This is a genomic window from Phycicoccus duodecadis, assembly GCF_002846495.1.
Lineage (GTDB): Bacteria > Actinomycetota > Actinomycetes > Actinomycetales > Dermatophilaceae > Phycicoccus > Phycicoccus duodecadis.
The window spans coordinates 112275-168243 of record NZ_PJNE01000001.1 but is presented as its reverse complement, the minus strand read 5'-3'; the positions used below and the strand labels follow the sequence as shown (position 1 = coordinate 168243).

Genomic DNA, 55969 nt, shown 5'->3' with positions numbered 1-55969 from the left:
TGGACTCGGGGGAGTGCGGCACCGAGCCCACCACGGTGGTCGACTTCACCGGCGACCCCGCCGGCGAGGTCGTGCGCGCGGGAGCGGGCGGCTGGCCCAGCCGCTGACGCCCGCGAGCGCGCTTCACGGGCCGGTGGGCAGCCCGTCACGCAGGACGCCGAGCACGCGCGTGTCGATGCCGCCCGAGGCATGCCGGTTCTCGAGGTTGGCCTCGCCCATCCAGGCCTCCAGCGCAGCCTCCACGTCGTCGGAGACCGGGGCGTGGCCGACGGCCGCCAGGAGGGCGGCCACCTCTGCACGCAGGGGCCCCTCGAGCGGCCGGACGTCCTGGGCGGTCCCGAAGTACAGGCTCGAGAGCTGGTGCAGCCGCGCGAGCTCGTGGGGCGCCTCGGGATGGTCGTCGACCCGCAGGTCGGCCAGCACCCCGGAGGCGTCGTAGCCGGCGCCGGGGCGGCGGACGAGCAGGGCCGCGCTCTGGCGGCCGCGGGCGTCGCCGCCCGCCGCGTCACCCGCCAGGAGGACGGCGACGAGCCGCTCGTCGAGCGGCGCCCCGGCGTGCTCGTGCCAGGCCGTCTCCATGGCCTCCACGACCTGCGGCCCGACCAGGATGTTGCCCTGGATCGCGTACGCGCTCCGGCCCTCGGCGCCGGTGCGCCCACCGGCCCAGTGCAGGCACTCCGCCCCGGTGTGGGTCGCGGGCCCGTCCGGGCCGACCACCCCGACCTGGCGGTGCGCGCCCCCGTCGTCACCGGCGAGGGCCGCGGCCAGGGCCTCGGCGGTGGGCGTACCGGCGCGGAGGGCGGCCTCGAGCTCGTCGAGGTAGGCGACCCGGGCCATGGCCTGGGTCGCGATGGCGCAGTGGCCCAGGACGACCCGCGGGACGACGCTGCCGACGGCCAGGAACTTGCTCGCGACCGCCACGCCCCAGGCGTCGGCGTCACGGGCGGCGATGGAGAAGGTCATGGGGCGACCCTAAGGTCACACGACGTCGAAGAGCTCCGTGTGGATCCGGGAGCCGGGTATGCCCCGGTCGCTCACGATGCGGGTGGCGGCGGCGACCATCGGCCCGGGGCCGCACACGAACACGTCGACGCGCTCGCGCCGCCGGATCCTCGGCAGCGACCGTTCCAGGGTCTCGCGGGTGAAACGGCCCACCTCCCCCTCCCAGCCGTCGTCGGGTTCCTCGAGGATCTCGACGACCTGCAGGTCGAGGGACTCCTCGAGGTGCTCTCCGTCGGCGCGGTGCAGCAGGTCGTCGGCGGTGCGCCCGGCGACGAACAGCAGCACCGGCCGGGGGTCGTGGCGTGCGGCCAGGGTCCGCAGCATGCTCAGCATCGGGGTGATCCCGACCCCGCCGGCGATGAGGACGAATCGGTCGGAGGTGAGTCCGTCGAGGGTGAACGCCCCGTGCGGCCCGTCGAGGAAGACGTGACGGCCGGGCTTCAGCCCCGCGACCAGCTCGCTGAAGTCGCCGACCCCCTTGATGGTGAACTCCTTGCGCCACGGCTCGGTGGCGGCCGAGGCGATCGTGAACGGGTGCTCCTCGAAGACGAACGGCGAGGTGCCGATCTTGAGCCAGGCGAACTGCCCCGGCCGGAACTCGAGACCACCGTGGCCGGTGGCGTGCAGGACGAGCGTCACGGCGGTGGGGGACGCCCGGCGGACCTCGTCGACGACGTAGCGGTGCCGCAGCGAGCGCAGCGGCCGCCACACCCACCGCAACGCCAGCGCACCGACCATCAGGGTCGCCAGCCCGACGAACCAGGCACGGGCCACGGCGAACCGGGTCAGGTCGCCGAGCCACAGCACGTGCAGGGTCGTGGCGAGGAGGGCGACGTTGGCGAGGATCACGTGCCCGAGGCGCCAGCCCTCGTAGCGCGGGCGGCGGCGGCGCCGGCTGACCCCGAGCCCGACGAGGGCCAGCAGGGCCACGGTGGCGACGGAGGCGGCCCACACCCGGGGCGGGGCCGTCCGCAGGTCCAGGATGCCGAGCCCCGGGCCCGGCCGGACGACGACGGTCACGACGTGGAGGACGACGAGCCCCACGGCGGCCAGGGCCAGGGCCCGGTGGCTGCGCAGCAGGCGCTCGACTCCGAGGTACCCGGTGAGCGGTCGGAACCGGCTGGGGAGGAGGAAGGTGAGGACCAGGAGGGAGGCGGCCCCGAGGGCGGCGACGAGCGAGACGACGCGCCACACCCCCCGGTGGGCGCCGTCCGGAGCCTGCCACAGGGCCCAGACGGGCACCGCCACCCCCGCGGCGACCAGCAGCGCCCAGAGGGTGGGAGCCATCCGGCGTCGGGCGGCGCCGCCGCCGGGCGAACGGCGACCCGGACGAGTGACGACGGCCACGGCGACTCCTCCACGCACCGGACACTGAGCACGCTCCACGAGGGAGGATAGGGAGCGTCGGCCGGGCGCCGCGTCAAGGAGGCGTCAACCCCGCGTTAAGGCACCTCGACCCCGCGCCGGGCGAGCAGGAGGACGGTCTCGACGTGCCGGGTCTGCGGGAACATGTCGGCGACCCGGGCGGCCACCGGGCGCAGCGACGGCATGGCCGCGAGGTCACGCGCCAGGGTGTCGACGTTGCAGCTCGAGTAGACGACGTGGCCCGCGCTGCCGGCCTCCAGCCAACCGGCGAGGCCGGCCCCGATGCCGCGCCGCGGCGGGTTGACGACGACCAGGTCGGGGGAGGGGCCCGGTGGGGTGACGCTCGTCGCGTCACCCACGTGGAAGGTGACATCGCCGGGCGCGTCGAGCGCGGCGGCCGACGCGGCGGCCACGGCGTCGGCGGCGGTCTCAACGCCGACCACCCGCCGGCCCTCGGCGGCCAGGTGGAGGGCGAACCCGCCGACACCGCAGTAGAGGTCCCACACGGTGCGCGGCGCCGCGGCGTCCGCCCACTCGCTGGCCTGCGCGTAGAGCGCCCGCGCCACCGCCGTGTTGGTCTGGAAGAACGCGCGCGGACCCAGCCGCAGCGTCACCGCGCCGAGGCGCATCGCGAGCTCGCGCTCGTCGGTGAGGACGATCTCCTCCTCGCCCTCGAGCACCGCCTTGTGCTCCGGGTGCAGGTTGACGGTCACGACCCGGGCGGTGGGCAGGTCGGCCCGCAGCCGGGGGAGCCCGGCTCGCACGGCCTCGAGCCCCTGACGCGAGCGGACGACGAAGCGCACCAGCTGCTCGCCGTCGGGGGAGTGGGTGAGCACCACGTACTTCAGCTCGCCCGAGCGCCCGGGGACGTCATAGGGCGCGATGCCGAGCTCGGCGACGACGCGGTGCACCGCGTCGAAGGTCGCGGCCAGTCCCGGCTCGTAGAGCCCGCACTCGCGCAGGTCGACGCCGCGCCCGTCGGCATCCAGGATGCCCAGTGTCGGCGCCCCGGCGCGGCCGCCGACCACGAGCTTGGCCTTGTTGCGGAACGCGCTCTCGCGGGACCGGATCGCGGGCAGCCACTGCACCTCGGCGGCCGTCGTGCGCAGGACGTCCTCGACGTGCCGCTGCTTGTCGGCCAGCTGGCGCTCGTAGGGAGTCCCCATCAGGGAGCACGACCGGCAGGCACCGGCGTCGTAGTAGTCGCACTGCATCGAGCCACAGCCTACGGGGGCCGCAGGTGCGACACGTTGTAGAGACGAGACCTGCAGGAGCGTGACCCGGTGAGCCGACGCCCCTAGGGTGCAGGTCATGAACACGCGCCTCATGACCTCCGCCATCGCCGTGGGCACTCTCGCCCTGGGCCTCTCCGCCTGTGCCACGGACACCACGACGACCAAGAGCGGGGTGAAGGTCATCAAGGACGGGCAGCTCACCGTCTGCACCTCCCTGCCCTACGAGCCGTTCGAGTTCAAGAAGGGCAACGAGGTCGTCGGGTTCGACATGGACCTGATGAAGAAGGTGGCCGAGGCCAACGGCCTGAAGATGGCCGTCACGGTCACCGGCTTCGAGGGCATCCAGTCGGGCCAGGCGCTCAACAGCGGCACCTGCGACATCGCCGCCGCCGGCATGACGATCACCCCCGAGCGCCAGAAGGCCATCGACTTCTCCGACCCGTACTTCGACGCCACCCAGGCGCTGCTCACCAAGGACAAGAGCCTGAACTCCCTCGAGGCGCTGGCCGGGAAGTCCCTCGCGGTGATGTCGGGCACCACCGGTGAGCTCTACGCCAAGGACAAGGCGCCCAAGACCGTCGAGCTGAAGTCCTTCGAGGACCTCGGCCTGCAGACCACCGCCCTCACCACCGGCCAGGTCGACGCCGTCATCCAGGACAACGGCCCGCTGCTCGACTTCGCCAAGAAGAACCCCGACACCTTCGTGACGGCCGAGTTCCAGACCGGTGAGCAGTACGGCTTCGCGGTGCAGAAGGGCAAGAACCCCGAGCTGCTGGCCTCCATCAACAAGGTCCTCAAGGACTCCAAGGCCGACGGCAGCTACAACGCCACCTACAAGACCTGGTTCGGCACCGAGCCCAAGAGCTGATCCGTCTCGTCCCGCCCGGACCCGCTCGACCCCAGGAGCCACACATGGCGATGACCCCGCGCAAGCGTGCCCAGGTCAGCCGCGCGATCCAGTACGCGGTGCTGGTGGTGCTCGTGCTCGTTCTCGCGTTCACCGCCGACTGGGCGACGCTCAAGGCCGCCTTCCTCGAGCCGGCCCTGGTCGCCAAGCAGTTCCCCGAGGTCATCACGCTCGCGCTGAAGAACACCGTCCTCTACACCCTGGGGGCGTTCGTGTTCGGCCTGGTGCTGGGGCTCGTGCTGGCCCTGATGCGGCTGTCGTCGGTGGGCCCGTACCGGTGGCTGGCCACCGGGTTCATCGAGTTCTTCCGTGGGGTGCCGGCCCTGATCGTGTTCATCGGCCTGTACTTCGGTCTGCCGACGGCCTTCCCGGGGCGCCAGCTCCCGGGCGGGACGTTCGGCACGGTCACCATCGCGCTCGGCCTGGTGGGCGCCGCCTACATGGCGGAGACGATCCGGGCGGGCATCCAGGCGGTGCCCAAGGGCCAGGTCGAGGCGGCCCGCTCGCTCGGCATGACCCAGAGCCGGGCGATGGTCTCGATCGTCATCCCGCAGGCGTTCCGCATCATCCTGCCGCCGCTGACCAACGAGCTGATCCTCCTGACCAAGGACTCCTCGCTGGTCTACGTGCTGGGGCTGTCGGTGTCGGCCTACGAGCTGACCAAGTTCGGCCGTGAGGGCCTGAACGACGAGGCCAACCTGACCCCGCTCACGGTGGCCGCACTCTGCTACCTCATCATCACCGTCCCGCTCTCCATCGTCGTCCGGCGCATGGAAGCCCGAGCCGAGAGGGCGCGCTGATGACCGAGATCACCGTCGACGAGACCGCACCCGCCATCGACGTGCAGGACCTGCACAAGTACTTCGGCGACAACCAGGTGCTCAAGGGCATCGACTTCCGCGTGGCGCGCGGCTCGGTGGCCTGCGTCATCGGGCCGTCGGGCTCGGGCAAGTCCACCCTCCTGCGCTGCGTCAACCGGCTCGAGGAGCCCACCTCGGGCAAGATCTTCGTCGAGGGCGTCGAGGTCACCGACCCCGACGTGCACCTCGACGCGCTGCGCAGCCGCATCGGGATGGTGTTCCAGCAGTTCAACCTGTTCCCGCACCTGAAGGTCCTCGACAACCTGACCATCGCCCAGATGCGGGTCAAGAAGCGCAGCCGCAGCGAGGCCGTCGAGATCGCGCGCGCCAACCTCGCGAAGGTCGGGCTGGCCGAGCGCGAGGACGCCTACCCGGCGCACCTCTCCGGCGGCCAGCAGCAGCGCATCGCCATCGCGCGGGCGCTGTCGATGTCGCCCGACCTGATGCTCTTCGACGAGCCCACCTCGGCCCTCGACCCCGAGCTCGTCGGCGACGTGCTCGACGTGATGAAGGACCTGGCCTCCGACGGCATGACGATGATGGTCGTCACGCACGAGATGGGCTTCGCCCGCGAGGTCGGCGACAACCTGGTGTTCATGGACGGCGGGGTCATCGTCGAGGAGGGCGACCCCAAGCAGGTGCTCGCCGACCCGCAGCACGAGCGCACCCGGAGCTTCCTCTCCAAGGTGCTCTGAGGCTCACCCCGGCGGGCTGGCTGGGGTCCGCCCCGGCGACTCGAGGGCACGCAGCACCACCGGCAGGAAGGGCTTGGCCATCTCGGCGTACCCGGCGTCGTTGGGGTGGAAGAAGTCCGAGGCCAGCCGACCCCGCCAGCTGCTGGGGCCGTCGGTGCGCAGGTCGACGACGGTGAGGTCGCCGCGGTGGGCGGCGTCCTCGAGGTGTCGGTTGGCCAGCCGCGCCGCCTCGCGGGGCTGGGGGAGCGTGGCCACCACGGCCCCGCGGGGGAGGGCCGCCACCATCGCGGCGAAGGCGTCGGGCAGCCCCTGCCGGGAGGCGGGGCCGGCGAACAGGTCGTTCGAGCCGATCATCACGGTCACCAGGTCGGGCCGGTCGGTGCCGACGGCCGGCGGCAGGGCCCGCAGCACCGGCAGCTGCTGTTCGAGCAGGTCGGGCGTCCGGGCGCCGGTGGCCGACAGGTTCACCACCACGAGGGGATGCCCGCGGGCCGCCAGCAGGCCCGCGAGCTGGTCGACCCAGCCGGCGTCCCACGCCGAGGCACCCACGCCCTGCGACATCGAGTCGCCCAGCACCACCCAGCGGCGGCCGGGGGTGCGCAGGGCGGCGGTGTTGTGCGCGGTCCAGGCGCGGGCGTACGGCTCGACCTGGTCGTTGACCCGGCGCACCCCGGGCAGCACGCTGCCGAGGGCGCGGGTCAGCACGCCGCGGCCCCGGCCGGTGCGGTTCTCGTAGCCCAGCGGCAGGGGAGAGGCGCTCACGCGAGGGCCGCGCGGATGTCGGCGAGGGAACGCCGCTGGCGCCCGTCGTCGTCCATGTTGTCGTCGGCCAGCCACGCCCGCAGCGCGGCCCCGACCGCCGGCCACTCGGTGTCGGTCACCGAGAACCAGGTGGTGTCGCGGTTGCGGCCCTTCGTGACGAGCGCGTTGCGCCAGGTGCCCTCCTCGGTGAAGCCCAGGCGGAGCGCGGCGGCCCGGGACGGGGCGTTGAGGCTGTCGCACTTCCACTCGTACCGGCGGTAGCCCAGGGTGTCGAACACGTGTTCGGCCAGCAGCAGCTGGGTCTCGGTGGCGGCCCGGGTGCGCTGCAGCGCGGGGGACCAGAGGACGGCGCCGACCTCGATGGTGCCGCGGGCGGGGTCGGCCCGCATCAGGTCGACCCGGCCCAGGAAGGCGCCGGCGGGGGAGTCGACGGCGAACGACGTGCCCAGCGGGGGCCGAGCCGCGGCCTCGATGGTGGCCAGGGCGGCGGCCGGGGTGGTCGCGGGCTCCCAGGGCAGGTAGGTCCAGAGCTCGGGGTGCGCGCCGAGGGTCTTGGCGACCGCGCCGGCGTCGTCAGCCACCAGCGGCCGGAGGGTCACGAACCGGCCGGTGAGGACGACGGGGCCCGGGGCCTCGGCCCCGTGCCAGTCGACGGGGTCGCCGACCGGCTGGCCGTGGGGGTTCGTCGCGGTCACCCAGCCAGCCTATGGTCCGGGCCCCACGCGCCTGCGCCTAGGCTCGACCGGTGACGACGCCCGACCCGCCGAGCCCCGACGACACCTCCGAGGCGACTTGGGAGCGGCGGGCCGACGGCATCGCCGCGGACGACCTCGCGGTCGTGCTGCGGGTGCTGGGGTCCCTGCACGAGCTGCCGCCGCACCATCCGGACATCCAGACCGTCAAGCGCGCCACCGGCGCGATGTACAAGGCGGTCCGCAAGGACCGCAAGGCCGCGGCGCGGGCCGCCGAGGTGGCCCACGACCGGGCGGTGACCGAGGCGACGGCGACCGGCGCGCGCCAGCGGATCGACGACGAGACCCGCGGCATCCCGCTGGTGTCCAGCGCCCGCGGGGCGGTGGCCGGCACGCTGCTCAAGCCGCGGGGCTGCTACATCTGCAAGAGCGACTACCACCAGGTGGATGCGTTCTACCACTGGCTCTGCCCCTCGTGCGCGGCCATGTCGCACGCCAAGCGCGACCAGCGCACCGACCTCACCGGCAGGCGAGCGCTGCTGACCGGGGGCCGCGCCAAGATCGGGATGTACATCGCCCTGCGGCTGCTGCGTGACGGCGCGCACACGACCATCACCACCCGGTTCCCGCACGACGCGGTGCGCCGGTTCGCGGCGCTCGAGGACGCCCCGGACTGGATCGACCGGCTGAAGGTCGTGGGCATCGATCTGCGCGACCCCACCCAGGTGGTGTCGCTGGCCGACGAGGTCGCCGCGGCGGGTCCGCTCGACATCCTCGTCAACAACGCGTGCCAGACGGTGCGGCGCAGTCCCGGGGCGTACGCGCAGCTCGTCGAGCTCGAGTCGGCGCCGCTGCCGACCGGGGAGCGGCTTCCGGAGATGGTGACGTTCGACCGGGTCAGCGAGGCCCACCCGGTCGCGATCGCCGGAGCCCTGCGCGAGCACGCCGTCGCGCACCATGACGGCGAGAGCCCCGCCCATGCCCTGGCCGCCCGGACGGCCGCGCAGCTGAGCGCCGTCGCCCTGAGCGCCGACAGCGCGACGGTCGCGCGGCACCGGGCCGGGACGGCGGTCGACGCCGGGGGACTGCTGCCCGACCTGGCCGCGACCAACTCCTGGACCCAGCACGTCGACGAGGTCGACCCGCTGGAGCTGCTCGAGGTGCAGCTGTGCAACCAGACCGCGCCGTTCCTGCTGGTCTCCCGCCTGCGCGCCTCCATGCGGGCCGCGGTGCGCGCCGGGGCCCGCCGGGCCTACGTCGTCAACGTCAGTGCGATGGAGGGGCAGTTCTCACGGCGCTACAAGGGCCCCGGGCACCCCCACACCAACATGAGCAAGGCCGCGCTCAACATGCTCACCCGCACCTCGGCCGGCGAGATGTTCGAGACCGACCGCATCCTGATGACGGCCGTCGACACCGGGTGGATCACCGACGAGCGACCGCACGACGAGAAGCTGCGTCTGGCGGACGAGGGCTGGCACGCACCGCTGGACCTGGTCGACGGCGCCGCGCGCGTCTACGACCCGGTGGTGCGGGGCGAGGCCGGGGAGGACCTGTACGGCTGCTTCCTCAAGGACTTCCGGCCGAGCCCCTGGTGAGCCGGGGGACGGGCCCTGCTCGGGGATAATGACATAATGTCGATTATCGGCGTTCTGCGGGAGGCCGGTCCAGGGCGGCTGTGTCGGTGTCGGTCTGCCACGACGGGAACTCCTCCGGTTCCTCGTTCGCTGTCGGGGCGACGCCCCCGACCCACCCCAGGAGCCTCCCCGTGTCCCCGTCATCGCGACCGTCCCGCGCCGCCCTCGACGAGCTGAAGAAGTCCCAGCAGGCCAAGGAACGCCGCACCAGGATCGCCTTCGTGGCCGGGACCGCGGCCGTCGTCCTGGTCATCGCCGGCGTCGTCGGCGTCACCATCGCCCGCGACGTGTCGTCGCGCCCGACCCTGGACGCCGTCAAGAGCTACGAGGTCACCGCGAACCACGTGACGACACAGGTGACGTACGCGCAGACCCCGCCGGTCGGTGGCGACCACGACCCGGTGTGGCTCAACTGCGGGATCTACACCAAGCCGGTGCCCAACGAGAACGCCGTGCACGCCCTCGAGCACGGCGCCGTCTGGGTCACCTACCGCCCCGACCTTCCGGCCGACCAGGTGAGGACGCTGACCGAGAGCGTCCCCGGCGAGTACATGGTCGTCTCGCCGTACCCGGGCCTGACCGCGCCCGTCGTCGCCTCGGCCTGGGGCAAGCAGCTCACGCTGACCGGCGTCGACGACCCCCGCCTGGAGCAGTTCATCCGCGCGTACCGCCAGGGCCCGCAGACCCCGGAGCCGGGTGCCGCCTGCACCGACGGCACCGACGGCACCGACGCCGCGGCCACCTCCGGCGCCACCCCCTCCCCGTGACCGACGACCTCGTCGACGTCGAGCCCCCACCCGCCCGCTCGGCCCGGTGGGGCGTGACGGTGCTCGTCGCGCTGCTGGCCCTGGTCTCCGGGGTCGCCGGGACGCTGCTGGTGGTCCGCGCGACATCGCAGACCTCGGTGACCGACTTCGGCGCCGACGCCGGGTTCGCGCGCGACATGCAGACCCACCACCGGCAAGCCGTCGAGATGGCCTTCATCGTCCGCGACGAGAGCACCGACCCGGCCGTGCGCACCCTGGCCTACGACATCGCCACCAGCCAGCAGCAGCAGGCGGGTCAGATGTACGGGTGGCTGGTGCAGTGGGGGCTGCCGCAGACCGGCCCGGCCGCCCCCATGGCCTGGGTCGGCGGCGAGCACCCCGCCCACGTCGAGGCCGGAGCGCCGATGCCCGGCCTCGCCACCGAGGCCCAGCTCGACGCGCTGCGCGGGGCCCGCGGCGTGGACGCCGACCGGATCTTCCTGCGCCTGATGATCGCGCACCACCAGGGCGGGGTGGAGATGGCCGACGCCGCCCTGGCCCAGGCCCGCACCCGCGAGGTGCGCACCCTGGCCGGCGCCATCGCGACGGCGCAGACCAGAGAGATCACCCTGATGGAGGGGATGCTGCGCGAGCGGTCGTGACGGACCGGGTCCGGCGGATGCGCCCCGCCTCGACCTCGTAGCGGCTGGCCGCACCCGCGCCGGTGCGGAAGAACCGGCGGCGCAGCGCTCCCTCCACCTCGACCCGGTCACCGACCCCGAGCCGCCCCGCCACCCGACGTGTCTGTGCCGTCCAGCAGGCGACGTCGATCGCGTCGACCGCCGCCCGGCCGGCCTCACCGCGTCGCGCCGGCCGGCCCACCGTCACCCGCACCGTCTGCACCGCGTCCCCGCTGGGCAGCACCCTGATTGGGGCCACCCCCGTCACCCGGCCCGCCAGCCGCACGGCGTTCTCGTCGCCCGGGCCCACCTCGTCAGCGTCCACGACCGCTCCTCTCGTCTCGTCCGGTCCCCACCGTGGCGCACCCCGGTGGGCGCCCGCCCCTCCCCCGGCGGATCTGTGGACGACCGACCCGCCGCGGCGACCCTGTGGACGACACCGCACCGGTGCGACGGATGTGGCCGATGGGACGCTCTGACCCATCCGATCGGCCGACCCTGACCTCCTACCCCTCGTGGACCACCGGCCCATGTGCCTATGGTGGACGCGGGTGCGCAGCAGGGAGCACCTCCGGACCGCTGGTCCGACACAGATGGGACTCGATCTTCGTGGTACGTCCGTTCCAACGGAACGCCGTGGTCCTCCGGGGCGCCGCCTTCCTGGCGACGACCGGGGCCGTCGCCGCCCTGTCCGCCGGCCCCGCCACCGCGGGAGTGCTGCCGGCCCCGGCTCCCAGCCTCGTGCAGGAGTACTCGAGCCCCACCCCCAGCGCCACGGGCAGCTCGGCGACCCCGACGAGCCCCTCCCCCAGCCCCTCGCCGACCACCATCACGCCGCCCCCTCCGGGTCCCGACGGCGGCCACGCCGAGCCCGACCACCCGGCGCCGCTCGCGGGCATCGACCTCGAGGCTCAGGTGGCCGAGGCCAACCGCATCTCCGCCCTCCTCGAGGGCTCGAGCTCCCAGGTCGCGGTCGAGACGAAGGCCATGGACGCGCTCTCGGACCAGTCCAACACCCTGCTGGAGTCGCTGGCCTCGGCCACCGACCGGGAGCGGGTCGCGCAGCAGGACGCCGACACCGCCCGCACCGACCTCACCGCGCTCGAAGGCCGGCTGGCCGCGGCCCGGGCCATCGTGCGGGACTGGGTCTTCGACGTCTACTCCGGCGGTGGCAATGACGCCGACATCACCGGGATGTTCGACGCGATGGAGTCCGACGACGACCGCGTCGGCGACCCGCTGGGCGACCTCTCGTACCTCACCGACCAGCGCACCCGCGCACTGCAGATGGTCCGCTACCTCACCGCCGAGCAGGTGCGCCTCACCGCCGCCGCCGAGGCCGCCGAGCGGACCGCGCACGACGCCCGGGTCAAGATCGCGGCCGACAAGGCCCGCCTCGACGGCCTGATGACCGTGCAGGGCGCCAAGATCGGGGAGCTCCGCAAGCTCCAGGTCGCCGAGGTCGAGAAGGCCGGGCCGGTGGCCAGCATCCTGGTCGGAGCCCGGTCGGGCGCCGCCCAGGCCGCTGCCGAGCGCCTGCGCAACGCCCTGAGCGCCGCTGTCGTCGAGAGTGCCCACGTGGGCAAGCCGTGCAGTGACGACACCGGCCTGTACCCCAACGGGATGTTCCCGGCCACCGCCCTGTGCCCGGTGTGGGGGGCCCCCGGCGAGCGCCTCTCCCCCGCCGCCGCCGCGTCGTTCAGCGCCCTCAGCCAGGCCTACGCCGCGCAGACCGGCACGCCGCTGTGCATCACCGACTCCTACCGCTCGCTGCCCGAGCAGGTCTCCATCAAGGGCACCCGCGGCCGGTTCGCTGCCACTCCGGGCACCAGCCGTCACGGCCTCGGCCGTGCGGTCGACCTGTGCGGCGGCATCGACGACTTCGGTTCGGCCGCCCACCACTGGATGCGGCAGAACGCCCCCCTCTACGGCTGGTTCCACCCTGCGTGGGCCGAGGCCGGCGGCAGCCTGCCGGAGCCGTGGCACTGGGAGTACGCGGGCTGAGCCCGCCCCGCCGACGCACGCACCCGGGCCACCGGTGACGCGGGCGATCTGAGTACCACGACCTGGCGCGCCGCGGGGCCCTCCTGTGGAACGCTTCGGCCCATGACGACGCAGTCCGCCACGGACGTCTACGCCGACACCGCTCGGTATCACCGTCCCTGGTACTGGTACGACTGGGCCAACTCCGCCTTCGTGACCACGGTGGGCACCGTCCTCTTCGGCCCCTACCTCACCACGGTGGCCAAGGAGGCCGCCTGCCCGGGACTGGCCTCCGACGCCCGGTGCACCTCCGACCTGTACGTCGTGCCCGCCGCCTCCGGGCTGCCGGGGTGGGTACCGGGGACCGCGATGGCCGCGGTCGTCGTCCTGCTGCTGGCGTTGGTGGTGTCCCTGGTCGCCTACGCGCGCGACACCACGCTCCCCTACCGCCCGTCGGCCCTGATGGTGCCGCTGGCGCTGGTCACCGCGGTCCTCGTGCTCACGGCTCCGCTCGACCCCGGGTCGGTCGCGCCGTACACCGTCACCCTCGCGACGGTCGTCTCCGCCGTCCTGCTGGTGTTCGTCGGGGCCATCACCGACCGCACCGCCCGCCCGGCCCGGCTGCTGGGGATCTTCGCCTGGGTGGGCTCGGCGGCCGCGATCGGGCTGTTCTTCCTCACCGGCGGCGGCTGGCGCTACGGCGCCCTGATGATGATCATCGCCTCGATCAGCCTGGGCGCCTCGCTGGTCGTCTACGACGCCATCCTGTGCCGCATCGCACGGCCCGACGACCGGGACAAGGTCTCGAGCCGCGGCTGGGCGCTGGGCTACCTCGGCGGCGGCCTGCTGCTGGCCGTGAACCTCGTCATCGTCAGCAAACCCTCCCTCATCGGAGTCGACACCGGCATGGCCGTCCGGATCAGCCTCCTGTCGGCCGGCCTCTGGTGGGCCGGGTTCACCCTCATCCCCGTCATCGGGATGTGGAACCTGCGCGGCGCCGCGGCGACGACCCTCACCGACGCCCCGCAGGCCGGCATCGTCCGCGGCAGCCTGACCCAGCTCGGGCACACCTTCCGCGACCTGCGGGCCTACCCCAACACCCTGCTGTTCCTGCTCGCCTACCTGTTCTTCAACGACGGCATCCAGACCGTCATCTCCTCGAGCAGCCTCTACGGCGCCGAGCAGCTGCGGTTCGGCCAGAGCCAGCTCATCGCCCTCATCCTGATGGTGCAGTTCGTCGCCTTCGGGGGCGCCCTGCTCTTCGGGTGGCTGGCCGGGCGGTGGGGTGCCTGGCGCACCATCCTGCGCAGCCTGGTCGGGTGGTCGGTGATCGTCGTGGCCGCCTACTTCCTCCCCGAGAAGGCGTTCGTGCCGTTCGTCGCGCTCGGCGTGCTCATCGGCATCGTCCTGGGCGGCAGCCAGGCCCTGAGCCGTTCGCTGTTCTCGCAGCTGGTCCCCCGGGCCCGCGAGGCCGAGTTCTTCGCCTTCTACCAGGCGATGGAGCGCGGGACGTCCTGGTTCGGTGCGCTCACCTTCGGCCTCGTGCACCAGCTCACCGACTCCTACCGCCCGGCGATCGTGGCGCTCATCGTGTTCTTCGTGCTGGGATACGTGGTGCTGCGCCGGGTCGACGTGCGACAGGGCATACTGGACGCCGGCAACGAGCTGCCCCGGGTCGTCTGAGGTCCTCGGGTCCGGAGTGTGACACGAGTCACACTCCCTGCACCCAACCGTTCGGGGTCGGAACAACGAACCCCGTGCGCACGTTCTCTCAGTACTGACCCGACCGAGAGCTTCCGGTCCGGGACATCCACCATCTCGGGAGACACCCATGGCAGAACGCAGCCTGCGCGGTAGCCGCCTCGGCGCCCTCAGCATGGAGACGGACCAGAACGTCGTCCCCTCGGAGCGCCAGATCACGACCTACCTGTGCCCCAACGGCCACAGCATCGAGCTTCCCTTCTCCGTCGAGGCCGACGTGCCCGCGGTGTGGGAGTGCCGCTGCGGTGCCGAGGCCAAGCTCCAGGGCGGGGGCCCGCAGCCGGAGTCCAAGCCCGTCAAGCCGCAGCGCACCCACTGGGACATGCTGCTCGAGCGGCGCTCCATCCCCGAGCTCGAGGAGCTCCTGGAGGAGCGGCTCACGCTGCTGCGCGAGTCCCGCGGCGAGAAGGTCAAGAAGAAGACCGCCTGACGCGTCCACCCCGCGACAGCACGCGCCGGTCACCCATCGGGGGCCGGCGCGTCGTCGTGTCAGTCGACGACCTCGCCCTGGACGACCTCCGGCGGCCCACCCGGACCCCCACCCGGCCAGCCGCCGAACGACCCCAGCAGTCGCCGCGCCACCAGCGCCTCGAGCCAGCGCCGGGTCAGGGGCCGGGTGGCGGGCAGGATGAGGAAGAGCCCGACGGCGTCGGTGATGAACCCCGGGGCGAGGAGCAGCGTGCCGCCGACCAGCACCAGGGCCGCGTCGGCCAGCTGGCGGCTCGGCATCCGGCCGCTGCGCAGCGCGTCGCGCAGCGCCGCCCAGGTGCGGGCGCCCTCGCGCCGCACGATGACGGCCCCGAGCAGCGACTCGAGCAGGAGGAGCCCGAACGTGGGCCAGCCCCCGATGGCCCGCCCCACGGCGATGATGACGACGACCTCGAGCAGCGGCACCAGCAGCAGCGCCACGAAGACCCAGCGCAGGACCCGGCCGCGCCGCCAGCGCGCCACGGACGGGGTGGCGCCGGGGTGGCTCACAGCTCCTGCCAGCGTTCCGGGCGGTCGAGGACGCCGCGCAGCTGGCGCGCCCGGTGCCGTACGCCCCAGCCGGTGATGCGGCGCAGCGACTCGGCGACGATGTCGCCGCTCATCTTGGAGTCGCCGACCTCGCGCTCGACGAAGGTGATGGGCACCTCGACCACCCGCAGCCCGGCGCGCACGGCCCGCCAGGTCAGGTCGGCCTGGAAGCAGTAGCCCTGCGAGGCGACGTCCTCGAGGCCCATCGCGCGCAACGCGTCGGCGCGGTAGACCCGGAAGCCCGCGGTGGCGTCGTTGACCGGCATCCCGAGCAGCATCTTCACGTAGACGTTGCCGCCGACCGAGAGGGCCTTGCGGTGCACGGGCCAGTTGACGACCCGGCCGCCGGGCACCCAGCGCGAGCCGATGACGACGTCGGCGTCGCGCGCGGCGGCGATGAGGGCGGGCAGGTCCTGGGGGCGGTGGGAGCCGTCGGCATCCATCTCGACCAGCGCGTCGTACCCGGCATCCAGGGCCCAGCGGAAGCCGGCGAGGTAGGCGGCGCCCAGCCCCTCCTTGCCGGCCCGGTGGATGACGTGCACGTGCGGGTCCTCGGCGGCGAGGGCGTCGGCGACGTCGCCGGTGCCGTCGGGCGAGGCGTCGTCGAGGACCACCACGTGGGCGTCCGGCACGTGCCGACGGACACCGTGCACGGCCGCGGGGAGCGTGTCGTGCTCGTTGTACGTGGGGATCAGTACGGCGACGCGCGTCAGGGGCGGTCGGGTGGTGTCAGGCAACGTCGTGGTCCTCGGTGGGTCGAAGCTCTCGCGCCACCCTAACGCGGCGGCCGTCCCGGACCCCAGCCAGCACGAGCAGGAGCAGCACGGCGCCGGCCAGGACCTGGGGGCTCTCCCCCAGCCGGTCCGACGGGGTGCGCTCGGAGCGCAGCACCGGGCGGCCCACCCGCTGGTCGGCGGTGAAGAGCCCGGTCTTCTGGGTGACGGTGCCGTCGGGGGCGACGAACCCCGAGACCCCCACCGTCGAGACGTGCACCACGCTGCGCCCGTGCTCGACGGCCCGCAGCCGCGAGATGGCGAACTGCTGCTCGGACTCGGCGGTGTAGCCGAAGGTGGCGTTGTTGGTCTGCACCATGATCAGCGAGTCGGTCGAGCCCGCTGCCGCCACGCTGTCGCGCATCAGGCCGTCGTAGGCCACCTCGAAGCAGATGGTCGGCAGCGCCGCGTACTCCCCGCCGGGGGCCGGCACCCGGAAGACCCCGATGGTCGTCCCGGCCACGAAGTTGCCCGCCAGGTCGGCGGCCGAGGAGAACATCCGGAAGAACTCGCGGTGCGGGATGTACTCGGCGAACGGCACCGGGTGGAGCTTGGTGTAGCGCTGCGGGTCCATGTCGCCCGGGCCGGTGTAGAACAGCGAGACGTTGGAGTTGGCTCCCACGGGCTCGGCCAGGACGGCACCCACGACGATCGGGGTGCCGACGGCCTCGAGGGCGCGGCGCACCTGCTCGGCGGCGTCGATGTTGCGCAGCGGGTCGATGTCGGAGGCGTTCTCGGGCCAGACGACGAGGGTGAGGTCGTCGGGTGCCGTCTCGGCGAGGCGTTCGGTGCCCGCCACGTGGTTGTCGAGCACGGCGCGGCGCTGGGAGTTGAAGTCGAGGCCGGCCTTCGGCACGTCGCCCTGCACGAAGCCCACGGCCTCGGTGCGCCCGTCGGTGGGGAGGTGGATGGCCAGGGGCGCGAGCAGCACGGCGGCCGCCAGCAGCAGGGCCACCGGGGCGAGGAGCCGGGGGCCGTGCGCCAGCCCGACCACGGCGCCCAGGAGCAGCATCCCCACGAGCGCCACTGCGAACGTCACGCCGGGGGCGCCGAGCCAGCGGGCCACCGGCAGCAGCGGGCTGTCGGCCTGGCTGAAGGCGAGGCGGGCCCACGGGAAGCCGCCGTAGGGCGTGGTGGAGCGGGCCCACTCCTGTACGACCCAGCCGACCGGGACCAGGGCGTACGCGGCCCGCAGGTGGCCGGCGGCCGCCAGGCGGCGTCCCGCGAAGCCCGTGACGGCGCCCTGGAGCCCGACGTAGAGGGCCTCGAGCCCCGCCAGGGCGAACCACGGCACCTCACCCACGTACACGCCCGACCAGGACAGGGTGGGCACGAAGAACGCCACGCCGGCGACGAGGCCGAGCAGGAACCCCTGGGGGCCGCCGGCCCGCAGCGTCACGGCGCCGAGGAGGGCCACGCCCACGGGTGCGAGCCACCACAGGTCGTGGGTGGGGAACGCGAGCCAGAGACAGAGCCCCGCGGCCACCGCCGTCAACAGGCGGGACGGGAACCGGAGCGCGTGGTGCACGCGCTCACGGTAGGTCACCCGGCTGGAGGGACGACCACGACCCCACGGGCGGTGGTGGCGACCAGCGGAGGGTCGAGGACGTCGGCTGCCGATGCACCCCGCTCGGGGGCCCCGCGGCCCACGACGCGCACCTCGAAGGCCATCTCCCGCGAGCGGGTGCCGACCCGGACGAGGCGGGCCTCGATCTCGATGACGTCGCCGGCCCGCACCGGCGCGACGAACTGCACGTCGGAGTAGGACGCGAAGAGCCCCTCGTCGCCGTCGGTGCGGATGCACAGCTCGGTGGCGACGTCGCCGAAGGCCGCGAGGCTGTAGGCGCCGTCGACCAGGTTGCCGGCGTAGTGGGCATGGCTGTACGGCACGTACCAACGGTGGATGACGGTGGTGCCGACCTCGGCGCGGGTCATCGCTGCTCTCCTCGGGGGTCGGGGCTGGTGCGGGAGGCCACGAGCTCGTGGACGAGATAGGACGCGACCTCGCCGGGGGTCGTGCCGCGCCCGAAGACCCGGTCGACCCCGAGCGCCTGGGCGGAGCCCTCCTCGAAGCGCGGGCCGCCGACGACCAGCAGCGGCACCTGCCCGGCCGGGAACGCCTCGCGGAAGGCGGCCGACATCGCGGTGGTGTTGTGGATGTGGGCGTCCTTCTGGGTGACGACCTGCGAGACCAGGACGGCGTCGGCCCCGACCTCGCGGGCGCTGGCGACCAGCTCGGGGACGAGGACCTGGGCGCCGAGGTTGACCACCTTGAGCTCGCGGTAGTACTCCAGGCCCTTCTCGCCGGCGAAGCCCTTGATGTTCAGGATGGCGTCGATGCCGACGGTGTGCGCGTCGGTGCCGATGCAGGCGCCGACCACGACGAGCTTGCGCTTGAGGTGGGTGCGCACCGCCTGGTTGACCTCGGCCGAGGTCAGCAGCGGGAACTCGCGCTCGACGACGTGGACCTCGCGCAGGTCGACCAGGTGGGTGACGGAGCCGTAGACGACGAAGAACGTGAAGTCGGGGCCCATCGGCTTGGCGTGCACCAGCAGCGCCGGGCTCATCCCCATCTTCGCGGCCAGCTGGAGGGCGGCGCCCTCGGCCCGCTTGTCGTGCGGCAGCGGCAGGGTGAAGGAGACCTGCACCATCCCGTCGCCGGTGGTGTCGCCGTACGGGCGCACCAGTGGGCCGCGCTCGGTGTCGCTCATCGGGTGGCCCCTTCCTCGAGGAGGGTCGTGGCGGGGTTGTCGTAGCCGTCGGCCTTGACCACCACGCCGTCGAGCCCCTTGCCCTGGGTGGGCGGGCGCTTCATCGCCCCGAAGGTGCCGTCGGCGATGGCGGCCAGCAGCGGCTGCGGGTGGGCGGTACCGCGGGTCGAGGTGTCCGAGACGATCTCGTCGAGCAGGTCGACGGCCTCCGAGAGCACCTGGCGGGCCCGGGTCTGGATGAAGCCGTCGCGCGGTGGGTGGAAGTCCTCGGTGAGCCCGCCCGCGGCCTCCATCACGTAGCGCACGTTCTGCAGGGCCAGGTCGCGGTCCGAGAGCCAGGGGGTGACGACCGCTTCGGTCATCATCCCGACCAGCAGGATGCCCTGCCCGGTCATCGCGCCGACGAGGTTGAAGAACCCGTCGAGCAGGTAGCCGCGGAAGACGTCACCGGTCATGTGCTTGGTCGGCGGCATCCACTTCAGGGGCGCGTCGGGGAAGAGCTGGCGCGCCAGGAGGGCGTGGGCGAGCTCCATCCGGAAGCTGTCGGGCAGGTCGGGGTTGATCTCGAAGGCGTGCCCGAGGCCGAGCTGCCAGTCCTCGAGGCCGGCCTCCTTGGCGAAGTACTCGTTGAGGAGCTGGCTGACGGTGACGGTGTTGGCGGACTCGACGGCGTCGGCGGTGGTGAGGTAGTTGTCCTCGCCGGTGTTGATGATGATGCCGGCGCGCGCGTGGACCTGGCGGCTGAAGCGCTGGTCGACGAAGGTGCGGATGGGGTTGATGTCGCGGAAGAGGATGCCGTACATCGAGTCGTTGAGCATCATGTCGAGCCGCTCGAGCCCGGCCAGGGCGGCGATCTCGGGCATGCAGAGGCCGCTGGCGTAGTTGGTCAGGCGCACGTAGCGGCCGAGCTCCCTGCTCGTCTCGTCGAGCGCGGCCCGCATCAGCCGGAAGTTCTCCTGGGTGGCGTAGGTGCCGGCGTAGCCCTCGCGGGTCGCGCCCTCGGGGACGAAGTCGAGCAGGCTCTGGCCGGTGGAGCGGATGACGGCGATGACGTCGGCGCCCTCGCGCGCGGCGGCCTGGGCCTGCGGAATGTCCTCGTGGATGTCGCCGGTCGCGACGATGAGGTAGATCCAGGGGGTGCGCGGGGCGTCGCCGATCTTCGCGACCATCCGCTCGCGGGTGCGGCGCTGGGCGTCGACGGCGCGGATGCCCTTGGCGACGGCGCTGCGGGCGGCCTTGCGGCTGGCGGTGAGGTCGCGACCCTCGGGCAGGCGGAAGGCCACTCCCCCGCTGCTGGCCTTCTGCGCGAGGGTCAGCAGGTCGGGGGCCTCGCCGCGGCGCAGGGCGTCCCAGACCGGCGTGGTGACCCCGTGCTCGAGCCCGGGGCCGGAGCGCACGGCGTCGACGAGGTGGTTCACCCACGGCGTGCCCTCGTGGTCGGCGCCGCCGAGGCCGGCCAGGCGCAGGGTGGCGCGCTCGACCGAGACGGTGGTGTGGGCCTTCGCGAGGTCGACGACGGGCTTGCCGGCGGTGCGGGCGAGCCGTCGGGCGCGCCGGACGACGGCGGGGTCGAGGTCGAGGAGGGCGGGGCGGCGCGTAGACACGGCGTCAATCTAGCAACGGAGCCGCAGGACTTGCAGCATCCTCGGGGTGTGGCCGGAGATCCTCTGCCAGTGAGGTGCCGGCGGGGCGTCGGATGGCTTGGCGGTCGCCATCCGGTCGCCCGTCGCGATGGCACACGGTTGGATGGCGGCGTGACCGCACCGCCCGGCGCCCGTGCCGCCTCCCCCGGCTCCTCCCCCGTCACCTGGCCGCGGCGGGTCGGCGACCTGGTCCTGCGGCCGCCCGTGGAGTCGGACGTCGACGGGGTCCTGCGGTGGCGCCGCCGGCCGGAGGTGACCCGCTGGCTGCTGCGGACGGACGTCGACGAGGAGGCCATGCGGACCCGGCTGCGCGGCGAACGCGACCCGGACGACCACTCGTGCGTCGTGCTGCTCGCCGGTGAGGCGGTGGGGATGGGCTACCTCGAGGTCGCGGACGGGATGGGCCAGGACGGCGGGAGTGCACACCGCAGGGCGGAGGGCCTGCTGGGGTGGAACCTGTCACCCGAGGTCTGGGGCCGCGGCTACGGCACCGCGGTCGCGCGCGAGCTGCTCGCGGTGGCCTTCGGCGAGCTGGGGTTGCACCGGGTGACGGCCGGCTGCTTCGCCGACAACATCGCGTCGTGGAAGCTCATGGAGAAGGTGGGGATGCGGCGCGAGCAGCACGGCGTGCAGGACTCGTGGCACGCCGAGCTGGGGTGGGTCGACGGGTACACGCACGCGCTGCTGCGTTCGGAGTGGGAGGCGCGGCGGAGCGGTCCGGTGGCGGGTCCGGCGGGTTCGCCAGGGGCCTCCGAGGGGGCGTGAGGGGTCGTTCTCGGAGCCGCGAGCGGGGTTGTCGCGGTGTGGCCGAGGGTACGAATGTGGTTCTGCTGTAGGCGAACACTTGTGGATTCATCCTTGTCTTCGTACGCGTGTTCGGGTATCATTTCCCCATGGACAGGGGGCAGCTCAGCAGCCGTATCGCGGCCGCGCGCGCGGAGATCGCGGCGCTGGGGCGTGCGCTGGCCGAGCACGGCCGCGGGCTGGATGCGGTGGAGTGTTACGAGCTGGCCGGAGAGCTGCAGGGAGTCGTGAACGCGGCCGAGGGCGCCCAGGGTGTCGCGGCCGCGTTGGGGGCTCGGGTCGAGGTCCGGCTCTCCGGTGACGGGCCGGTGGAGCGGGTTCACCCGGTGGGGTACGTGGACCAGATGGCGGCGAGCCTCGTCGCGCTGGAGGCCGGTCTGACGGAGGGGCTGGCGGGGAGGAAGGTGCACCTCGGGGCAGCGTTGGGTGAGCGGTTCCCGCTGGTGCGTGACCTGGTCCTCGCGGGGGATGTGGCGGCCGCGACGGCGCACAAGGTGGTCGACGCCTGTGCCGGGCTGGACGTCGAGGCGTGCGGGCGGGTCGATGCCGAGGTCGCCGGCCGGTTGGCGGAGCTGGACCCGGCCCAGGTGACCGCGCACGTGCGCCGGGTCGCGACGCGGGTCGCGGCCGAGCAGGTCGCCGCGCAGGTCTCGAAGACCCGCCGTTCCCGCACCGTCGAGGTCCGACCGGGCCCGGACGGCCTGACTGACGTGTACGCCCTCCTGCCGACGGCGACCGTGGCCGCGGCCTGGGCGGCGACCGAGCAGCTCGCCGGGGAGTACCGGCAGATCGACGACACCCTGACCCTGTCCGAGGCGCGGGCCGACGCGTTCGGGGACCTGCTGCTGCGCAACGTGACCGTCACCGCCTCGGTCACCTTGGGCATGCCGGTGGTCACCGACCGCCCCGCGCCCGAACCCGAGCTCGTCGAGACCATCGAGGTGCCCTGGGCCGACGACGACACGGTCATCGACGCCTACACCGGCGAGGAGACCCGCTTCGCCGACCTCCCCCCGGAGGCGCAGCGGCTGTTCGAGACCACGACCATGACCGTGGACCCGGACCTCACCCCGACACCCATGGCCCAAGTCGCACCGGGGTTCGCGGTCTCCGGGACGCAGCTGCCCGGCCTCGGCTGGGTCGACGCCGCCACCGTCGCCAACCTCCTCAAGGTTCTCCCCATGGACGTGGCCCGGGCCGTCCTCGACGCCGACACCGGCACCCTCGCCTCCCTGACCACCAGCGCCTACCGACCGAACAAGGCGATGCGGGACTTCGTGGCCACCCGGGACGGGACCTGCCGGATGTGGGGCTGCACCCGCCGCGCCGAGTACACCGACCTCGACCACACCAAACCCTGGCCCCAAGGCGCCACCTCACCGACCGACCTGGCGTGCCTGTGCCGACGGCACCACCGGCTGAAGCAGCAGGGCCGCTGGCACCCCACCCTCGACCCCGACGGCACCCTCACCTGGACCAGCCCCTCCGGCACGCGCCGCGCCACCGAACCCACCCACCGCCTCCTGCCGACGCCGGCTGAGCCAACGCTCGCCGCCGCGGCAGCACCTCCCCCGTTCTGACCGGCGGCACCCAGGCCGGGTTGCCGGCCTCGGTGCCCTGTCACCTGCACACCACGTGATCGGGACAGGTCGAACGACTGCTGGGGTCAGGCTCGGCTGTCGAAAAGGGTCACGCCGTCGCGGACGGTGAGCAAGCACTCGGGCAGCGGCAGGCCGCCGCCGAGACGGGGCAGGCCGGCGAGCCCGAGCTCGGCCACCGACCACGCGGCGAACGAGGCCGGCGCGCCGACGCGCAGCACTCCCGCGCCCTCGACCCCAGCCAGGCCCCAGCCCCCGGCGGTGTGCGACGCGAGAGCCGTCGCCGGGTCGAGCCGCTGGGACTCGTCGCGGTGCTCGACGGCGGCGCGTACCCCGGCCCACGGGGCGAACGGCGTGACGGGCGAGTCCGAGCCCATCGCGAGGCGCACCCCCGCCGAGGCGAACGAGCGCAGCGGGTTGGTCGCCACGCCCCGGTCGGCGCCGAGCCGCTCGGCGTACATCCCCTCGCGGCCACCCCAGTAGGCGTCGAAGGCGGGCTGCACGCTGGCCCCGATGCCGAGTCGCGCCATGGTGGCGATGCCGGCGTCGTCGATCATCTCGGCGTGCTCGAGCCGGGGCCGTGACGCGCGCACCGCGGCATCCCCCACCAGCTCGGCGGCCCGCACGAAACCCTCGAGGACCAGGTCCATCCCCGCGTCCCCGATGACGTGGAAGCCGCTGGTGATCCCGGCCGCAGCACAGGCCGCCACGTGGTCGCGCACCCCGGCCACGTCACGGTAGGCGGTGCCGCGCACGCCCGGGGCGTCGGCGAAGTCGTCGCGCAGGAGGCAGGTGTGCGAGCCGATCGAGCCGTCGATGTTGAGGTCACCGGCCAGGCCGTGGGCGCCGTGCAGCGCCATCAGCGCCCGCGCCTGCTCGGGCTCGGTCACCGCCTCGGCCCAGTACCCGATGACGCCCGGCAGGTCGCCGCGGCGCCCCAGGTCGAGGACGTCGGCGAAGTCCTCGGCCGAGGTCAGCAGCGGCCCCCCGCACTCGTGCACCGAGACGATGCCGGCCGCGGCGGCGGCGCGCAGCGCGGTCTCGATGTCGTCGCGCCGGCCGGCCGGGGTACGCGCCGCGTCGAAGGCGGCGCGGGCCGCGTTCTTGGCGTCGCGGACGACGAACCCCGACGCGCTCCACCCGTCCAGCGCCGCCGCGCCCGACGCCGCCGCCAGCGCCGACGACACCACGGCCGAGTGCCCGTCGATCCTCGACGCGTAGACCACCCCGCCCGCGCTGGCCCGGTCGAGCTCCCGTGCCGTCATGGCTCGCTCGCGCGTCCAGTCCTGCTCCTGCCAGCCGTGGGCGAACACCGGCCGGCCCCGGGACGCCCGCACGGCCGCAGCGATGAGGTCGAGCGCCTCGGTCACGGTGCGCGTGCCGGCGAGGTCGACCCCGCGCATCCCGAGGCCGGTGTGGGACACGTGCGCGTGAGCGTCGACGAACCCCGGCAGCACCAGGGCCCCGCCCAGGTCGTGCACGACGTCCACCGCGTCGGCGTGCCGGTCGGCCCCGTCCTCGTCGCCCATCCACGCGACCCGCCCGTCGTCGCCGACGACCAGGGCGGTGGCCGCCTGGTGCTCGGGGGTCGAGAGGCGTCCACGGCGGAAGAGGGTCGTCGGCACGGGCGCCACTCTAGGTCCGCGGGGGCGGCGGGACGGGGTGGGGCTCAGCCCTCCGTGAGACGCGCCTCGAACAGCCCGCGCACGGCGTCGTCGCCGCGCAGCAGCTCGAGCGCGTACTCGGCGTGCCCGGGCACGTAGCCGTTGCCCACGAGCATCCGCACGTCGGCGGCCAGCCCCTCGGCCCCCAGCGCCGCCGCCGCGAAGTTGGTGGCCATCGAGAAGTAGATGATGGTGCCGCCCTGGGCCGTCGCGAGCACCGCCGGCTGCTCGCATCCGGGCACGTCGACGCAGACGACGGTGACGTCGGCCGGTCCCCCGGCCGCGGCCACCGCCTCCGAGAGCCCGAGCGGCGAGCGGGCGTCGGCGATGACGACCTCGTCGGCCAGCCCGGTGGTGCGCAGCACGGCCGCCTCCGCCTCGAACGGGACGACGCCGATGCGCCGCCCCGCCCCGGAGGCCCGCGCGGCCGCCAGCGACAGCGACCCCGACTTGCCGGCTGCCCCGAGGACCGCCACCGTGGGTGCGCTCCCCCGCGCCAGGTGCTCGCGCACCACGCGGCTGACCAGCGCCGGCGCGCCGCACACGTCCATGACCATCAGCGACAGGTCGGCCGAGAGGTCCTCGGGGAGCTTCGCGGCGATCGAGCGCCCGAAGAGGACGGCCGTCCCCTCGGCCGGCACCCGCTCGGAGCGCCCGTCCCACCGGGCCAGGGCGTCGGTGATGACCAGCGGCGTCAGCGACAGCGACACCAGCGTGGCCACCCGATCCCCCACAGCCAGCCCCAGCGGCGACTCCGGGCCGACCTCGGCCACGGTGCCCACGAGCATCCCGCCCGAGCCGGTGACCGGGTTCTGCATCTTGCCCCGCTCGGCCACGATGGCGAGCACCTCGGCCCGCACCGCGGCGCCGTCGCCGGCGTGCTTCTCGGACAGCTGCCGGAAGGACGCGGCATCCAGGTTGAGGGTCTCGACGTCGACGCGCACCTCGTCGGGCCACAGCTCCGGGCCGGCGTCGAGGACCCGGGCCGCCTGGGGCAGCGAGGCCCCCGCAGGGTCGACGACGCGGTGCAGGCCCACGGCCGAGCTGGGGGTCGATCGCACAAGATTCTCCTTGCTGAGCGACACGCTGCCGCACTTCTTACGGCGTGGTGGTGTCGGGGACGTCATCCGTCCCGTATCCTGCCACGCATGGCGCCGAGCATCGAGCAGCCCTACGCCTACCGGCGTCGGGACCTCATCGAACCCGACTGGACCCGACTCCCCGGCTGGCGTGACGTCACGCCGGCCGAGTGGCAGAACGCGCAGTGGCAGCGAGCCCACTGCGTCAAGAACGTCGCGCAGCTGCGCGCCCTCATGGGCGACCTGCTCCAGGAGCGGTTCTACGCCGACCTCGAGCGCGACCAGGCCGAGCGCGCGACGATGTCGATGCTCGTCCCCCCGCAGATGCTCAACACGATGGTCCCCGCCACCTCCGAGCCGATGCCCGCCGCGGGCGCCGCGTTCACCGAGGCGTTCTACGCCGACCCGGTGCGCAGCTACATGCTGCCGGTCTTCTCCGACCGCCGCACCGACTGGTCGAGCCACCCCTTCGCCACCCGCGACAGCCTGCACGAGCACGACATGTGGGCCGTCGAGGGCCTCACCCACCGCTACCCCACCAAGGTCCTGGCCGAGATGCTGCCGACCTGCCCCCAGTACTGCGGGCACTGCACCCGGATGGACCTGGTCGGCAACTCCACCCCGCAGTTCACCAAGCTCAAGCTGGCCGGCAAGCCGGTCGACCGGTACGCCGCGATGCTCGACTACCTCCGGCGCACCCCCGGCGTCCGCGACGTCGTGGTCTCCGGCGGCGATGTCGCGAACATGCCGTGGCGCAACCTCGAAGGCTTCCTCGACCAGCTCCTCGACGTCGAGAACATCCGCGACATCCGCCTCGCCACCAAGGCCCTGATGGGCCTGCCGCAGCACTGGCTGCAGCCCGACGTCGTCGAGGGCGTCGGCCGGGTAGCGGCCAAGGCCCGCTCGCGCGGGGTCTCCCTGGCCATCCACACCCACGTCAACAACGCCGAGTCCGTGACGCCGCTGGTGGCGCAGGCGGCTCGCACCATGCTCGAGGCCGGGGTCCGCGACGTGCGCAACCAGGGCGTCCTGATGCGGGGCGTCAACGACAGCTCCGAGCAGCTCCTCGACCTGTGTTTCGCCCTCCAGGACGAGGCCTCCATCACGCCGTACTACTTCTACATGTGCGACATGATCCCGTTCTCCGAGCACTGGCGGCTCTCGCTCGCCGAGGCGCAGCACCTGCAGCACGCGATCATGGGCTACCTGCCCGGCTTCGCCACCCCGCGCATCGTGTGCGACGTGCCGTTCGTCGGCAAGCGGTGGGTGCACCAGGTCGACAGCTACGACACCGAGAAGGGGATGTCGTTCTGGCGCAAGAACTACCGCACCTCCATCGAAGGTGACGACGCCGAGGCCCTGTCGCGCGAGTACGTCTACTACGACCCGATCTACACCCTCCCCGAGGCCGGGCAGCGCTGGTGGCGCGACAACCACGACATGGGCGCGGTGCACGAGGCCGCCCTGGTCGGGGCGGGCGCCAGCCACGCTGCGTCGGTGGCCGACCTCGGCTGACCCTCGCCCCTAGGCTCGGCGGTATGGCTCGCCGCGCCGCCTCCGGGACGCCCGCCACCGTGGCCCTCACGGCGGCGGGCGTCGCGTTCACCCAGCACGCGTACGAGCACGACCCGGCGGCGCCGTCCTACGGGCTCGAGGCCGCCGCGGTGCTGGGGCTGCCGGCCGAGCAGGTCTTCAAGACCCTCGTCGTCGACACCGGGGCCGGCCTGGCCGTGGGGGTCGTGCCCGTCGCGGGGCAGCTCGACCTCAAGGCCATGGCCGCCGCGCTCCGGGTCAAGCGCGTCTCGCTGGCCGACTCCGCCGCCGCCGAGCGCTCATCCGGCTACGTCGTCGGCGGCATCTCGCCGGTCGGCCAGAAGCGGGCCCTGCCGACCGTGGTCGACGAGAGTGCTGAGCTCTACGACGTCGTGTACGTCTCGGGCGGGCGCCGGGGGCTCGACCTGGGCCTCTCCCCCGCTGACCTGGTGCGGGTCACCGGCGCGGTCGTGGCCGACATCGGCCGCTAGTCGCCGCCTGGCTCACTCCCACGGGGTCGACAGCACCACCGTCGTGCGGGTCGACACGTGCGCGGCCCCGCGGATGCGGGCGATGAGCTCCTCGAGCTCGGTGGGGGTGGCGACCCGGACCTTGAGGATGTAGTTCTCGTCGCCGGCGACCGAGTGGCACTCCTCGATCTGCGGGATGTCGCGCAGCCGCTGCGGGACGTCGTCGGGCGCGGCCGGGTCGAGCGGCGTCACCGACATGAACGCCGTCAGCTGCCGGCCGAGCGCGGGGTGGTCGACCTTGGCGGTGTAGCCCCTGACCACGCCGCGCTCCTCGAGCCGCCGCACCCGCTGGTGCACGGCCGAGGTCGACATCCCGAGAGCCTTCCCGAGGTCGGTGTAGCTGATCCGCCCGTCCTGGGTGAGCAGGTCGACGATCCGCCGGTCGAGGTCTTCCACGAGGGTCAGCGTAATGCCGGGGCCGCTCGGGCGTCGGGACCTCTCGGCAGGCCCATCGTCGTCGCCGGGCTCCCCTAGGCTCGGCCCATGCCGCTGGACCCGCACCGCCCCGAGAAGCTGCTCCTGCTCGACTCCGCCTCGCTGTACTTCCGGGCGTTCTACGGCGTGCCCGACCAGCGCAAGGACGAGTCCGAGACGCCGACCAACGCGCTGCGCGGCTTCCTCGACATGATCGCCACCCTGGTCACGGCCCACCGGCCGACCCATCTCGTGGCGTGCTGGGACGACGACTGGCGGCCGCAGTGGCGCGTCGACCTCGTGCCGACCTACAAGACGCATCGGCTCACCGACGGCTCCGCCACCGCCGAGGAGAGCCCGGACGACCTCACCCCGCAGGTGCCGCTCATCCGCGAGGCGCTGGCCGCGGTCGGCATCACCCGCCTCGGGGTCGCGCACCACGAGGCCGACGACGTGATCGGCACCTTCGTCGCGCGCAACCGGGGTGTGCGGGCGGTGGATGTCGTCACCGGCGACCGCGACCTGCTGCAGCTGGTCGACGACGCCCACGGCATCCGGGTGCTCTACACGGGCAAGGGCGGGGTGCGCGACCCCGACGTCGTGACCCAGGCGTTCCTGCGCGAGAAGTACGGCGTCGACACCGGCGCCGCGTACCTCGACATGTCGGTGCTGCGCGGCGACACCAGCGACGGGCTGCCCGGGGTCAAGGGCATCGGCGACAAGACCGCCGCCGCCCTCATCGCCCAGTACGGCTCCCTCGCCGGGCTGCGCGCCGCCGTCGACGCCGGCGACCCCGCCATCAAGGGGGCCCGGCGCACGAACCTGGAAGCGGCCACGGCCTACCTGGACGTCGCCCCGACCGTCGTGCGGGTCGTCCCTGACGCGCCGCTGCCCGACGTCGACCCCGTCCTGCCCACCGAGGTCGCCGACCGCCTCGCCCTCGACGAGCTGGCCGCGCGGCACGGCATCGAGAACCCCGTGGGCCGGCTGCTCACGGCCCTCGGTCTGGCCTGACGCCGGGTCGACCCCAGCGGTCAGTCGAGCCGGTCGGCGGCGACCACACCGCGCAGCACGGCGTCGACCGCCTTGCGGGCCGTGCGCCGCAGCTCGGGGTCGAGGGCGGCGTGGCCGATCTGCCCGAGCAGGTCGACCAGCTGCTTGCAGCGGCGCACGAAGTCACCGGCCGCCATGTCCTGGCCCCGCAGCACGTCGTCGAGCCGGCCGCCCGAGGCCCACCGGTGCACCATCCACGCCATCCCACCGTCGGGCATCGAGGTGGTGGGCAGGTCGTGCTCGGTCTCGAGGTCCTGGATGCGCGACCAGAGCCGCTCCATCTCGCGCACCGCCTCGGCCACCTCGTCGTTGGGCATGCGCGGCGAGACGTCGGCCTCCTCGTGCCGCGGCTCGTGCACCAGCGACGACACCGCGGCCGCGAGCCCTGGGGCGTCGAGGCGCTTCCAGACGTCGTGGCGCAGGCACTCGGCGGCCAGCAGGTCCTTCTCGGTGTACAGCCGTCGCAGCCGCTCACCGCGCTCGGTCACGACGGTGCCCCGCTCCTCGACGTAGCCGAGCTCCTCGAGCGCCTCGCAGATGCGGTCGAAGGTGCGCGCCACCGTGTTGGTGCGGCCCTCGACCCGGCGCTGCAGGCCGGTGGTCTCGCGCTTGAGCCGCCACCAGCGCTCGGCCCAGCGCGCGTGCTCCTCGCGGCGCGGGCAGGCGTGGCAGGGATGGCTCTGCAGCTGGTGGCGCAGGTGGTCGACCAGCTGGGTGTCGTTCGCCTCGCCGCGGCTCGCCCGGCCCCGCTGCGACGGGGCGTCCTCGATGCCGCGGGGTGTCGCGATCCGCAGTGACGTGGCCAGGTCGCGGCGCGACTTGGGCGACTTGGGGTTGAAGTGCGGCGGGACCTTGACGTGCGCCATGGCCTCCACCGGCTCGGGCACGTCGACCAGGGTGAGCCGCCGGAACTGCTTGTCCTCGGTGACCACGGCCGGCCCCGTGGGTGCGCCGCGGGCGGTGCGCGCGGGCTGAACGACCACGGCCCACCCCGCCCGCCGCCCGGACGGGATGCGGATGACATCGCCGATGCGCAGCTTCTCCATCGAGATCGCGGCCTCGGCGCGCCGGGAGGCCGCGCGCGCCTTGCGGCCGTCCTTCTCGGCGTCGACCAGCTCGCGGCGGATGCGCGCGTACTCGCGGAAGTCGCCGTAGTCGCAGTGCATGGCCTCGGCGTAGCCGTCGAGACCCTCCTCGCTCCTGCGGATCTGGGTGGCGATGCCGACGACGGCCCGGTCGGCCTGGAACTGTGCGAACGAGGTCTCGAGCACCTCGCGGGCGGTCTCGCGCCCGACCTGCGCGACCAGGTTGACCGCCATGTTGTAGGTGGGCCGGAAGCTGGAGCGCAGCGGGTACGTGCGGGTCGTGGCCAGACCGCCGACGGCCATCGGGTCCACCCCGCGCGCCCACTGCACCACCGCGTGACCCTCGACGTCGATGCCGCGCCGCCCGGCGCGCCCGGTGAGCTGGGTGTACTCGGCCGGCGTGATGTCGACGTGGGCCTCGCCGTTGTACTTGACCAGCTTCTCGAGCACGACGGTGCGCGCGGGCATGTTGATGCCGAGCGCCAGGGTCTCGGTGGCGAACACGGCCCGGATGCGGCCGTCGGTGAACAGCTCCTCGACGATCTCTCGGAACAGCGGCAGCATCCCCGCGTGGTGCGCGGCGAACCCGCGGCTCAGGCCCTCGGCGAAGTCCCAGTACCCGAGGACGCCGAGGTCCTCGTCGGCCAGCGACTCGACCCGCTCCTCGACGTGACGGCGGATGCGCTCCCCCTCGCGCTCGGGCACCAGCCGCGTGCCGGCGGCCAGCAGCTGCCCGACGGCGGCCTCGCACCCGACCCGGCTGAAGATGAAGGTGATGGCGGGCAGCAGGCCCTCGCGCTCGAGGTCCTCGATGACCTCCGCTCGGCTCGCTCCCCCGCCCGGGCGGCTGCCCCGGGCGAAACCCCGCCCGCCGGCGCCGCCCCCCGGGCCCCGCGGCGGCGTGTGGTCGCGCCGGTTCCTGCCGCCCCGCCCGCTCGCCGGCCCTCCCAGCCGCCGGGCGTCCTCGACGTGGCGGCCGCGCTCCTCGGCGCCCCGGATGGCGTGCAGGAGATCGGGGTTGACGCGGTTGCCCGCGAACAGGTCGAACATCGTGGTGCCGACCATCATGTGCTGGAACAGCGGCACCGGCCGGTGCTCGGAGACGACGACCTCGTGGTCGCCGCGCACCTGCGCCAGCCACGCGCCGAACTCCTCGGCGTTGCTCACGGTGGCCGAGAGCGAGACCACCTGCACCGACTCGGGCAGGTGGATGATGACCTCCTCCCAGACGGCGCCGCGGAACCGGTCGGCCAGGTAGTGCACCTCGTCCATGACGACGAAGCCGAGCCCGGTGAGGGTCGAGGAGCCCGCGTACATCATGTTGCGCAGGACCTCGGTGGTCATCACGACGACCGGCGCCTCGCCGTTGACCGAGGAGTCGCCGGTGAGCAGGCCGACGTTCTCGGCGCCGTGGGCGCGCACCAGGTCGTGGTACTTCTGGTTCGAGAGGGCCTTGATCGGGGTCGTGTAGAACGCCTTGCGGCCGGTGGCGAGAGCCAGGTGCACCGCGAACTCGCCGACGATGGTCTTGCCGGCCCCGGTGGGCGCCGCGACCAGCACGCCGCGGCCGGCCTCGACCGCCTCGCAGGCGCGCAGCTGGAAGTCGTCGAGCGGGAACTCCAGGCCGGCGGCGAACCGGCCGAGCTCGGAGCGTTCCCGGCGGGCTCGCGCCGCGGCAGCGGCGTACCGCTCGGCGGGACTGGGCATGACCTCAGGCTACGTCAGGGCACCCACTCCGCCGCCGCATCCCCGCACGTGCCGAGCTGTGGCGGTCGCGGGCGGTCCGCGGGCTCAGGCGAGCACCGACAGCGCGCCGGGCACGACCTCGAGGTCGAGGGGCAGCGGCCCGAACCGCTCGCCGTCGGCGTACGCCACGATGCCGGTGGCCTCGAGCCGCACCGTGCGGGCCCGCCGCACCTCGACGGCCGGATGCGTGACGTGGGTGCCCGAGAACACGCGCGGGAAGACCCGCAGGAACTCGGGCACCGGGATGCGGTGCAGCACCAGCACGTCGAGCAGGCCGTCGTCGAAGGCCGCATCGGGCGTGACCCGCATCCCGCCGCCGTAGGCCGGGCCGTTGCCGACCGCCACCAGCATCGCCTCGGTCTCGACCCGCTCGCCGTCGAGCACCAGCACGTACGGGATGGGCCGGAACACGGGCAGCTCGCGCAGGATGGCGAGGTTGTAGCGCATCGGGCCGCGGGGCCAGCGCCAGCCGTTGGCGCGCTCGTTGACCACGGCGTCGAAGCCCGCGGCCAGCACCCCCACGAACCAGCGCGCATCCCCGGCGTCCGTCACGGTGCGCGCGGCGTCGACCGCGCGCGTGCGGCCCGCCAGGATCCGCTCGACCGCCGCGGCCGCGTCGCGCACCGGCAGCCCGAGCTCGCGGGCGATGTCGTTCCCGGTCCCGGCCGCGACCACCCCCAGCGGCACGTCGGTACCGGCGCACAGCTGCGTGCCCAGGTGCACCATCCCGTCGCCCCCGGCGACCACCACGGCATCGACCGCCCGGTCGGCGACGGCCGCCCGGCCGCGCGCGAGGGCCCCGGCGGCGTCGGCCGCCGAGAGGTCGAGCACCTCGGCCCCGGCCGCCCGCAGCAGGGTGAGGGCCTCGAGCCCGATGCGCCGGCCAGTGTTCTTGCCCGAGGTGGGGTTGACGACCAGGCCGAGCCGGGTCACAGCTCCGAGGCCTCGGTGTCGTCGACGTCGAGCCACTCGGGCCGGTTGGCCTCCTTGCGCCGGTCGATGACGCGGCAGACGAACCACGCCCCGAAGTACAGCGCGGTCAGCGGCAGCGCGAACACGAACATCGTGAACGGGTCGGCCGTGGGGGTGGCGACGGCGGCGAACACGAAGATCAGCACGACCGAGACGCGCCAGCCCTTGATGAGGCGGGAGGCCGGCATCAGACCGATGGCGTTCAGCCCCACCAGCACGACGGGGAAGAGGAAGCCGATGCCGAAGACCAGGATGAAGCGGGTGACGAACGCGAAGTACATCGACGTCTGCTGGATGTTCGACGTCCCCGCCGGGCTGAGGCCGTAGAGGATCTGCAGGCTCTGCGGCAGGATCGCGTAGGCAAGGCCGCACCCCAGCAGGAACAGCGGGATGGTGGCGCCCAGGAAAGCCAGCGAGATCCGCTTCTCCTTGCGGGTCAGGCCGGGGACCACGAAGGCCCAGATCTGGTAGAGCCACACCGGGCTCGAGACGACCACGCCGACGAAGATCGACAGGCTGATCAGGTTCGACAGGGCCGAGGTGGCCTCACCGAAGTTGAGGCTGATCTCGTTCTGGGGGTTGGCCCGTGCGTAGCGGTAGAACGGCTCCGACAGGAACGCGAAGACCTGGTCGTAGTAGATCCCGGCCACGACCGAGGCCACGGCCACCGTCGCCGCCGCGATGAAGAGCCGGCGCCGGAACTCGCGGAAGTGCTCGGACAGCGTCATCCGGCCCTCGGGGTCGCGGGGGCGCCGACGCTTCAGGGCCATGGGGTGAGGAGGGGTACGCGCAGGGTCAGGCGAGCGGGCCGGACGGGTTGTCCGTGCGCGGGGTGCGCTCGTGCACCGCGTTGCCGTGGGGGTCGGGGGTCACCGCGTCGTCGACGGGCCGGGGGCGCACCACCGGGTCGCCCGCCCGCTCGCTGGCGAGGGACTCGCCGCGCACGGTCTCGGCCGAGGCGGCCGACTTGTTGGCCTCGTTGTCCTTCTTCATCTCGTCGACCTCAGACTTGAACACCCGGGCCGAGCGGCCCAGGCTGCGGGCCGCGTCGGGGAGCCGCTTCCAGCCGAAGATGACGATGACGAGCACCGCGATGATGATGATCTCAGTCGGTCCGAGCCTGCCCATGTGGGTCCATCCCCTTTGGTGGTGTGCGGTCTGTGGTGAGTCTACGCGGGCACCGGCCGGCGGCCGGGTGCCGGGCCGATGGTCCTCCGCGAGTCTGTGAGCGCGCTGTAGGCCGTACGCCTCGGGGGGCGGGTCTCAGGTGCTCCCGGCGTAGGCCGCGAGGGCCAGCTCGGCCCCCTCGCGGACCTCGGCCGCGACGTCGGCGGGCTCCAGGACGACCCCGCGGCCTCCGAGACGCCACAGCAGGCGGCGCAGCCAGGCCGTGTCGGCCGTGCGCAGGGTGACGACGAGACCGCCGCCCTCGTCGGCCGGCACGTCGCGCACGGAGTCGACGGCGTAGTAGTCGGCCACCCACGTCGCACCCGGCAGCAGGCGCAGGGTGACGGTGACGTCGTCGGGGGCCGGACGGAAGGTGCCGTCGGCGAGGTCGCGCTCGGTGGCCTCGGGCGGCGGCGTGCCGTCGACGTCGAGGACGGTGAGCTCCTCGACGCGGTCCATCCGGAACAGCCGGGTGTCCTCGGCCCGGTGGCACCAGCCCTCGAGGTACCACTGGCCGTCGATGCCGACGACCCGCATCGGGTCGACGTCGCGCTCGGTGGCCTCGTCGCGCGCGGGAACCACGTAGCGCAGGTGCACGCGGCGGCGGTCGGCGATCGCCGCGCGAGCCCGGGCCAGCAGCTCGGGCGAGCCCCCGTCGGCGACCTCCGCCCGCACCCGGTGGGCGGGGGCCGCGGCGTCACCGGCGGCCGACTCGAGCTTGGCCAGGGCGCGGTCGACGGCGTCGCGCTCGTCGAGGCCGGGTACCTCGCGCAGGGCCCGCAGGCCCACGATGAGGGTGACGGCCTCGTCGACGCCGAGGCGCAGCGGGCGGGCGATGGAGTCGGCGTTGCCGACGAAGACCCGGCCGCCCTCCCAGTCGGCCTCGATGAGCTCGTCGGGCATCTGCCCGTACCCGCAGAGGAAGAGCAGCCGCAGGTCGGCCTCGAGCTGCTCGGTGCTGACCCCGAGGTCGGCGGCGGCCCGGCCGAGGTCGATGCCCTGGCGGTTGACCAGCCAGGGGACCATCGTCAGGAGGCGGGCCAGCCGGGCGGTGGCGGTCTCGGGCGCGGCGGGCGGCATCAGGCCTCCCCTCCCCCGTGGGCGGCGGCGGCGCCCCGCAGCCGCTCGACCACCGCGTCGACCAGCTCGCGCGGCTGCTCGGCCACGACGTCGGCGCCGTAGCCCGCGAGCTCCTCGGCGAAGGCGTCGAGGTCGCCGTAGTCGAGGTCGACCAGCGACCAGGTGTCGTCGACCTCGCCGACGGTGCGGGCCCGGCGGCGCAGGGCGTGGCCGGCCCCCTGGCGCACCCGCACCACCGCGGGGCTGGGCGAGCTCGGCGGCGTGGCGGCGGACCGGGTCATGACCTGGGGCTCGTGGTCGGCGGGCACCTCGAACGCGCCGGGCCGGCCGAGCCGGCGCACCGTGCCGGTGATCCGCGAGAGCCGGAAGACCCGCGGCGCGCCACGGTCCTCGTCGTAGGCGTTGAGGTACCAGCGGCCGTGCCACGAGGCGAGCGACCAGGGCTGCACGTGCCGCTCGACCACGTCGGTCGCCTCGGGCCGGCGGTAGTCGAAGGCGATGCGCACCCGCCGCAGCACGGCGTCCTTCACGTCGTCGAAGGCAGGCTCGGTGGTGCGCAGCCGCGGCTCGATGCCGATGAGGGCGTCGACGTCACGCTCGACCCCGGCGGCCCGCAGCTTGCGCAGCGCCTGGGCGGCCGGCCCGGCCAGCGAAGCCTGGGCCCAGGTGCGGCTGGCCAGCCCCAGCACCGCGAGCTCGTCGGACTCGAAGGCGATGTCGGGCAGGGCGTAGTCGCGCTGGTGGATGCGGTAGCCCGGCTCGTCCTCCCACAGCGCGTCGATGTCCTCGGTGACGAGCGGGATGCCGAGCTCGCGCAGCTCGTCCTTGTCGCGCTCGAACATCCGCTCGAAGGCCTCGAGCGAGGCGTTGGCGCCGTACTGCGGCACCAGCTGGCGGATCTGGGCCTTGGCGAGGGGCCGGCGGGCGTAGAGGAGCACCAGGACCAGGTTGAGCAGGCGCTCGGTCTTGGTCTGGGCCGCACTGGGCGCACCACTCCCGGGCTGGCTGCTCACCGGGCAGACGCTACCCGACGGCTACGCTGCCCCGCGTGATGCAGTGGCGTGCCGGGACCGTGGTCGAGCAGGCCCGCGCCTGGGCCGGGGCGGCCGAGCTGGTGGTCGTCCTCGACGGGGCCTCGGAGCCGGTCCGGGCCCTGGCGTACACCGCCGTCACCGGGGTGCCGGCCCCCGGCGAGCGGGTGCTGCTCAACGCCTCGGCCCTCCTGCGCGGGCTCGGCACGGGGGGCCTGGCCTTCGTGGTGGCCCGCCCCGACATGCTGCCGCCCGACCCGGAGCCGGGCCCGGGGCACATCGTCAAGGCCCGCTACACGCCGCTCCAGCAGATGCTGCTGGCGGTCGACGAGCAGGAGAGCCCCCACCACGACGTCCTGGCGGCGGCCGACGACCTGGCCGGGATGCCGGTGGTGGCCGCCGACCTGCACTCGGCCCTGCCCGCGGTGCTGGCGGGCATCCGGGCCGTCGCGCCCGGCGCGCGGGTCGCCTACGTCATGACCGACGGTGGCGCCCTGCCGGCCGCGTTCTCGCGGGCCGTCGCCGGGCTGCGCGAGGCGGGCTGGCTGGCCGCCTGCCTGACCGTGGGCCAGGCCTTCGGTGGCGACCACGAGGCCGTCACCGTGCACACCGGGCTGCTGGCCGCGCGGCACGTGGTGGGCGCCGACGTGGCCGTGGTGGCCCAGGGGCCGGGCAACGTCGGCACCGGCACGCGCTGGGGCTTCTCGGGCGTGGCGGCGGCCGAGGCCCTGCACGCCGCCGACGTCCTCGGTGGCCGGTCGGTGGCCGCTCTGCGCGTGTCGGGCGGTGACCGGCGCGAGCGGCACCTCGGCATCAGCCACCACAGCCGCACCGCCTACGGGCGGGCCCTGCTCACCCCGGCCGACCTCCCCCTGACTCCCCTGCCCGACCCGGCGCTCGACGCCCGGGTGCGCGAGCAGGCGGCCGAGCTCGTCGCCGGTGCCCGCGCCCGCCTCACCCTGGTCGAGGTCGCCGGCGCCGGGCTGGTCGAGGCCCTCGGCGCCAGCCCCGTGCCCCTCACGACGATGGGGCGGGGTCCGGATACGGACCCCACCCCGTTCCTCGCGGCCGCGGCCGCCGGTGCTCACGCCGCCGCGGCGGCCGACCCGGTGCTCAGCGCACGTCCATGAGGTCGACGACGAAGACCAGCGACTCGCCGGGGCCGATGAGGCCGCCCGCGCCCCGGTCGCCGTAGGCCTTGTGCGGCGGGATGGTCAGCTTGCGGCGGCCGCCGACCTTCATCCCGACGATGCCCTCGTCCCAGCCCGCGATGACCATGCCGACGCCGAGGCGGAACTCCAGCGGGGCACCGCGGTTCCAGGAGGCGTCGAACTCCTCGCCGGTGGAGTGGGTGACCCCCACGTAGTGGGCCGAGACGGTGCTGCCGGGGGTGGCCTCGGCGCCGTCACCGACGGTGATGTCCTCGACCACCAGGTCGGTGGGCGGCTGGTCGCCGGGGAAGTCGACCTCGGGCTTGGTGGGCTCGCTCATGGTGCTCTCCTGTCGGGGGGTGGGGCGGGCGTGCAGAGGCGGTCAGTACGCGGCCAGGATGTCGACGACGAACATCAGGGTGTCGGTGCCCTTGATCTTGTCGCCGCTGCCGGCGGCGCCGTAGCCGTCCGCCGGGGGGATGACGAGCAGCACGCGGCTGCCGACCTTCTGGCCCAGCAGGCCGTTGTCCCAGCCCTTGATGACCTGGCCCTGGCCGATGGGGAACTCGAAGTACGGCTGCTCGGGGCGGCTGGCGCTGGAGTCGAAGACCTCACCGTTGCGGTAGAGCGCCCCGGTGTAGGCCACCCGCACCGTCTGGCCCTTCTGGACGGCCGGGCCGGTGCCCTCGATGAGCGGCTGCACCACGGTCTTGGTGGGGGGCTTCACGCCCTTCGGGGCGGTGATGGCGGCGGGCTTGCCGGCGTTCATCACGACGGTGGGCAACCCGGCCTTGGGGGCTACGGCGGTGCCGGTGGCCTCCTTGAGGACCTTGGCCGTGCTCAGCAGGTCGACGACGAAGACGACCGGGTCGTCCTTGCCGACGCCGAGCGTCTGGTTGCCGGTGGCGCCGTAGGCGTCGGCCGGGGTGGAGGCGATGACCACCCGGGAGCCCAGCTTCTTGCCGGGGATCTCGCTCTTGAAGGACGCGAACAGGTCGGCCGCCGCGAGGTCGAGACCCACGGGCCCCTGCTTCCAGGTGCTGGTGAGGACCTTGCCGCTGGTGCCGTTGACCAGGACCGCCTGCAGCGAGACGAGGTCGTCCTTCTTGACCGCCGCGCCGGTGCCCTCGGTGACGACCTTGGACTCGGTCTTGGTGAGCTTCAGCGGGGCCGCGACCTTGACGGTGGGCTCGGCCTTGGGGTCCGACCCGGTGACGGTGACGCCCGTGAGCGTGGACGACGGAGTCGAACCGGTCTCCTCACCGCAGCCGGTGAGCACGAGCGCGCCGGCGAGGGCAGCGGTGGACAGGACGGTGGTCAAGCGACGTGGCACGAGAACGGACCTTCGGTCGGGGGCGCTGCCGGGAAGCGGACAACAGCCATCCACGATAACCGCGGCTCTTGCGAACTCCCTCATCGCCACCTGGGAGGACGCCGGTCCGTCCAGGCTGCCGTGGCCGCCGGGGAGCCCGGCTCAGGTGGCCGACATCCCCTCGACCAATCGGTCGACGCGGGCGTCCTGCGCCAGGAACGGGTCCTTGCAGAGCACGGTGCGCTGCGCCTGGTCGTTGAGCTTCAGGTGCACCCAGTCGACGGTGAAGTCGCGGCGGTGCTCCTGGGCGGCGCGGATGAAGTCGCCGCGCAGCTTGGCCCGGGTGGTCTGCGGCGGCCGCACCTTGGCCTCGAAGACCTCGGGGTCGGAGACGACCCGGGCGATCCGGCCGCGGCGCTGGAGCAGGTAGAACAGCCCCCGGTTGCGGTCGATGTCGTGGTAGGCCAGGTCGATCTGGGCGAGCCGCGGGTGGTCGAGGTCGAGCCCGTGCCGGGTGGCGTAGTCCTCGATGAGCCGGTACTTGACGACCCAGTCGATCTCGCTGCCCACCAGGGCGAGGTTCCCGGTCTCGACGGCGGTGAGGGTGCGGTCCCAGAGGTCGAGGACGCGGTGGTGGAGGCTGTCGGTGGCCCCCTCGCGCGCGACGAACTCGACGGCCTTCTCGTGGTACTGGCGCTGGAGGTCCAGGGCCGAGAGCTCGCGACCGTTGGCCAGCCGCACCGTGCGCCGGCCGGTGAGGTCGTGCGAGATCTCGCGGATGGCCCGGATCGGGTTCTCGAGGGTGAGGTCGCGCATGACGACGCCGGCCTCGATCATCCGCAGGACCAGGTCGGCCGAGCCGACCTTGAGCATGGTGGTGGTCTCGGCCATGTTGGAGTCGCCGACGATGACGTGCAGGCGCCGGTAGTGCTCGGCGTCGGCGTGCGGCTCGTCGCGGGTGTTGATGATCGGCCGGCTGCGGGTCGTGGCCGACGACACGCCCTCCCAGATGTGGTCGGCGCGCTGGCTGAGCGCGTAGGACGCACCCTTGGTGGTGGTCACGAGCTTGCCCGCCCCGCAGGTCAGCTGGCGGCTGATGAGGAACGGCAGCAGGGTCTCGCTGAGGGCCTGGAACTCGCCCGAGCGGGTGACCAGGAAGTTCTCGTGACAGCCGTAGGAGTTGCCGGCCGAGTCGGTGTTGTTCTTGAAGACGTAGATGTCGCCGGCGACGCCGTCCTCGCGCAGGCGCACCTGGGCGTCGGCGACGAGGCCCTCGATGATCCGTTCCCCGGCCTTGTCGTGGGTCACGACCTGGCGCACGGAGTCGCACTCGGCGGTGGCGTACTCGGGGTGGGAGCCGACGTCGAGGTAGAGCCGCGAGCCGTTGGTCAGGAACACGTTGCTCGACCGGCCCCAGGCCACGACCTTGCGGAACAGGTAGCGCGCGACCTCGTCGGGGGTGAGGGTGCGCTGCCCCGCGGTGGAGCAGGTGATGCCGTACTCGTTCTCGATGCCGAAGATGCGGCGGGTGCCCCGGGTACTCACTCGGCCGGGCCGTCGTGCTCGGGGCGCTGGGTCTGCGGGTTGGTGGTGGCACTGCGCAGCGAGTCGCCCTCGTCGCCCTCGGGCACGTCGGCGGTCGGGTCGTCACTGCTCAGCAGGCGCGACAGCAGCTCGCCGGAGACCCGGCGGAAGCGCCGGCGCGGGCGGTAGCGGTCGAGGACGGCGACCTCGAGCTGCTCGGGCGAGAGGGTGCGGGTCTCCCCGCCGGCGGGGTCGGCGCCCAGCAGCCCCACGGCCAGCACGAGGGCCTCGGCCAGGTTCATCCCGGGTCTCCAGGCCGCGCGCAGCCCGGTGTCGATCTGCTCGGCGCCGCCGCCCATCGCGACGAAGCCCTGCTCGTCGGCCACCGAGCCGTCGTAGGTGAGTCGGTAGATCTGGTCGTGCTCGACGCTCGCGCCGACCTCGGCCACCACCAGCTCGACCTCGTAGGGCTTGGACTCCTGGGTGAACACGGTGCCGAGCGTCTGGGCGTAGGCGTTGGCGAGGCCGCGAGCCGTGACGTCGGAGCGGTCGTAGGAGTACCCCCGCAGGTCGGCGTAGCGCACGCCCGCGACCCGCAGGTTCTCGAACTCGGGGTACTTGCCGACCGCGGCGAACGCGATGCGGTCGTAGATCTCGGAGATCTTGTGCAGCGCGCGGCTGGGGTTCTCGGCCACGAACGCGATGCCGCCGTCGAACTGGAGCACGACGACCGCACGGCCGCGGGCGATGCCCTTGCGGGCGAAGTCGGCCCGGTCCTTCATCAGCTGCTCGGGCGAGACGTAGAACGGCATGCCGGCACTCATCGGGCACCCCCCGGGTCGTCGACGCGCGACGCGAGCAAGGTGTCGACCACGACGGCGACGTCGTCCTCGGCGACGAAACGGGTGCCCTCGACGTCGACCACGCCGACCGTGGGCCAGATGCGGCGCCCGACGTCCGGCCCACCGGTGGCGGAGTCGTCGTCAGCGGCGTCGTAGAGCGCCTCGACGGCGATGGCGACGGCCTCGTCGAGGCTCTGCCCCCGCCGGAACCGCTTCTTCAGCGAGCCCCGGGCGAAGAGCGAGCCCGACCCGACGCTGTGGTGGTCGTGCTCCTCGTAGCAGCCGCCGGTGACGTCGTAGGAGAAGATCCGGCCGCGGGACTGCTCGAGGTCGTAGCCGGCGAACACCGGCACGACCGAGAGGCCCTGCATCGCCATCCCGAGGTTGCCGCGGATCATCGAGGCCAGGCGGTTGGCCTTGCCCTCGAGCGACATCAGCGCGCCCTCGATCTTCTCGTAGTGCTCGAGCTCGACCTGGAACAGGCGCACGAGCTCGATGGCGAGGCCGGCCGTGCCCGCGATGCCGACGAGGCTGTACTCGTCGGTGGCGAACACCTTCTCCATGTCGCGGTTGGCGATGATGTTGCCCATCGTGGCGCGCCGGTCACCGGCCATCGCGACCCCGCCGTCGAAGGTCACCGTGACGATGGTCGTGCCGTGCGGCGCCTCCAGGGTGGTGCCCGCGGGCAGGGTGCGCCGCGACGGCAGCAGGCTCGGGGCCTGCGCCGACAGGAACTCGGCGAACGAGGACGACCCCGGGGCGAGGAAGGCGTCGGGCAGGCGCCCGGACCCGGCTCCGGGGGTCACTGGCCACCCTTCTGGACGAACCCGCGGACGAACTCCTCGGCGTTGGACTCCAGGACACCGTCGATCTCGTCGAGGATGTCGTCGATGTCGCTCGTCTGCGCCGAGGCGGAGGCCGCGACGGGGACCGGGACGTCGACGTCGTCGGGGCCGTCGTCGCGCCGCTGCGGCTTGATCTGCTCCTGACCGGGCATGCTGACCGCTCCTTGAGGTGGGGACGTGTCCCGAGCCTAGTCGGACACCGGCGCGGGGCAGCGGTGGCGTCCCACCGGCGTGGCCCGGCGCCCCGGGTGAGCGCAGGGCACCCGGGGGCCCGCGCCCCCGCGCCCGTCCCCGACGAGCGCTGCCCAGAGGTACACGGCACCGGCAGGGCCGGGACGCGAGGACGAGGGGTGACCAGCAGACCACGGACCGGCGCCGGGCGCTCGTCGAGCGCGTCATGCCGGATCAGGGCTCGAGAGACGCGTTCCCGCCGTCGGCGGCAGTGCCGCTGTCGGCCGACGCGGCGAGTGCCCGCAGCAGCGAGGCGGCGTCGGGCGCCGAGCGGACGATCTCGCCCACCGCGGCCTCGGTCCCGCGCAGCGGCTCGAGCATCGGGACCCGCTGCAGCATCCGCTGGCCGGCGACGTCGAAGATGACCGAGTCCCAGGACGCCGCGACGACGTCGTCGGGGAAGCGCGCGAGGCAGGTGCCGCGGAACCAGGCGCGGGTGTCGGCCGGGGGCTCGGTGACCGCGCGCCGCACCTCGGCCTCGTCGACGAGCACCTCGAGGCGCCCCGTGGCCGCCAGCCGGTGGGCGATGCCGCGGTCGGCCCGCACGTCGGACCACTGCAGGTCGACGGCCTTCAGGCGGGGGTCGGCCCAGCCCAGGCCGTCGCGCTCGCGGTAGCCCTCGAGGACGGCCAGCTTGGCCACCCAGTCGACCTCGCGGCGGGCCTCCATCGGGTCGCGCCCGAGCTTGTCGAGGACCACCGACCACCAGTGCAGGACCTCGGCGGTGTCGGGGTCGGGCGCTCCGCCGGAGCGCTCGTCGACGAAGGCGGCCGCCCGGTCGTGGTACTCCCAGAGCAGCTCGACCGCGGTGAGCCGGCGCCCGTCGGCCAGCTCGAGGGTGGCCTTCAGGGTGGGGTCGTGCGACACTTCGTGCAGCGTGCCGACGGGCCGGCGCACGGTGAGGTCAGGCCCCATGGCGTCGGCCTCGATCATCGCGAGCACCAGCGAGGTGGTGCCCATCTTCAGCAGGTTCGCGACGTCGGCGTGGTTGCAGTCGCCGAGGATGACGTGCAGCCGCCGGTACTTGTCGGCCACCGCGTGCGGCTCGTCGCGGGTGTTGATGATGGGGCGCTTCAGGGTGGTCTCCAGGCCCACCTCGACCTCGAAGAAGTCGCTGCGCTGGGCGATCTGGTAGCCGGCGGTGCGCGAGTCGACGCCGATGCCGACCCGCCCGCTGCCGCACATCACCTGGCGTGCGACGAAGAACGGCGTCAGGTGCCGCACGATCGCGGCGAACGGCGTGGCCCGCGACATCAGGTAGTTCTCGTGGGTGCCGTACGAGACGCCCTTGCCGTCGGCGTTGTTCTTGTAGAGGTTGACCCCCGGCGGCACCGTGGCGAGGCGCTCGACGGCCTCGCGCATCACCAGCTCGCCGGCGCGGTCCCAGGTGACGGCGGCCCGCGGGGTGGTGACCTCGGGCGAGCTGTACTCGGGGTGGGCGTGGTCGACGTAGAGGCGGGCGCCGTTGGTCAGCACCACGTTGGCCATCGTGGGGTCCTCGAGCTCGTCGGTGAGCTGGGTGGGGTGGGCCTGGGCCCGGCCCATGTCGAAGCCGCGGGCGTCGCGCAGGGGGGCCTCGTCGGCGTAGTCCCAGCTGGCGCGGGCCGGCCGGATGCCGCGCGAGCGGGCGTAGGCGGTGACGACGTCGCCGGAGGCGACCATGGGGTTGGCCTGCGGGTCGCCGGGGACGACGATGCCGTACTCGGTCTCGATCCCCATCACCCGGTGCACGGTCATGGCTCGACCATACTGAGCCGATGCGCAGCTACCGGGGCATGCCCCCGCTCACGACCCTGCTGACCCTGGCCGTCGACCGGCTCGGCACGCCCGTCGAGCGCCTCGACCTCGACGGCATCCAGCAGGTGCGGACCAAGGTCCTCCCGACGGGCCGGCTGGCGCAGCTGGTCACCGGCCCCGTCGACCCGGCGGTCGGCATCACCTTCGGCACCGCCCCGGCGCGCGACGAGCACGAGATCCCGCTGCGCATCTACCGGCCGCGGGCGCTGCGCGATGCCCGCACCGACGTGCCCGTCATCATGTGGTTCCACGGCGGCGGCTGGGTGTGGGGCAACGTCGTCGACTACGACCCGATCTGCACGTACCTGGCCGCCGAGGTGGGCGCGGTCGTGGTGTCGGTCGACTACCGGATGGCGCCCGAGCACCGCGCGCCGACCGCGGCCCACGACTGCGTCGACGCCACGACCTGGGTGGCCGCCTCGGGCGACGTGCTGCGGGCCGACATGTCGCGGATGGCCGTGGCGGGCGACTCCGCCGGCGGCAACCTGGCGGCCGTGGTGGCCCAGGTGATGCGCGACGCCGGGATGGCCAACCTGCGCCACCAGGCTCTGGTCTACCCGGCCACCGACCTGACCATGGCCTCCCCCAGCCTCGCCGAGCACGCCGACGCCCCGATCCTCAGCCGCCGCTCGGTCGACGCCTTCCGCGACCACTACCTGCCGGCCGGCGAGGACCCCCGAGACCCGCTGGTCTCGCCGCTGTTCGGCGACCTCCACGGGCTGCCGCCGGCCCTGGTGCAGACCGCCGACCTCGACCCCATCCGCGACGACGGCGTCCGCTACGCCGCCGCGCTGGAGGAGGCGGGGGTCCCCGTGCGGCTCACCAACTACCTCGGGGTGCCGCACGGCTTCGCCTCGTTCCCCGGGGCGACGGCCATCGGGCGCCAGCACCGGCTCGAGCTCGTCACCGAGCTGTCCCGGGCCCTGCGCCCCTCGGGCGCCCAGTAGCCTGACGCCATGCGCGAGATCGTCGTCTTCTCCGGGTCGGCGCACCGCGAGCTCGCGCACGACATCTGCGACGCGCTCGGGGTGCCGCTGTCGGAGTCGGTGACCAGCCGGTTCAGCAACGACTGCCTCCAGGCCCAGCTGCTGGCGAACTGCCGCCAGCGCGACGTCTACATCGTCCAGCCGCTGGTGCCGCCGACCCAGGACTCGCTGATGGAGCTCCTGCTGATGGTGGACGCCGCCCGCGGCGCCTCCGCGGCCATGGTCACGGCGGTCATCCCCCACTTCGCCTACGCCCGCTCCGACAAGAAGGACGCCTCCCGCATCTCGCTCGGGGGCAGGCTGGTGGCCGACCTCATCGCGACGGCCGGGGTCGACCGGGTCATCACGATGAACCTGCACGCCCCTCAGGTGCACGGGTTCTTCTCGGTGCCCGTCGACCACCTCACCTCGCTCGGCGAGCTGGCGGCGCACTTCCGCGAGGGCGACCTCACCGGCAGCGTCGTGGTCTCCCCCGACCTCGGCAACGCCAAGGACGCCACCCAGTTCTCCCGGCTCCTGGGCCTGCCGGTGGCTGCCGGCTCCAAGCGCCGCCTGGCCGACGACCGCGTCGTCATCGACTCGATCGTCGGTGATGTCGAGGGCAAGCGCGCCATCGTGCTCGACGACGAGATCGCGACCGGCGGCAGCATCGTCGAGCTGCTCGACCGGCTGGCCGACCACGGGGTCACGGAGGCCGCGGTGGCCTGCACCCACGGGCTGTTCGCCGGCAACGCCGTCGAGCGCCTGCGCGGCCACCCGATGATCTCCGAGGTCGTCACCACCGACACCGTGCCGCCGCCGCCCGGCTGGCCGGCCCTGAAGGTGCGCTCGGTCGCGGGGCTGTTCGCCGAGGCCATCAAGCGCATCCACGAGGGCGAGTCGGTCTCGAGCCTGTTCGACGGCGTCGACCCCACCCACGCCCCGCCGCGGCAGCGCTCGCTCTTCGAGCGGGTCGGCGGATGAGCCGCCTCCTGCCCGCGTTCCTCGACGTCGTGCTGGTGCTGGTCTTCGCCGCCGTCGGCCGGCGTTCGCACGCGGAGGGGTTCGACCTCGCCGGTATCGCCCGCACCGCCCTGCCCTTCCTGGTGGGGACGGCGGCCGGGTGGCTGCTGGCGAGCATCGTCCTCGACGGCGGCCCGCGCACGCTGGGCTTCGGCGCGCTCGTCGTGCTGTCGACGGTCGCCGTCGGGATGGTCCTCCGGGCGGTCGCGGCCCAGGGGGTGGCGGTCTCGTTCGTCGTCGTGGCGACCGTGGTGCTGAGCGTGTTCCTGCTGGGCTGGCGCCTGGTCGCCCGCCTGCTGCCCGTCTGACCGCCGTCCCCTCGCTCAGGCGACCTGGCGGACGACCTCGGCCAGCAGCGGGTAGACGGCCTCGTCGGTCGGGTTCGCGCTGCTCAGGATCACGTGGTCGATGCCCGCCTCGGCGAGGCGGCCCAGCCGTTCGACGGCCTGGTCGACGGTGTGCGGCCGCACGCCGTCGGGCAGCGAGGCGCCGGTGTCGAGGGTCAGGGCCGCCAGGCAGGTCTTCGAGATGTCCCCGTAGTCCCGTCCCACGGCGTCGCAGTGCCCGCGCAGGACCTCGAGCTTGTGCGGGATGCCCTCGGGGCCGAGCCCAGTGTCGAACAGGTTGCACGCGTCGGCGTACTGCGCCACCAGCCGGAGCGTCTTCCTCTCGCCGCCCCCGCCGACCATGATCGGCGGGCGGCGGACCGGCTGCGGGTGGTTCAGCGGGCGCTCGAGCGAGACCTGCCGGCCCTGGAACGCCCGGTCGTCGTCGGCGAACATCCGGTGGGCGAGCTGGAGGGTGTCCTCGAGCAGCTCGAACCGGTCCCGGGTGGACGGGTAGGGGATCCCGAGACCGCGGTGCTCCTCCTCGTACCAGGCGGCGCCGATGCCGAGCCAGGCGCGGCCACCCGAGAGGACGTCGAGGGTCGTCACCGTCTTGAGCAGCACGCCCGGGTGGCGGTAGGTGACGCCGGTGACCAGCGTCCCGAGCTCGATCTGCTCGGTCACGGCGGCCGCGTGCGCCAGGGCGGTGTAGCCCTCGAGCATGTCGTCCTCGGGCGGCCCCATCATCGAGATCTGGAAGAGGTGGTCCATCACCCAGAGCGAGGCCAGCCCCGCCCGGTCGGCGTTCTGCGCGATGCGGCGCCACGTGGCACCGGTCGTGGCGGGCGCCCCGGTCCACGCGAACCGGCTGACCTGGAGTCCGAGCTTCATGCCCCCATCCTCCCCCGGGCGGACGGCGGCCGGGAGCTCAGGGGCGGGCGTCAGAGGTACTGGCCGGTGTTGGCGACGGTCGCCACGGACTTGCCGGGCTCGGTGCCCTCCTTGGTCTTGATGAGCGTGCGGATGTACACGATCCGCTCGCCCTTCTTGCCCGAGATGCGCGCCCAGTCGTCGGGGTTGGTCGTGTTCGGCAGGTCCTCGTTCTCACGGAACTCGTCGGTGCACGACTGCAGCAGGTGCTCGACCCGCAGGCCGCGCTGGCCGGTGTCGAGCAGGTCCTTGATCGCCATCTTCTTGGCGCGGTCGACGATGTTCTGGATCATCGCGCCGGAGTTGAAGTCCTTGAAGTACAGGATCTCCTTGTCGCCCCCGGCGTAGGTGACCTCGAGGAAGCGGTTCTCCTCCTCCTCGGTGTACATCCGCAGCACGGTGGCGTCGATCATCGCCTGCACGGCCAGGTCCTCGGAGCCGCCGTTCTGCGCGACGTCGTCGGGGTGCAGCGGCAGGCTCGCGGTGAGGTACTTGGCGAAGATGTCGCGCGCGGCCTCGGCGTCGGGGCGCTCGATCTTGATCTTCACGTCGAGCCGGCCAGGGCGCAGGATCGCGGGGTCGATCATGTCCTCGCGGTTGGAGGCGCCGATGACGATGACGTGCTCGAGCCCCTCGACCCCGTCGATCTCGGCCAGCAGCTGCGGCACGATCGTGGTCTCGACGTCGGAGCTGACGCCCGAGCCGCGGGTGCGGAAGAGCGACTCCATCTCGTCGAAGAACACCACCACGGGGTAGCCCTCGTTGGACTTCTCGCGGGCGCGCTGGAAGATGAGCCGGATGTGGCGCTCGGTCTCGCCGACGTACTTGTTGAGCAGCTCGGGACCCTTGATGTTCAGGAAGTAGGACTTGCCCGGCTCGCGGCCCTCCTTCTCGGCCACCTTGCGGGCCAGCGACGCCGCGACGGCCTTGGCGATCATCGTCTTGCCGCAGCCGGGCGGGCCGTAGAGCAGGACGCCCTTCGGGGGCTTGAGCTGGTGCTCGGTGTAGAGGTCGGGGTGCAGGTACGGCAGCTCGACGGCGTCACGGATGGCCTCGATCTGGCCGCTGAGCCCCCCGATGTCGCTGTAGTCGATGTCGGGCACCTCCTCGAGGACGAGGTCGGCCACCTCGGCCTTGGGGATGCGCTCGTAGACGAACCCCGAGCGCGGCTCGAGCAGCAGGGCGTCGCCGGCTCGCACCTTCTCGCCGGCCAGCGACGCGGCCATCCGGCAGACCCGTTCCTCGTCGGCCTGCGCCACCACGAGCACGCGACCGTCCTCGAGGACCTCCTTGCACATCACGATCTCGCCGACGGTCTCGTAGCCGTGCGCGGCCACGATGTTCATCGCCTCGTTGAGCATCACCTCGCGGCCGGGGGCGAGGGCACCGGGCTCCAGGGACGGGCTGACGGCCACGTGCATCTTGCGGCCGCTGGTGAGGATGTCGGCGGTGCCGTCGTCGAAGAGCTCGATGACGGTGCCGTAGGCCGCCGGCGGCTGGGCCAGCCGGTCGACCTCGGACTTCAGCGTGACGATCTGCTCGCGCGCGTCGCGCAGGGTGCGCACCAGGCGCTCGTTCTGCGCCGACAACGTGGCCGACTGCGAACGGAGGGTCGCCAGGTCGCGCTCGAGGGCGCGCAGCCGCGTCGGGTCGGCCCCGCCACGGGCCCGCACGGCGGCGAGCTCGGACTCGAGGGAGCGGCGCTCGGCCTCGAGCCGCTCGCGGGCGCCCTCCTGCTCACGGGGCTCGTCGGTGCTCATGCTCGACGATAACCCGCGCGGTTCACGATGGCGCGGACGTCCCGGTGACCGAACGACGCACCTTGCGCACCCTCTTGTCCGACGGCACCCGCTCGCCGATGCTCTCGGGCGTCCAGTCGGCCTCGTCGGCCTCCTCGGCCACGACGTACCCGCCGCCCGGGCGGCGCTTGCGCAGTGGGGGCGTGACCCCCGGCGCCAGGCGGCGGGTGGTGATGAGGAAGCCGGTGTGCCCGTGCATCCGGTGCTGCGGCCGCACGGCCAGGCCCTCGAGGTGCCAGCCGCGCACCAGGGACTCCCAGGCCTGCGGCTCGGTGAAGGTGCCGTGGTCGCGCATGGCCTCGGCGACCTTCGACAGCTGGGTGGCGGTGGCGACGTAGCAGATGAGCACGCCGCCGGGCACGAGCGCCTCCGACACGACGTCGAGGCACTCCCAGGGCGCGAGCATGTCGAGGACCACGCGGTCGACCGAGCCGGCCTCGACCGCCCCGGGCAGGGTCTCGACGAGGTCGCCGACGGTGACCGTCCACGCCGGGTGGTCGCCCCCGAAGAACTCGCGGGCGTTGGCGCGGGCGATGTCGGCGAAGTCCTCGCGCCGCTCGAAGGAGTGGACGTGCCCGTCGTCGCCCACGGCGCGCAGCAGCGACATCGACAGCGCGCCCGACCCCACGCCGGCCTCGACGACCCGGGCGCCGGGGAAGACGTCGGCCATCATCACGATCTGCCCGGCGTCCTTGGGGTAGACCACGGCGGCGCCCCGCGGCATCGACATCACCCAGTCCGACAGCAGGGGGCGCAGCGCGAGGTACTGGACCCCGGCGGTGTTCGTGAGGGTGGAGCCGTCGGGCGCGCCGATGAGGTCGTCGTGCGCGAGGTGGCCGCGGTGGGTGTGGAACTGCTTGCCGGCACCGAGCGTGATGGTGTGCAGGCGCCCCTTGGGGTCGGTGAGCTGGACGCGGTCGCCCTCGGTGAAGGGCCCGCGCCGGCGGTCGGCTCCGGTGGCGGTCATGGCGGGGAGTCTAGGACCGCGCCCGGACGCGCCGGGCGGCGGCGTCGACCGTGGCGGCGGACGCGATGCCCCACACCGCCCCGGCCCGGGTGAGCACGACCACGGGGGTGCCGCCGGCGCTCATCGCGAGCAGCACCGGGGCCAGTCCGTCGTCGGGGCCAGCCTCGACGACGTTGCCGTCGGGGATGCGCGCGACCACCGCGCCGATGGGCGTGGAGGGTGCCGCGTCGTCGGCGGCCGAGTGCAGCAGGACCAGCGTCGGCCGCTCGTGCTCGTCGAGGCAGACCACGAGGTCGGGGTGGTCGCGCGCCACCGAGACGGGGGTGTCGCGCGGCAGGACCACGGCGGGCTCGGCGGCCTCGCCGACCCGCACCTGGTCGACGATGCGCTCGACCGGGGCGCGGCGGATGGCGGCCGAGGCGCCGCTCCACAGCACCCAGGCCATGACCAGCGAGACCACCAGGTTGACCAGGTCGGGCCGCTCGCCGTGGGTGAAGGGCAGGACGAGGAACCACAGCACGATCCCGACGGCCACGACCCGGCCCATCCAGCCGGCCACGAGCAGGCCGAGGTCGCGGCGCCGGGTGACGCCCCACACCAGCGACTGCACGGCCGCGCCGCCGTCGAGGGGCAGCCCGGGCAGCAGGTTGAACAGCGCCAGCAGGCCGTTGAGGAACGCGAAGGAGTAGGCGAAGGTGCCGGCGACGCCGGGGAAGGTCGCGGACGCGACGCCTCCGAGGGCCGCGAACGCCCCGTTGACGGCCGGCCCGCTGAGGGCCACGACCGCGGTGCGCCCCGGCGTCGCGGTGGACCCGTCGTACGCGGTGTGCCCGCCCCACACGGTGGCGACGATGCGGTGGACGCGGAAGCCGACGATGCGGGCGACCACGGCGTGACCCACCTCGTGGCCGACGACCGCGACGAAGATGGCCACCACCAGCCAGGCCGCGTAGGCGACCTCGAACCCGCGCCCGTACTCGTCGGCCGACAGCGACCCGCTCGCCGACTGGTAGCCCGTGACGGCGATGAAGACCGCCAGGATGAGCCACGTGCGGTCGAGGTAGATCGGGACACGAGCCACCGAGCCGATCCGCAGCGCACCCCTCGGGGCGGGCGGCGAGGTGGACATGCAAAGACCCTACGCGAGCGCCCACGGCATACTGAGGGCTCCCCCACGCCCGTCCCCGAGAGGACCTGAGCACCTCCGTGACCGCCCAACACCGGCCCGACGCCACCGACACCCTGACCAGCGCACTCCGTGAGCGGGTGCTCGTGCTCGACGGCGCGATGGGCACCATGATCCAGGCGCGGCAGCTGTCCGAGGCCGACTACCGGGGCGAGCGCTTCGCCGACCACCCGAGCGACCTCATGGGCAACAACGACCTGCTCTCGCTCACCCAGCCCGACGTCATCCGCGAGATCCACGAGGCCTACCTCGAGGCGGGCGCCGACCTGGTCGAGACCAACACCTTCAACGCCCAGCGCATCTCGCTGGCCGACTACGGGATGTCCGAGCTCGCCTACGAGATGAACAAGGCGGCCGCCGAGCTGGCCCGGGCGGCGTGCGACTCCGCCACCGCGCGCGACCCCGAGCGGCCCCGCTGGGTGCTCGGCACCCTCGGCCCGACCAACCGCACCGCGTCCATCTCCCCCGACGTCAACGACCCCGCCGCGCGCAACGTGACCTTCGACGAGCTGGTCGAGGCCTACCTCGAGCAGGCGCGCGGGCTGGTCGACGGCGGCAGCGACGTCCTCCTCGTCGAGACCATCTTCGACACCCTCAACGCCAAGGCCGCGATCTTCGCCCTCGAGACCCTCTTCGAGGAGCACGACCGCCGCTGGCCGGTGATGATCTCGGGCACCATCACCGACGCCTCCGGGCGCACCCTGTCGGGGCAGGTCACCGAGGCCTTCTGGTACTCGGTGCGGCACGCCCGGCCGCTGGCGATCGGGCTCAACTGCGCCCTCGGCGCCGGCGAGCTGCGCCCCTACGTGGCCGAGCTGTCGCGGATCGCGGGCTGCTTCGTGTCGGCCCACCCGAACGCGGGCCTGCCCAACGCGTTCGGCGAGTACGACGAGTCCCCCGGGGCGATGGCGGCCGTCGTGGGCGAGTTCGCCACCGCCGGGCTGGTCAACATCGTGGGCGGCTGCTGCGGCACCACCCCCGAGCACATCGCGGCCATCGCGAAGGCGGCCGCCGACGGTGTCCCGCGCGAGCGCCCCACGGTGGCGCCGGCCCTGCGCCTCAGCGGCCTCGAGCCCCTCGTGGTCGACGAGGACAGCCTGTTCCTCAACGTGGGCGAGCGCACCAACATCACCGGGTCGGCCCGCTTCCGCCGCCTCATCCGCGACGAGGACTACCCCACGGCCCTCTCGGTGGCGCGCCAGCAGGTCGAGTCCGGCGCGCAGGTCATCGACGTCAACATGGACGAGGGGATGATCGACGGCGTCGCGGCCATGGACCGCTTCCTGAAGCTGGTCGCCTCCGAGCCCGACATCTGCCGGGTGCCGGTCATGGTCGACTCCAGCAAGTGGGAGGTCATCGAGGCCGGCCTGAAGGTCACCCAGGGCAAGCCGATCATCAACTCGATCTCGATGAAGGAGGGCGAGGAGCAGTTCCTCGACCAGGCCCGGCTGGCCCGCAAGTACGGTGCGGCCGTCGTCGTCATGGCCTTCGACGAGCAGGGGCAGGCCGACAGCCTCGAGCGCCGCAAGGAGATCTGCGAGCGCGCCTACCGGCTGCTGGTCGACCGCGTGGGCTTCCCGGCCGAGGACATCATCTTCGACCCCAACGTCTTCGCGGTGGCCACCGGCATCGACGAGCACGCGACCTACGGCGTCGACTTCATCGAGGCCACCCGCTGGATCTCCCAGAACCTGCCGCACGCGCTGGTCTCGGGCGGGGTCTCGAACGTCTCGTTCAGCTTCCGCGGCAACAACGCGGTGCGCGAGGCCATCCACGCCGTGTTCCTCTACCACGCCATCGGTGCGGGGATGGACATGGGCATCGTCAACGCCGGGGCCCTGGTGCCCTACGACACCCTCGACCCGCGGCTGCGCGAGGCCATCGAGGACGTCATCCTCAACCGTCGCGAGAACCCGGCCGAGGCCACCGAGGCACTGCTCGAGCTGGCCGAGGAGTTCCGCTCCGACGGGCAGCAGGCCGAGGCGGCCACCCAGGAGTGGCGCGGGCTGCCGCTGCGCGAGCGCATCACGCACTCGCTGGTCAAGGGCATCGACGACCACGTGGTCGACGACACCGAGGCGCTGCGCCAGGAGATCGAACAGGCCGGCGGGCGCCCGCTCGAGGTCATCGAGGGCCCGCTGATGGACGGCATGAACGTCGTCGGCGACCTCTTCGGCGCCGGCAAGATGTTCCTCCCGCAGGTCGTGAAGTCGGCGCGGGTCATGAAGAAGGCCGTCGCGCACCTCATCCCGTACATCGAGGCCGAGAAGGACGAGGCGGCCAAGCAGAAGCCCAAGGGCAAGGTCGTCACCGCCACCGTCAAGGGCGACGTGCACGACATCGGCAAGAACATCGTCGGCGTGGTGCTGCAGTGCAACAACTACGACGTCGTCGACCTCGGCGTCATGGTGCCGCTGCAGAAGATCCTCGACACCGCCAAGGCCGAGAAGGCCGACGTCATCGGGCTCTCGGGACTGATCACGCCGAGCCTCGACCAGATGGTGCAGGTGGCGGCCGAGATGGAGCGGCAGGGCTTCACCATCCCGCTGCTGCTCGGCGGCGCCACGACGTCGAAGGCGCACACGGCGGTCAAGGTCGACGGGAAGTACTCCGGGCCCGTGGTGTGGGTCAAGGACGCCTCGCGGTCGGTGCCCGTGGTGAGCCAGTTGCTGTCGGCCACCGCGCGCGACGGCTTCGTCGACGGCGTGCGCGACGAGTACCGGGCGCTGCGCGAGCGGCACGCGGCCAAGTCCGGCGAGCGCCCGCTGGTCCCGCTCGAGCAGGCGCGGGCCAACAAGCCGGCCATCGACTGGGCCGGGTACCGGCCGATGCGCCCCCACCTGCTGGCGGGCCAGGACGGCGACCAGTGGTCCTCGCCCAAGGGCAGCCCCTGGCGCCGGGTGGCGCACCAGAACACCCGCGTCTGGGAGGACTACCCGCTCGCCGACCTGCGCGAGTACATCGACTGGACCCCGTTCTTCCTCGCCTGGGAGATCCGCGGCCGCTACCCCGACGTGCTCAACAACCCCACGACGTCGGAGCAGGCACGCGCGCTCTTCGCCGACGCCCAGGCGATGCTCGACCGCATGGAGCGCGAGCACTGGGTGACCCCGCGCGGCGTGGTGGGGTTCTTCCCCGCGAGCTCGGTCGGCGACGACATCGAGGTCTACACCGACGAGGACCGCGGCACGGTGCTGACCACGCTCCACGGGCTGCGCCAGCAGGGCCAGCACCGCGAGGGCGTCTCGAACAAGTGCCTGTCGGACTTCGTGGCCCCGAAGGAGACCGGGCTGCGCGACTACGTCGGCGCCTTCTCGGTCACCGCCGGTCTGGGCCTCGACGAGCGCCTCCAGGCCTTCCGCGACGAGCTCGACGACTACTCGGCCATCCTGCTCGAGTCGCTGGCCGACCGGCTGGCCGAGGCGTTCGCCGAGCGCCTGCACCAGCGGGTGCGCACCACGCTCTGGGGCTACGCGCCCGACGAGCGGCTCGACATCCCCGGGCTGATCTCCGAGCAGTACCGGGGCATCCGGCCGGCGCCGGGCTACCCCGCGTGCCCCGAGCACACCGAGAAGGAGACGCTGATGGCGCTTCTCGGCGGCGAGGAGCGCACCGGCATCAGGCTCACCGAGTCGATGGCGATGTGGCCGGGAGCGTCGGTGTCGGGCTGGTACTTCGGCCACCCCGACAGCCAGTACTTCGTCGTGGGGCGGCTCGGCCGCGACCAGGTCGAGGACTACGCGGCCCGCAAGGGCTGGGACCTGCGCACGGCCGAGCTCTGGCTGGGCCCGAACCTGGGCTACACCCCCGAGGACTGACCCCGGGCGCGGATGGGCGCCCGGCGGCATGGCGGCGCGGGGCTGTCGGCGTCCCCGCCTACGGTGGCTGCCATGACCCCCGCCCTGTCCCCGAGCCGCGCCGCGGACTTCAAGCAGTGCCCGCTGCTGTTCCGCTTCCGCACGATCGACAAGCTCGAGGGTCCCCCGTCGCCGGCCGCCGCCCGCGGCACCCTGGTCCACGCCGTGCTTGAGCACCTCTTCGAGCTGCCGGCGCCCGAGCGCACCCCCACCGCGGCCCTGTCCCTGCTCGAGCCCCGCTGGCGGGCGCTGGTCGACGAGCGCCCCGAGCTCGCCACCATGATCGACGACGACGAGCAGCTCACCGAGGAGTCGTGGTTCGCCGGCGCCCGCACCCTGGTCGAGCAGTGGTTCGAGCTCGAGGACCCCACCTGCCTCGAGCCCGAGGCCCGCGAGCTGTACGTCGAGACCGAGATCGACGGGCTGACGCTGCGCGGCTACGTCGACCGCCTCGACGTCGCCCCCGACGGCGCGATGCGGGTGGTCGACTACAAGACCGGCCGCTCCCCCAGCGAGCTGTTCGAGGCCAAGGCCCTCTTCCAGATGAAGTTCTACGCCCTGGTGCTGTGGCGCACCCGCGGCGAGGTGCCCCGGATGCTCCAGCTGGTCTACCTCGGCAACGGCGAGGTCGTGCGCTACGTCCCCGACGAGCGCGACCTGCGGGCCGTCGAGCGCAACGTGCGCGCCATCTGGGACGCCGTGGTCCGGGCCGCGGAGACCGGCGACTGGCGTCCGCGCACGTCCAAGCTGTGCGGCTGGTGCGACTTCCAGCAGCTCTGCCCCGAGTTCGGGGGCACCCCGCCGCCGCTGCCCGAGGGCGCGGGCCTCATCGCGCTCGACCCCGCCCGCTCGGGCGCGGCCTCACCCAGCGACGAGTGACGCGGCGATCTCGCCCAGCCGCTGCGGCGTGACGCCGACCAGCCCGTCGGCCTGCACCGCCCCGGCCATCTCGGGGACCGCCACCACGTGCGGCACCGCCAGGGTCGGCA

At 73.3% G+C, this 55969-nt stretch carries 54 protein-coding genes (2 of these 54 only partly in view); 21 read left to right on the top strand and 33 right to left on the bottom strand.

What is annotated here, in order from left to right; all coding sequences use genetic code 11:
* Nucleotides 1–107, top strand: partial view of an L-threonylcarbamoyladenylate synthase gene (locus tag ATL31_RS00820; RefSeq protein WP_101394099.1) — the final stretch only. It extends 514 nt beyond the left edge of the window; 107 of the gene's 621 nt are visible here — the last part of the coding sequence; its start codon lies off the left edge, out of view; it ends in the stop codon at nucleotides 105–107.
* 16 nt (nucleotides 108–123) lie between these two features.
* Here the strand turns inward: ATL31_RS00820 and ATL31_RS00815 are convergent, their stop codons facing one another.
* The 3 genes from ATL31_RS00815 to ATL31_RS00805 all read right to left on the bottom strand — a co-directional run bounded on the left by ATL31_RS00815 (nucleotide 124) and on the right by ATL31_RS00805 (nucleotide 3581).
* Entirely contained in the window at nucleotides 124–963 is an 840-nt protein-coding gene (locus ATL31_RS00815) for a DUF1028 domain-containing protein (RefSeq protein WP_101394098.1), read from the bottom strand.
* A gap of 15 nt (nucleotides 964–978) precedes the next feature.
* Nucleotides 979–2349, bottom strand: coding sequence for a ferredoxin reductase family protein (locus tag ATL31_RS00810; protein ID WP_101394097.1), 1371 nt, complete (start codon nucleotides 2347–2349; stop codon nucleotides 979–981).
* Between the two features lie 95 nt (nucleotides 2350–2444).
* The gene (locus ATL31_RS00805) at nucleotides 2445–3581 is read right to left on the bottom strand and encodes a methyltransferase domain-containing protein (RefSeq protein ID WP_101394096.1); all 1137 of its coding nucleotides are present in this window, start codon (nucleotides 3579–3581) and stop codon (nucleotides 2445–2447) included.
* A 97-nt stretch (nucleotides 3582–3678) separates the two neighbouring features.
* Between ATL31_RS00805 and ATL31_RS00800 the strand changes: the two genes are divergently transcribed.
* From ATL31_RS00800 to ATL31_RS00790, 3 genes are read left to right on the top strand one after another with little or no spacing between them, the layout of a single operon-like run.
* Entirely contained in the window at nucleotides 3679–4470 is a 792-nt protein-coding gene (locus ATL31_RS00800) for a transporter substrate-binding domain-containing protein (protein WP_101394095.1), read from the top strand.
* Between the two features lie 44 nt (nucleotides 4471–4514).
* Nucleotides 4515–5309, top strand: coding sequence for an amino acid ABC transporter permease (locus ATL31_RS00795; RefSeq protein WP_101394094.1), 795 nt, complete (start codon nucleotides 4515–4517; stop codon nucleotides 5307–5309).
* Nucleotides 5309–6064 carry an amino acid ABC transporter ATP-binding protein gene (locus ATL31_RS00790; protein WP_170062482.1) on the top strand — a complete coding sequence of 252 codons (756 nt, stop codon included), beginning with the start codon at nucleotides 5309–5311 and terminating at the stop codon, nucleotides 6062–6064. The genes ATL31_RS00795 and ATL31_RS00790 overlap by 1 nt, the downstream gene beginning before the upstream one ends.
* A 3-nt stretch (nucleotides 6065–6067) precedes the next feature.
* On the opposite strand, the gene ATL31_RS00785 is transcribed toward ATL31_RS00790, so the two are convergent.
* A complete protein-coding gene (locus ATL31_RS00785; protein WP_101394092.1) occupies nucleotides 6068–6826 on the bottom strand; it encodes an SGNH/GDSL hydrolase family protein in 759 nt (252 codons plus the stop codon).
* On the bottom strand, nucleotides 6823–7521 hold the full coding sequence (locus ATL31_RS00780) for a GNAT family N-acetyltransferase (protein ID WP_101394091.1): 699 nt from the start codon (nucleotides 7519–7521) through the stop codon (nucleotides 6823–6825). The genes ATL31_RS00785 and ATL31_RS00780 overlap by 4 nt, the downstream gene beginning before the upstream one ends.
* Nucleotides 7522–7571: 50 nt before the next feature.
* On the opposite strand from ATL31_RS00780, the gene ATL31_RS00775 reads away from it, so the two are divergent.
* From ATL31_RS00775 to ATL31_RS00765, 3 genes are all read left to right on the top strand, one after another.
* Nucleotides 7572–9116 carry an SDR family NAD(P)-dependent oxidoreductase gene (locus ATL31_RS00775; protein ID WP_425440316.1) on the top strand — a complete coding sequence of 515 codons (1545 nt, stop codon included), beginning with the start codon at nucleotides 7572–7574 and terminating at the stop codon, nucleotides 9114–9116.
* 170 nt (nucleotides 9117–9286) lie between these two features.
* On the top strand, nucleotides 9287–9922 hold the full coding sequence (locus tag ATL31_RS00770) for a thioredoxin-like domain-containing protein (RefSeq protein ID WP_101394090.1): 636 nt from the start codon (nucleotides 9287–9289) through the stop codon (nucleotides 9920–9922).
* Nucleotides 9919–10563: a DUF305 domain-containing protein gene (locus ATL31_RS00765; protein WP_245861810.1), complete on the top strand. Its 645-nt coding sequence runs from the start codon at nucleotides 9919–9921 to the stop codon at nucleotides 10561–10563. The genes ATL31_RS00770 and ATL31_RS00765 overlap by 4 nt, the downstream gene beginning before the upstream one ends.
* Here the strand turns inward: ATL31_RS00765 and ATL31_RS00760 are convergent.
* Nucleotides 10526–10906 (bottom strand): single-stranded DNA-binding protein, encoded by a 381-nt coding sequence (locus ATL31_RS00760; RefSeq protein ID WP_245861809.1) that lies wholly within the window; start codon nucleotides 10904–10906, stop codon nucleotides 10526–10528. The genes ATL31_RS00765 and ATL31_RS00760 overlap by 38 nt on opposite strands.
* Before the next feature lie 311 nt (nucleotides 10907–11217).
* On the opposite strand from ATL31_RS00760, the gene ATL31_RS00755 reads away from it, so the two are divergent.
* The 3 genes from ATL31_RS00755 (at nucleotide 11218) to ATL31_RS00745 (ending at nucleotide 14755) form a co-directional block, all read left to right on the top strand.
* Nucleotides 11218–12585 carry a M15 family metallopeptidase gene (locus ATL31_RS00755; RefSeq protein WP_101394089.1) on the top strand — a complete coding sequence of 456 codons (1368 nt, stop codon included), beginning with the start codon at nucleotides 11218–11220 and terminating at the stop codon, nucleotides 12583–12585.
* A 102-nt stretch (nucleotides 12586–12687) separates the two neighbouring features.
* Nucleotides 12688–14247: an MFS transporter gene (locus ATL31_RS00750; protein ID WP_101394088.1), complete on the top strand. Its 1560-nt coding sequence runs from the start codon at nucleotides 12688–12690 to the stop codon at nucleotides 14245–14247.
* 148 nt (nucleotides 14248–14395) lie between these two features.
* Nucleotides 14396–14755 carry an RNA polymerase-binding protein RbpA gene (locus tag ATL31_RS00745; protein WP_101394087.1) on the top strand — a complete coding sequence of 120 codons (360 nt, stop codon included), beginning with the start codon at nucleotides 14396–14398 and terminating at the stop codon, nucleotides 14753–14755.
* 59 nt (nucleotides 14756–14814) lie between these two features.
* Here ATL31_RS00745 and ATL31_RS00740 read toward each other — a convergent pair whose 3' ends face one another.
* From ATL31_RS00740 to kamD, 6 genes are read right to left on the bottom strand one after another with little or no spacing between them, the layout of a single operon-like run.
* On the bottom strand, nucleotides 14815–15303 hold the full coding sequence (locus ATL31_RS00740) for an FxsA family protein (RefSeq protein ID WP_245861808.1): 489 nt from the start codon (nucleotides 15301–15303) through the stop codon (nucleotides 14815–14817).
* Nucleotides 15300–16079: a polyprenol monophosphomannose synthase gene (locus ATL31_RS00735; protein ID WP_101394086.1), complete on the bottom strand. Its 780-nt coding sequence runs from the start codon at nucleotides 16077–16079 to the stop codon at nucleotides 15300–15302. Before ATL31_RS00735 ends, ATL31_RS00740 begins: the two co-directional genes overlap by 4 nt.
* Nucleotides 16072–17643 (bottom strand): apolipoprotein N-acyltransferase, encoded by a 1572-nt coding sequence (lnt, locus tag ATL31_RS00730; protein ID WP_101394085.1) that lies wholly within the window; start codon nucleotides 17641–17643, stop codon nucleotides 16072–16074. The genes ATL31_RS00735 and lnt overlap by 8 nt, the downstream gene beginning before the upstream one ends.
* Nucleotides 17644–17657: 14 nt before the next feature.
* The gene (gene kal / locus ATL31_RS00725; RefSeq protein ID WP_101394084.1) at nucleotides 17658–18050 is read right to left on the bottom strand and encodes a 3-aminobutyryl-CoA ammonia lyase; all 393 of its coding nucleotides are present in this window, start codon (nucleotides 18048–18050) and stop codon (nucleotides 17658–17660) included.
* The gene (gene kamE / locus ATL31_RS00720; RefSeq protein ID WP_055812700.1) at nucleotides 18047–18826 is read right to left on the bottom strand and encodes a lysine 5,6-aminomutase subunit beta; all 780 of its coding nucleotides are present in this window, start codon (nucleotides 18824–18826) and stop codon (nucleotides 18047–18049) included. Before kamE ends, kal begins: the two co-directional genes overlap by 4 nt.
* On the bottom strand, nucleotides 18823–20430 hold the full coding sequence (gene kamD / locus ATL31_RS00715; RefSeq protein WP_101394083.1) for a lysine 5,6-aminomutase subunit alpha: 1608 nt from the start codon (nucleotides 20428–20430) through the stop codon (nucleotides 18823–18825). Before kamD ends, kamE begins: the two co-directional genes overlap by 4 nt.
* A 150-nt stretch (nucleotides 20431–20580) precedes the next feature.
* Here kamD and ATL31_RS00710 point away from each other — a divergent pair, with 150 nt between their 5' ends.
* Together ATL31_RS00710 and ATL31_RS00705 are read left to right on the top strand one after the other, a co-directional pair.
* Nucleotides 20581–21234 carry a GNAT family N-acetyltransferase gene (locus tag ATL31_RS00710; RefSeq protein WP_211283939.1) on the top strand — a complete coding sequence of 218 codons (654 nt, stop codon included), beginning with the start codon at nucleotides 20581–20583 and terminating at the stop codon, nucleotides 21232–21234.
* 128 nt (nucleotides 21235–21362) lie between these two features.
* Nucleotides 21363–22853, top strand: coding sequence for an HNH endonuclease signature motif containing protein (locus tag ATL31_RS00705; protein ID WP_101394082.1), 1491 nt, complete (start codon nucleotides 21363–21365; stop codon nucleotides 22851–22853).
* Nucleotides 22854–22939: 86 nt separating this feature from the next.
* On the opposite strand, the gene ATL31_RS00700 is transcribed toward ATL31_RS00705, so the two are convergent.
* Complete coding sequence (locus ATL31_RS00700; protein ID WP_245861807.1) at nucleotides 22940–24496, bottom strand: amidohydrolase; 1557 nt, start codon at nucleotides 24494–24496, stop codon at nucleotides 22940–22942.
* A 44-nt stretch (nucleotides 24497–24540) separates the two neighbouring features.
* Nucleotides 24541–25596 carry an L-erythro-3,5-diaminohexanoate dehydrogenase gene (gene kdd / locus ATL31_RS00695; RefSeq protein WP_101394080.1) on the bottom strand — a complete coding sequence of 352 codons (1056 nt, stop codon included), beginning with the start codon at nucleotides 25594–25596 and terminating at the stop codon, nucleotides 24541–24543.
* 87 nt (nucleotides 25597–25683) lie between these two features.
* Between kdd and ATL31_RS00690 the strand changes: the two genes are divergently transcribed.
* Together ATL31_RS00690 and ybaK are read left to right on the top strand one after the other, a co-directional pair.
* Nucleotides 25684–27129, top strand: coding sequence for a KamA family radical SAM protein (locus ATL31_RS00690; protein ID WP_101394079.1), 1446 nt, complete (start codon nucleotides 25684–25686; stop codon nucleotides 27127–27129).
* Between the two features lie 23 nt (nucleotides 27130–27152).
* Nucleotides 27153–27638: a Cys-tRNA(Pro) deacylase gene (ybaK, locus tag ATL31_RS00685; RefSeq protein WP_101394078.1), complete on the top strand. Its 486-nt coding sequence runs from the start codon at nucleotides 27153–27155 to the stop codon at nucleotides 27636–27638.
* Between the two features lie 12 nt (nucleotides 27639–27650).
* On the opposite strand, the gene ATL31_RS00680 is transcribed toward ybaK, so the two are convergent.
* Nucleotides 27651–28073, bottom strand: a complete 423-nt coding sequence (locus tag ATL31_RS00680) for an Lrp/AsnC family transcriptional regulator (protein ID WP_101394077.1) — start codon at nucleotides 28071–28073, stop codon at nucleotides 27651–27653.
* Nucleotides 28074–28160: 87 nt separating this feature from the next.
* On the opposite strand from ATL31_RS00680, the gene ATL31_RS00675 reads away from it, so the two are divergent.
* Nucleotides 28161–29105, top strand: coding sequence for a 5'-3' exonuclease (locus tag ATL31_RS00675; protein WP_101394076.1), 945 nt, complete (start codon nucleotides 28161–28163; stop codon nucleotides 29103–29105).
* Between the two features lie 20 nt (nucleotides 29106–29125).
* Here ATL31_RS00675 and ATL31_RS00670 read toward each other — a convergent pair whose 3' ends face one another.
* The 6 genes from ATL31_RS00670 to ATL31_RS00645 all read right to left on the bottom strand — a co-directional run bounded on the left by ATL31_RS00670 (nucleotide 29126) and on the right by ATL31_RS00645 (nucleotide 36207).
* Nucleotides 29126–31936, bottom strand: a complete 2811-nt coding sequence (locus ATL31_RS00670) for a DEAD/DEAH box helicase (RefSeq protein WP_101394075.1) — start codon at nucleotides 31934–31936, stop codon at nucleotides 29126–29128.
* An 84-nt stretch (nucleotides 31937–32020) separates the two neighbouring features.
* Nucleotides 32021–32908, bottom strand: coding sequence for a YegS/Rv2252/BmrU family lipid kinase (locus tag ATL31_RS00665; RefSeq protein ID WP_101394074.1), 888 nt, complete (start codon nucleotides 32906–32908; stop codon nucleotides 32021–32023).
* Nucleotides 32905–33717, bottom strand: a complete 813-nt coding sequence (tatC, locus tag ATL31_RS00660) for a twin-arginine translocase subunit TatC (protein ID WP_245861806.1) — start codon at nucleotides 33715–33717, stop codon at nucleotides 32905–32907. Before tatC ends, ATL31_RS00665 begins: the two co-directional genes overlap by 4 nt.
* 25 nt (nucleotides 33718–33742) lie before the next feature.
* Nucleotides 33743–34075 (bottom strand): Sec-independent protein translocase subunit TatA, encoded by a 333-nt coding sequence (gene tatA / locus ATL31_RS00655; RefSeq protein ID WP_101394073.1) that lies wholly within the window; start codon nucleotides 34073–34075, stop codon nucleotides 33743–33745.
* Nucleotides 34076–34210: 135 nt separating this feature from the next.
* Complete coding sequence (locus ATL31_RS00650) at nucleotides 34211–35194, bottom strand: helix-turn-helix transcriptional regulator (protein ID WP_101394072.1); 984 nt, start codon at nucleotides 35192–35194, stop codon at nucleotides 34211–34213.
* Nucleotides 35194–36207 (bottom strand): helix-turn-helix transcriptional regulator, encoded by a 1014-nt coding sequence (locus ATL31_RS00645; RefSeq protein WP_101394071.1) that lies wholly within the window; start codon nucleotides 36205–36207, stop codon nucleotides 35194–35196. Before ATL31_RS00645 ends, ATL31_RS00650 begins: the two co-directional genes overlap by 1 nt.
* Before the next feature lie 35 nt (nucleotides 36208–36242).
* Between ATL31_RS00645 and ATL31_RS00640 the strand changes: the two genes are divergently transcribed.
* Nucleotides 36243–37355, top strand: coding sequence for a DUF3866 family protein (locus ATL31_RS00640; protein ID WP_101394070.1), 1113 nt, complete (start codon nucleotides 36243–36245; stop codon nucleotides 37353–37355).
* Here the strand turns inward: ATL31_RS00640 and ATL31_RS00635 are convergent.
* The 7 genes from ATL31_RS00635 to dop form a co-directional block, all read right to left on the bottom strand.
* Complete coding sequence (locus tag ATL31_RS00635; protein ID WP_101394069.1) at nucleotides 37339–37716, bottom strand: FKBP-type peptidyl-prolyl cis-trans isomerase; 378 nt, start codon at nucleotides 37714–37716, stop codon at nucleotides 37339–37341. The genes ATL31_RS00640 and ATL31_RS00635 overlap by 17 nt on opposite strands.
* Before the next feature lie 42 nt (nucleotides 37717–37758).
* On the bottom strand, nucleotides 37759–38709 hold the full coding sequence (locus ATL31_RS17020) for an FKBP-type peptidyl-prolyl cis-trans isomerase (RefSeq protein WP_158239760.1): 951 nt from the start codon (nucleotides 38707–38709) through the stop codon (nucleotides 37759–37761).
* A 141-nt stretch (nucleotides 38710–38850) separates the two neighbouring features.
* Nucleotides 38851–40233, bottom strand: a complete 1383-nt coding sequence (gene pafA / locus ATL31_RS00625; RefSeq protein ID WP_101394067.1) for a Pup--protein ligase — start codon at nucleotides 40231–40233, stop codon at nucleotides 38851–38853.
* The gene (prcA, locus tag ATL31_RS00620; protein WP_101394066.1) at nucleotides 40230–41024 is read right to left on the bottom strand and encodes a proteasome subunit alpha; all 795 of its coding nucleotides are present in this window, start codon (nucleotides 41022–41024) and stop codon (nucleotides 40230–40232) included. The genes pafA and prcA overlap by 4 nt, the downstream gene beginning before the upstream one ends.
* Before the next feature lie 8 nt (nucleotides 41025–41032).
* Entirely contained in the window at nucleotides 41033–41860 is an 828-nt protein-coding gene (prcB, locus tag ATL31_RS00615) for a proteasome subunit beta (protein ID WP_101394065.1), read from the bottom strand.
* Nucleotides 41857–42051: a ubiquitin-like protein Pup gene (locus ATL31_RS16715; RefSeq protein ID WP_101394064.1), complete on the bottom strand. Its 195-nt coding sequence runs from the start codon at nucleotides 42049–42051 to the stop codon at nucleotides 41857–41859. Before ATL31_RS16715 ends, prcB begins: the two co-directional genes overlap by 4 nt.
* Nucleotides 42052–42304: 253 nt before the next feature.
* A complete protein-coding gene (gene dop, locus ATL31_RS00605; RefSeq protein ID WP_281256248.1) occupies nucleotides 42305–43867 on the bottom strand; it encodes a depupylase/deamidase Dop in 1563 nt (520 codons plus the stop codon).
* Between the two features lie 20 nt (nucleotides 43868–43887).
* On the opposite strand from dop, the gene ATL31_RS00600 reads away from it, so the two are divergent.
* Genes ATL31_RS00600 through ATL31_RS00590 form a run of 3 tightly spaced genes read left to right on the top strand, consistent with a single transcriptional unit; the run spans nucleotide 43888 to nucleotide 46223 of the window.
* Complete coding sequence (locus tag ATL31_RS00600; protein WP_101394063.1) at nucleotides 43888–44874, top strand: alpha/beta hydrolase; 987 nt, start codon at nucleotides 43888–43890, stop codon at nucleotides 44872–44874.
* A 9-nt stretch (nucleotides 44875–44883) separates the two neighbouring features.
* Complete coding sequence (locus tag ATL31_RS00595) at nucleotides 44884–45876, top strand: ribose-phosphate diphosphokinase (protein WP_101394062.1); 993 nt, start codon at nucleotides 44884–44886, stop codon at nucleotides 45874–45876.
* The gene (locus ATL31_RS00590) at nucleotides 45873–46223 is read left to right on the top strand and encodes a DUF3054 domain-containing protein (protein ID WP_101394061.1); all 351 of its coding nucleotides are present in this window, start codon (nucleotides 45873–45875) and stop codon (nucleotides 46221–46223) included. The genes ATL31_RS00595 and ATL31_RS00590 overlap by 4 nt, the downstream gene beginning before the upstream one ends.
* A 15-nt stretch (nucleotides 46224–46238) precedes the next feature.
* Here ATL31_RS00590 and ATL31_RS00585 read toward each other — a convergent pair whose 3' ends face one another.
* The 4 genes from ATL31_RS00585 to ATL31_RS00570 are packed head-to-tail and all read right to left on the bottom strand — an operon-like array spanning nucleotide 46239 to nucleotide 51066.
* Nucleotides 46239–47132, bottom strand: coding sequence for an LLM class F420-dependent oxidoreductase (locus tag ATL31_RS00585; RefSeq protein ID WP_101394060.1), 894 nt, complete (start codon nucleotides 47130–47132; stop codon nucleotides 46239–46241).
* A 50-nt stretch (nucleotides 47133–47182) separates the two neighbouring features.
* On the bottom strand, nucleotides 47183–48931 hold the full coding sequence (gene arc, locus ATL31_RS00580) for a proteasome ATPase (RefSeq protein WP_101394059.1): 1749 nt from the start codon (nucleotides 48929–48931) through the stop codon (nucleotides 47183–47185).
* A 22-nt stretch (nucleotides 48932–48953) separates the two neighbouring features.
* Nucleotides 48954–49937, bottom strand: coding sequence for a tRNA (adenine-N1)-methyltransferase (locus ATL31_RS00575; RefSeq protein WP_101394058.1), 984 nt, complete (start codon nucleotides 49935–49937; stop codon nucleotides 48954–48956).
* 10 nt (nucleotides 49938–49947) lie between these two features.
* Entirely contained in the window at nucleotides 49948–51066 is a 1119-nt protein-coding gene (locus ATL31_RS00570; RefSeq protein WP_101394057.1) for a site-2 protease family protein, read from the bottom strand.
* 77 nt (nucleotides 51067–51143) lie between these two features.
* Between ATL31_RS00570 and metH the strand changes: the two genes are divergently transcribed.
* The gene (gene metH, locus ATL31_RS00565; RefSeq protein ID WP_245861805.1) at nucleotides 51144–54941 is read left to right on the top strand and encodes a methionine synthase; all 3798 of its coding nucleotides are present in this window, start codon (nucleotides 51144–51146) and stop codon (nucleotides 54939–54941) included.
* Nucleotides 54942–55013: 72 nt separating this feature from the next.
* Nucleotides 55014–55859: a RecB family exonuclease gene (locus tag ATL31_RS00560; RefSeq protein WP_101394055.1), complete on the top strand. Its 846-nt coding sequence runs from the start codon at nucleotides 55014–55016 to the stop codon at nucleotides 55857–55859.
* On the opposite strand, the gene ATL31_RS00555 is transcribed toward ATL31_RS00560, so the two are convergent.
* On the bottom strand, nucleotides 55842–55969 hold the 3' end of the coding sequence (locus tag ATL31_RS00555; RefSeq protein ID WP_101394054.1) for an HAD family hydrolase. It continues 538 nt past the right edge of the window; 128 of the gene's 666 nt are visible here — the last part of the coding sequence; the start codon falls outside the window, past its right edge; its stop codon occupies nucleotides 55842–55844. The two genes, ATL31_RS00560 and ATL31_RS00555, sit on opposite strands and share 18 nt — an antisense overlap.

Excerpts from the sequence above, each read along its gene's own strand:
- ATL31_RS00705 (WP_101394082.1), top strand. The coding sequence starts at position 21,363 with ATGGACAGGGGGCAGCTCAGCAGCCGTATCGCGGCCGCGCGCGCGGAG.
- ATL31_RS00750 (WP_101394088.1), top strand. The coding sequence starts at position 12,688 with ATGACGACGCAGTCCGCCACGGACGTCTACGCCGACACCGCTCGGTAT.
- ATL31_RS00600 (WP_101394063.1), top strand. The coding sequence starts at position 43,888 with ATGCGCAGCTACCGGGGCATGCCCCCGCTCACGACCCTGCTGACCCTG.
- ATL31_RS00815 (WP_101394098.1), bottom strand. The coding sequence starts at position 963 with ATGACCTTCTCCATCGCCGCCCGTGACGCCGACGCCTGGGGCGTGGCG.
- ATL31_RS00675 (WP_101394076.1), top strand. The coding sequence starts at position 28,161 with ATGCCGCTGGACCCGCACCGCCCCGAGAAGCTGCTCCTGCTCGACTCC.
- ATL31_RS00635 (WP_101394069.1), bottom strand. The coding sequence starts at position 37,716 with ATGAGCGAGCCCACCAAGCCCGAGGTCGACTTCCCCGGCGACCAGCCG.
- ATL31_RS00560 (WP_101394055.1), top strand. The coding sequence starts at position 55,014 with ATGACCCCCGCCCTGTCCCCGAGCCGCGCCGCGGACTTCAAGCAGTGC.
- ATL31_RS00590 (WP_101394061.1), top strand. The coding sequence starts at position 45,873 with ATGAGCCGCCTCCTGCCCGCGTTCCTCGACGTCGTGCTGGTGCTGGTC.
- ATL31_RS00670 (WP_101394075.1), bottom strand. The coding sequence starts at position 31,936 with ATGCCCAGTCCCGCCGAGCGGTACGCCGCTGCCGCGGCGCGAGCCCGC.
- ATL31_RS00585 (WP_101394060.1), bottom strand. The coding sequence starts at position 47,132 with ATGAAGCTCGGACTCCAGGTCAGCCGGTTCGCGTGGACCGGGGCGCCC.
- ATL31_RS00650 (WP_101394072.1), bottom strand. The coding sequence starts at position 35,194 with ATGCCGCCCGCCGCGCCCGAGACCGCCACCGCCCGGCTGGCCCGCCTC.
- kamE (WP_055812700.1), bottom strand. The coding sequence starts at position 18,826 with ATGAGCGACACCGAGCGCGGCCCACTGGTGCGCCCGTACGGCGACACC.
- tatC (WP_245861806.1), bottom strand. The coding sequence starts at position 33,717 with ATGGCCCTGAAGCGTCGGCGCCCCCGCGACCCCGAGGGCCGGATGACG.
- tatA (WP_101394073.1), bottom strand. The coding sequence starts at position 34,075 with ATGGGCAGGCTCGGACCGACTGAGATCATCATCATCGCGGTGCTCGTC.
- kal (WP_101394084.1), bottom strand. The coding sequence starts at position 18,050 with ATGACCCGCGCCGAGGTCGGCACCACCGTCATCCACCGTTGGTACGTG.
- ATL31_RS00790 (WP_170062482.1), top strand. The coding sequence starts at position 5,309 with ATGACCGAGATCACCGTCGACGAGACCGCACCCGCCATCGACGTGCAG.
- ATL31_RS00575 (WP_101394058.1), bottom strand. The coding sequence starts at position 49,937 with ATGACCGCCACCGGAGCCGACCGCCGGCGCGGGCCCTTCACCGAGGGC.
- ATL31_RS00800 (WP_101394095.1), top strand. The coding sequence starts at position 3,679 with ATGAACACGCGCCTCATGACCTCCGCCATCGCCGTGGGCACTCTCGCC.
- ATL31_RS00595 (WP_101394062.1), top strand. The coding sequence starts at position 44,884 with ATGCGCGAGATCGTCGTCTTCTCCGGGTCGGCGCACCGCGAGCTCGCG.
- ATL31_RS00805 (WP_101394096.1), bottom strand. The coding sequence starts at position 3,581 with ATGCAGTGCGACTACTACGACGCCGGTGCCTGCCGGTCGTGCTCCCTG.
- ATL31_RS16715 (WP_101394064.1), bottom strand. The coding sequence starts at position 42,051 with ATGCCCGGTCAGGAGCAGATCAAGCCGCAGCGGCGCGACGACGGCCCC.
- ybaK (WP_101394078.1), top strand. The coding sequence starts at position 27,153 with ATGGCTCGCCGCGCCGCCTCCGGGACGCCCGCCACCGTGGCCCTCACG.
- ATL31_RS00690 (WP_101394079.1), top strand. The coding sequence starts at position 25,684 with ATGGCGCCGAGCATCGAGCAGCCCTACGCCTACCGGCGTCGGGACCTC.
- ATL31_RS00745 (WP_101394087.1), top strand. The coding sequence starts at position 14,396 with ATGGCAGAACGCAGCCTGCGCGGTAGCCGCCTCGGCGCCCTCAGCATG.
- ATL31_RS00795 (WP_101394094.1), top strand. The coding sequence starts at position 4,515 with ATGGCGATGACCCCGCGCAAGCGTGCCCAGGTCAGCCGCGCGATCCAG.
- ATL31_RS00570 (WP_101394057.1), bottom strand. The coding sequence starts at position 51,066 with ATGTCCACCTCGCCGCCCGCCCCGAGGGGTGCGCTGCGGATCGGCTCG.
- prcA (WP_101394066.1), bottom strand. The coding sequence starts at position 41,024 with ATGCCGTTCTACGTCTCGCCCGAGCAGCTGATGAAGGACCGGGCCGAC.
- dop (WP_281256248.1), bottom strand. The coding sequence starts at position 43,867 with ATGACCGTGCACCGGGTGATGGGGATCGAGACCGAGTACGGCATCGTC.
- arc (WP_101394059.1), bottom strand. The coding sequence starts at position 48,931 with ATGAGCACCGACGAGCCCCGTGAGCAGGAGGGCGCCCGCGAGCGGCTC.